Source organism: Oleiphilus sp. HI0066, assembly GCF_001635725.1.
In genome coordinates this window covers 1-57,671 of the sequence record NZ_LWFH01000446.1, presented here as the reverse complement: position 1 = coordinate 57,671, position 57,671 = coordinate 1, and the positions used below count along the sequence as shown (strand labels likewise).

At 44.2% G+C, this 57,671-nt stretch carries 54 protein-coding genes and 1 pseudogene (1 of these 55 running past the window's edge); 36 read left to right on the top strand and 19 right to left on the bottom strand.

The genetic code is table 11. From position 1 onward, the window contains the following. A protein-coding gene (gene queG / locus A3738_RS06140; protein ID WP_068481623.1) for a tRNA epoxyqueuosine(34) reductase QueG crosses the window boundary here: on the bottom strand, positions 1 to 552 show its 5' portion. Its footprint begins 525 nt before the window's first position; only the first 552 of its 1,077 coding nucleotides appear in the window; the start codon lies at positions 550 to 552; its stop codon lies beyond the left edge, outside the window. A gap of 160 nt (positions 553 to 712) precedes the next feature. Here queG and tsaE point away from each other — a divergent pair, with 160 nt between their 5' ends. From tsaE to A3738_RS06085, 11 genes are all read left to right on the top strand, one after another. Further along, positions 713 to 1,210, top strand: a complete 498-nt coding sequence (gene tsaE, locus A3738_RS06135; RefSeq protein WP_068481626.1) for a tRNA (adenosine(37)-N6)-threonylcarbamoyltransferase complex ATPase subunit type 1 TsaE — start codon at positions 713 to 715, stop codon at positions 1,208 to 1,210. Next, positions 1,210 to 2,544, top strand: coding sequence for an N-acetylmuramoyl-L-alanine amidase (locus A3738_RS06130; RefSeq protein WP_156502730.1), 1,335 nt, complete (start codon positions 1,210 to 1,212; stop codon positions 2,542 to 2,544). The genes tsaE and A3738_RS06130 overlap by 1 nt, the downstream gene beginning before the upstream one ends. A 67-nt stretch (positions 2,545 to 2,611) precedes the next feature. After that, positions 2,612 to 4,489: a DNA mismatch repair endonuclease MutL gene (mutL, locus tag A3738_RS06125; RefSeq protein WP_068481629.1), complete on the top strand. Its 1,878-nt coding sequence runs from the start codon at positions 2,612 to 2,614 to the stop codon at positions 4,487 to 4,489. A gap of 19 nt (positions 4,490 to 4,508) precedes the next feature. Then, a complete protein-coding gene (gene miaA / locus A3738_RS06120) occupies positions 4,509 to 5,510 on the top strand; it encodes a tRNA (adenosine(37)-N6)-dimethylallyltransferase MiaA (protein WP_068481632.1) in 1,002 nt (333 codons plus the stop codon). 54 nt (positions 5,511 to 5,564) lie between these two features. Further along, entirely contained in the window at positions 5,565 to 5,804 is a 240-nt protein-coding gene (gene hfq / locus A3738_RS06115) for an RNA chaperone Hfq (RefSeq protein ID WP_068481635.1), read from the top strand. Between the two features lie 51 nt (positions 5,805 to 5,855). After that, positions 5,856 to 7,148, top strand: a complete 1,293-nt coding sequence (hflX, locus tag A3738_RS06110) for a ribosome rescue GTPase HflX (protein WP_068481638.1) — start codon at positions 5,856 to 5,858, stop codon at positions 7,146 to 7,148. 130 nt (positions 7,149 to 7,278) lie between these two features. After that, positions 7,279 to 8,451: an FtsH protease activity modulator HflK gene (hflK, locus tag A3738_RS06105; RefSeq protein WP_068481641.1), complete on the top strand. Its 1,173-nt coding sequence runs from the start codon at positions 7,279 to 7,281 to the stop codon at positions 8,449 to 8,451. Next, positions 8,451 to 9,314, top strand: coding sequence for a protease modulator HflC (gene hflC / locus A3738_RS06100; protein ID WP_068481644.1), 864 nt, complete (start codon positions 8,451 to 8,453; stop codon positions 9,312 to 9,314). Before hflK ends, hflC begins: the two co-directional genes overlap by 1 nt. Before the next feature lie 152 nt (positions 9,315 to 9,466). Further along, a complete protein-coding gene (locus A3738_RS06095) occupies positions 9,467 to 9,658 on the top strand; it encodes a DUF2065 domain-containing protein (RefSeq protein ID WP_068476842.1) in 192 nt (63 codons plus the stop codon). Positions 9,659 to 9,688: 30 nt separating this feature from the next. Further along, the gene (locus A3738_RS06090; protein ID WP_068481647.1) at positions 9,689 to 10,873 is read left to right on the top strand and encodes an ATP phosphoribosyltransferase regulatory subunit; all 1,185 of its coding nucleotides are present in this window, start codon (positions 9,689 to 9,691) and stop codon (positions 10,871 to 10,873) included. 50 nt (positions 10,874 to 10,923) lie between these two features. Further along, positions 10,924 to 12,219 carry an adenylosuccinate synthase gene (locus A3738_RS06085; protein ID WP_068479875.1) on the top strand — a complete coding sequence of 432 codons (1,296 nt, stop codon included), beginning with the start codon at positions 10,924 to 10,926 and terminating at the stop codon, positions 12,217 to 12,219. 71 nt (positions 12,220 to 12,290) lie between these two features. Here A3738_RS06085 and cmoB read toward each other — a convergent pair whose 3' ends face one another. Genes cmoB through dinB form a run of 5 tightly spaced genes read right to left on the bottom strand, consistent with a single transcriptional unit; the run spans position 12,291 to position 16,468 of the window. Beyond that, positions 12,291 to 13,277, bottom strand: a complete 987-nt coding sequence (gene cmoB / locus A3738_RS06080; RefSeq protein WP_068481650.1) for a tRNA 5-methoxyuridine(34)/uridine 5-oxyacetic acid(34) synthase CmoB — start codon at positions 13,275 to 13,277, stop codon at positions 12,291 to 12,293. Position 13,278: 1 nt separating this feature from the next. After that, complete coding sequence (gene cmoA / locus A3738_RS06075; RefSeq protein WP_068481653.1) at positions 13,279 to 14,022, bottom strand: carboxy-S-adenosyl-L-methionine synthase CmoA; 744 nt, start codon at positions 14,020 to 14,022, stop codon at positions 13,279 to 13,281. Between the two features lie 15 nt (positions 14,023 to 14,037). Further along, positions 14,038 to 14,367 (bottom strand): hypothetical protein, encoded by a 330-nt coding sequence (locus A3738_RS06070; protein ID WP_068502662.1) that lies wholly within the window; start codon positions 14,365 to 14,367, stop codon positions 14,038 to 14,040. Between the two features lie 40 nt (positions 14,368 to 14,407). Beyond that, positions 14,408 to 15,385: a serine/threonine protein kinase gene (locus tag A3738_RS06065; protein ID WP_068481657.1), complete on the bottom strand. Its 978-nt coding sequence runs from the start codon at positions 15,383 to 15,385 to the stop codon at positions 14,408 to 14,410. Between the two features lie 18 nt (positions 15,386 to 15,403). Continuing rightward, a complete protein-coding gene (dinB, locus tag A3738_RS06060) occupies positions 15,404 to 16,468 on the bottom strand; it encodes a DNA polymerase IV (protein ID WP_068502659.1) in 1,065 nt (354 codons plus the stop codon). 74 nt (positions 16,469 to 16,542) lie between these two features. Here dinB and A3738_RS06055 point away from each other — a divergent pair, with 74 nt between their 5' ends. Then, a complete protein-coding gene (locus A3738_RS06055) occupies positions 16,543 to 17,676 on the top strand; it encodes an NAD(P)/FAD-dependent oxidoreductase (RefSeq protein WP_068481663.1) in 1,134 nt (377 codons plus the stop codon). 35 nt (positions 17,677 to 17,711) lie between these two features. On the opposite strand, the gene A3738_RS30665 is transcribed toward A3738_RS06055, so the two are convergent. Both A3738_RS30665 and A3738_RS32555 read right to left on the bottom strand, forming a co-directional pair. Then, positions 17,712 to 18,119 (bottom strand): ComF family protein, encoded by a 408-nt coding sequence (locus A3738_RS30665; RefSeq protein ID WP_068481666.1) that lies wholly within the window; start codon positions 18,117 to 18,119, stop codon positions 17,712 to 17,714. Positions 18,120 to 18,242: 123 nt separating this feature from the next. Beyond that, positions 18,243 to 18,473, bottom strand: a pseudogene (locus tag A3738_RS32555) (double zinc ribbon domain-containing protein); the annotation flags it as partial. Positions 18,474 to 18,563: 90 nt separating this feature from the next. Here A3738_RS32555 and bioB point away from each other — a divergent pair. The 8 genes from bioB to A3738_RS06010 all read left to right on the top strand — a co-directional run bounded on the left by bioB (position 18,564) and on the right by A3738_RS06010 (position 27,373). Next, positions 18,564 to 19,652: a biotin synthase BioB gene (gene bioB / locus A3738_RS06045; RefSeq protein WP_068481669.1), complete on the top strand. Its 1,089-nt coding sequence runs from the start codon at positions 18,564 to 18,566 to the stop codon at positions 19,650 to 19,652. Positions 19,653 to 19,660: 8 nt separating this feature from the next. After that, the gene (gene bioF / locus A3738_RS06040) at positions 19,661 to 20,851 is read left to right on the top strand and encodes an 8-amino-7-oxononanoate synthase (protein ID WP_068481671.1); all 1,191 of its coding nucleotides are present in this window, start codon (positions 19,661 to 19,663) and stop codon (positions 20,849 to 20,851) included. Then, a complete protein-coding gene (locus tag A3738_RS06035; protein ID WP_068481673.1) occupies positions 20,848 to 21,588 on the top strand; it encodes a hypothetical protein in 741 nt (246 codons plus the stop codon). Before bioF ends, A3738_RS06035 begins: the two co-directional genes overlap by 4 nt. Position 21,589: 1 nt before the next feature. Then, the gene (gene bioC / locus A3738_RS06030; RefSeq protein ID WP_068502656.1) at positions 21,590 to 22,429 is read left to right on the top strand and encodes a malonyl-ACP O-methyltransferase BioC; all 840 of its coding nucleotides are present in this window, start codon (positions 21,590 to 21,592) and stop codon (positions 22,427 to 22,429) included. A 7-nt stretch (positions 22,430 to 22,436) separates the two neighbouring features. Beyond that, positions 22,437 to 23,120: a dethiobiotin synthase gene (gene bioD / locus A3738_RS06025; protein ID WP_068474759.1), complete on the top strand. Its 684-nt coding sequence runs from the start codon at positions 22,437 to 22,439 to the stop codon at positions 23,118 to 23,120. Between the two features lie 79 nt (positions 23,121 to 23,199). After that, entirely contained in the window at positions 23,200 to 23,439 is a 240-nt protein-coding gene (locus tag A3738_RS06020) for a flagellar biosynthesis protein FlgE (RefSeq protein WP_068481689.1), read from the top strand. A gap of 222 nt (positions 23,440 to 23,661) precedes the next feature. Beyond that, positions 23,662 to 25,455 (top strand): acyl-CoA dehydrogenase C-terminal domain-containing protein, encoded by a 1,794-nt coding sequence (locus A3738_RS06015; RefSeq protein ID WP_068481677.1) that lies wholly within the window; start codon positions 23,662 to 23,664, stop codon positions 25,453 to 25,455. Between the two features lie 133 nt (positions 25,456 to 25,588). Further along, positions 25,589 to 27,373 (top strand): acyl-CoA dehydrogenase C-terminal domain-containing protein, encoded by a 1,785-nt coding sequence (locus A3738_RS06010; RefSeq protein ID WP_068481304.1) that lies wholly within the window; start codon positions 25,589 to 25,591, stop codon positions 27,371 to 27,373. A gap of 256 nt (positions 27,374 to 27,629) precedes the next feature. On the opposite strand, the gene A3738_RS06005 is transcribed toward A3738_RS06010, so the two are convergent. After that, entirely contained in the window at positions 27,630 to 29,819 is a 2,190-nt protein-coding gene (locus tag A3738_RS06005) for an AsmA family protein (protein ID WP_068502653.1), read from the bottom strand. A 212-nt stretch (positions 29,820 to 30,031) separates the two neighbouring features. Between A3738_RS06005 and A3738_RS06000 the strand changes: the two genes are divergently transcribed. The 8 genes from A3738_RS06000 (at position 30,032) to A3738_RS05965 (ending at position 37,655) form a co-directional block, all read left to right on the top strand. Continuing rightward, positions 30,032 to 31,528 (top strand): CoA-acylating methylmalonate-semialdehyde dehydrogenase, encoded by a 1,497-nt coding sequence (locus tag A3738_RS06000; protein ID WP_068479606.1) that lies wholly within the window; start codon positions 30,032 to 30,034, stop codon positions 31,526 to 31,528. 44 nt (positions 31,529 to 31,572) lie between these two features. Then, positions 31,573 to 32,469: a 3-hydroxyisobutyrate dehydrogenase gene (gene mmsB / locus A3738_RS05995; RefSeq protein ID WP_068475015.1), complete on the top strand. Its 897-nt coding sequence runs from the start codon at positions 31,573 to 31,575 to the stop codon at positions 32,467 to 32,469. Positions 32,470 to 32,594: 125 nt separating this feature from the next. Further along, a complete protein-coding gene (locus A3738_RS05990) occupies positions 32,595 to 33,263 on the top strand; it encodes a DUF3047 domain-containing protein (protein WP_231876549.1) in 669 nt (222 codons plus the stop codon). A 184-nt stretch (positions 33,264 to 33,447) separates the two neighbouring features. Next, a complete protein-coding gene (locus tag A3738_RS05985) occupies positions 33,448 to 34,338 on the top strand; it encodes an MBL fold metallo-hydrolase (protein ID WP_068479608.1) in 891 nt (296 codons plus the stop codon). A gap of 23 nt (positions 34,339 to 34,361) precedes the next feature. Further along, positions 34,362 to 34,691, top strand: a complete 330-nt coding sequence (locus A3738_RS05980; RefSeq protein ID WP_068479610.1) for a beta-lactamase hydrolase domain-containing protein — start codon at positions 34,362 to 34,364, stop codon at positions 34,689 to 34,691. A 27-nt stretch (positions 34,692 to 34,718) separates the two neighbouring features. Further along, positions 34,719 to 36,338 (top strand): SulP family inorganic anion transporter, encoded by a 1,620-nt coding sequence (locus tag A3738_RS05975; RefSeq protein ID WP_231876548.1) that lies wholly within the window; start codon positions 34,719 to 34,721, stop codon positions 36,336 to 36,338. Positions 36,339 to 36,380: 42 nt separating this feature from the next. Beyond that, on the top strand, positions 36,381 to 37,112 hold the full coding sequence (locus A3738_RS05970) for a serine protease (protein ID WP_068479614.1): 732 nt from the start codon (positions 36,381 to 36,383) through the stop codon (positions 37,110 to 37,112). A gap of 117 nt (positions 37,113 to 37,229) precedes the next feature. Further along, positions 37,230 to 37,655: an MAPEG family protein gene (locus A3738_RS05965; RefSeq protein WP_068500090.1), complete on the top strand. Its 426-nt coding sequence runs from the start codon at positions 37,230 to 37,232 to the stop codon at positions 37,653 to 37,655. Positions 37,656 to 37,713: 58 nt separating this feature from the next. On the opposite strand, the gene A3738_RS05960 is transcribed toward A3738_RS05965, so the two are convergent. Beyond that, on the bottom strand, positions 37,714 to 38,139 hold the full coding sequence (locus A3738_RS05960) for a thioesterase family protein (RefSeq protein WP_197469375.1): 426 nt from the start codon (positions 38,137 to 38,139) through the stop codon (positions 37,714 to 37,716). 108 nt (positions 38,140 to 38,247) lie between these two features. On the opposite strand from A3738_RS05960, the gene A3738_RS05955 reads away from it, so the two are divergent. Continuing rightward, entirely contained in the window at positions 38,248 to 39,807 is a 1,560-nt protein-coding gene (locus tag A3738_RS05955; RefSeq protein WP_068763444.1) for an HDOD domain-containing protein, read from the top strand. 4 nt (positions 39,808 to 39,811) lie between these two features. On the opposite strand, the gene A3738_RS05950 is transcribed toward A3738_RS05955, so the two are convergent. Together A3738_RS05950 and gloB are read right to left on the bottom strand one after the other, a co-directional pair. After that, complete coding sequence (locus tag A3738_RS05950) at positions 39,812 to 41,548, bottom strand: LysM peptidoglycan-binding domain-containing protein (protein WP_068502582.1); 1,737 nt, start codon at positions 41,546 to 41,548, stop codon at positions 39,812 to 39,814. Between the two features lie 38 nt (positions 41,549 to 41,586). Continuing rightward, complete coding sequence (gene gloB / locus A3738_RS05945) at positions 41,587 to 42,366, bottom strand: hydroxyacylglutathione hydrolase (protein ID WP_068479622.1); 780 nt, start codon at positions 42,364 to 42,366, stop codon at positions 41,587 to 41,589. A 100-nt stretch (positions 42,367 to 42,466) separates the two neighbouring features. On the opposite strand from gloB, the gene A3738_RS05940 reads away from it, so the two are divergent. From A3738_RS05940 to A3738_RS05925, 4 genes are all read left to right on the top strand, one after another. After that, positions 42,467 to 43,258, top strand: a complete 792-nt coding sequence (locus A3738_RS05940; RefSeq protein WP_082869227.1) for a class I SAM-dependent methyltransferase — start codon at positions 42,467 to 42,469, stop codon at positions 43,256 to 43,258. A 27-nt stretch (positions 43,259 to 43,285) separates the two neighbouring features. Continuing rightward, a complete protein-coding gene (rnhA, locus tag A3738_RS05935) occupies positions 43,286 to 43,735 on the top strand; it encodes a ribonuclease HI (RefSeq protein WP_068479624.1) in 450 nt (149 codons plus the stop codon). Positions 43,736 to 43,743: 8 nt separating this feature from the next. Next, positions 43,744 to 44,439, top strand: a complete 696-nt coding sequence (dnaQ, locus tag A3738_RS05930) for a DNA polymerase III subunit epsilon (RefSeq protein WP_068502579.1) — start codon at positions 43,744 to 43,746, stop codon at positions 44,437 to 44,439. Positions 44,440 to 44,594: 155 nt separating this feature from the next. Beyond that, positions 44,595 to 46,286: a hypothetical protein gene (locus A3738_RS05925; RefSeq protein ID WP_068479626.1), complete on the top strand. Its 1,692-nt coding sequence runs from the start codon at positions 44,595 to 44,597 to the stop codon at positions 46,284 to 46,286. A 67-nt stretch (positions 46,287 to 46,353) separates the two neighbouring features. On the opposite strand, the gene A3738_RS05920 is transcribed toward A3738_RS05925, so the two are convergent. After that, entirely contained in the window at positions 46,354 to 46,665 is a 312-nt protein-coding gene (locus A3738_RS05920) for an SCP2 sterol-binding domain-containing protein (RefSeq protein WP_068479737.1), read from the bottom strand. Positions 46,666 to 46,943: 278 nt separating this feature from the next. Between A3738_RS05920 and sohB the strand changes: the two genes are divergently transcribed. Then, entirely contained in the window at positions 46,944 to 47,990 is a 1,047-nt protein-coding gene (sohB, locus tag A3738_RS05915; RefSeq protein ID WP_068479739.1) for a protease SohB, read from the top strand. A 25-nt stretch (positions 47,991 to 48,015) separates the two neighbouring features. Here the strand turns inward: sohB and A3738_RS05910 are convergent, their stop codons facing one another. Together A3738_RS05910 and A3738_RS05905 are read right to left on the bottom strand one after the other, a co-directional pair. Beyond that, positions 48,016 to 48,408 carry a YchJ family protein gene (locus tag A3738_RS05910; RefSeq protein ID WP_197472465.1) on the bottom strand — a complete coding sequence of 131 codons (393 nt, stop codon included), beginning with the start codon at positions 48,406 to 48,408 and terminating at the stop codon, positions 48,016 to 48,018. Between the two features lie 3 nt (positions 48,409 to 48,411). Further along, entirely contained in the window at positions 48,412 to 49,590 is a 1,179-nt protein-coding gene (locus A3738_RS05905) for a cation:proton antiporter (RefSeq protein WP_068479628.1), read from the bottom strand. Positions 49,591 to 49,712: 122 nt separating this feature from the next. Here A3738_RS05905 and A3738_RS05900 point away from each other — a divergent pair, with 122 nt between their 5' ends. Then, positions 49,713 to 51,809, top strand: a complete 2,097-nt coding sequence (locus tag A3738_RS05900; RefSeq protein ID WP_068479630.1) for an AarF/UbiB family protein — start codon at positions 49,713 to 49,715, stop codon at positions 51,807 to 51,809. Next, positions 51,793 to 52,398 (top strand): pseudouridine synthase, encoded by a 606-nt coding sequence (locus tag A3738_RS05895; RefSeq protein ID WP_068479632.1) that lies wholly within the window; start codon positions 51,793 to 51,795, stop codon positions 52,396 to 52,398. The genes A3738_RS05900 and A3738_RS05895 overlap by 17 nt, the downstream gene beginning before the upstream one ends. 4 nt (positions 52,399 to 52,402) lie before the next feature. Here the strand turns inward: A3738_RS05895 and ggt are convergent, their stop codons facing one another. The 4 genes from ggt to A3738_RS05875 form a co-directional block, all read right to left on the bottom strand. After that, positions 52,403 to 54,154, bottom strand: coding sequence for a gamma-glutamyltransferase (ggt, locus tag A3738_RS05890; RefSeq protein ID WP_068502576.1), 1,752 nt, complete (start codon positions 54,152 to 54,154; stop codon positions 52,403 to 52,405). Between the two features lie 10 nt (positions 54,155 to 54,164). Beyond that, complete coding sequence (locus A3738_RS05885) at positions 54,165 to 56,159, bottom strand: acetoacetate--CoA ligase (protein WP_068479636.1); 1,995 nt, start codon at positions 56,157 to 56,159, stop codon at positions 54,165 to 54,167. 38 nt (positions 56,160 to 56,197) lie between these two features. Then, entirely contained in the window at positions 56,198 to 57,094 is an 897-nt protein-coding gene (locus A3738_RS05880) for a hydroxymethylglutaryl-CoA lyase (RefSeq protein ID WP_068479638.1), read from the bottom strand. Positions 57,095 to 57,097: 3 nt separating this feature from the next. After that, positions 57,098 to 57,671 (bottom strand): enoyl-CoA hydratase-related protein (locus A3738_RS05875; RefSeq protein WP_068763442.1); only part of this gene is annotated, 574 nt, incomplete at its 5' end.

Here is a 57,671-nt window from a genome sequence, read left to right as displayed (position 1 = left end):
GTATATCTCGCCGAGAAAAAACCATGAGCCTGCCTCTCTATGAATAATCATTGTGTTTTTGCCGAACCAACCCAAGCCGGAGCGCTGGGCTATCGCGCGTTCTAATACTGGAGCGCTGTCGACAAATGCTCTGAAATTTAGATCTAACTCGCTCTTCGTTCTAACAAAGTGGATAAGATGTTTCAGTCGATTTCGAATGAGTTTATGGTAGTCGCGTCCTAATGTATATCGACTGATGTAAGCGCGGCTTTTATCTTCTAGTTGTTCTAACGCGTGGCCAGCTGACTCTGGTAGATAATTCATTCTGACCGATATTACGCGAAGCGTTCCGTCTATCAATTCATCGGGTTTCCAGCGTTTACTTCCGTGACTATGCATGTAATCAAGGGCGCCGTGATGCCCTTTATCTATCCAGTCTTGATAATGCTGGATATGTTCGCCTAAGTCTGTTGACGTGACTCCTAAGGCTTGAAAGCCAAGGCGTTCTGATTCGCTGCGTATTTCGATTAGCAGCTTGTTGAGCGCATCTGAGGTGTCAACGGGATTGGTCATGAGTATCGTGACATGATGTTAAGTGAACAAACGGAAGTGCTTTGCTAAGCTTAACAGATATATAGTGTTTGAACTTAATGCGATTTCTATTTCGAAGTTGCAGTTATTAATTTTGTTAGTTTAGCACTCAGTTTTTGCTAGTTTGGGAATGACTTTTTTCATGCAAATTCCTCTCGCTGATGAACATGCTACGGATCGATTTGGAAAGGGCCTCGCAGAAGTTCTGCTTGATTCTGATTCTGCATTAGCGGTTGTTTATTTGATTGGTGATCTTGGCGCCGGGAAAACAACACTTGTTCGTAGCATATTGCGCGGTCTTGGTCATGAAGGAAGTGTGAAGTCTCCAACGTACACGCTCGTTGAAGAGTATGAGCCTAAAGGATTGAAGGTTTATCATTTTGACCTGTATCGCTTGGCAGACCCAGAAGAACTCGAGTTTATGGGGATGCGCGATTTTCTTAATCCAGATCTATGTGAACAAGATCGAATCCTTTGCTTTGTGGAGTGGCCGGCACGGGGTGAAGGGCTTTTGCCTAAAGCAGACGTAACCCTTTCGATGAATATTGAAGCTGAAAGTCGCTGCTGTGAGTTGTTAGTTGCTGAACATTCTGCTTTTTCGGGTGTTGATTTCGATGTTCTTATAGCGGGGAGCCGCTGATGCGATTCGTTTTTTCTAGAATGGCCCATTACCTATGCTTATGTTTTGTGCTCGGCTTTTGGTCGCACAGTGCATTTGCGGCCAATATAGCAATCAATGATGCGAGGTTATGGAATGCGCCTGACCATTCTCGTTTAGTGTTTGATCTTGGCGGTTCAACATCACACCAGTTGATGACATTGAATAATCCTCCACGTGTTGTTTTAGATATTAAGAATGTAAAGAAGAATACTCGTTTTGACGCTGTTTCTTTGGAAGGATCTCCTATTAAAAAAATAAGGAGCGCTGTGAGAAATAACACTGATCTCAGAATTGTGTTGGATCTGAAAGCTTCGGTAAAACCGAAAAGCTTTTTGCTTAAGCCGAATGAGAGCTATGGAGATCGTTTGGTTGTTGATCTTTATCTTTCGAAGGTAAAAGAATATAAGCCTGTTAAGCAATTAAATAGCTCAGGTGGCAAACGTGATGTGATCATTGTGATTGATCCTGGTCACGGCGGAGAGGACCCTGGTGCGATCGGGCCAGGTAAGGTTCGTGAGAAAAACGTGGTGCTTTCAATTTCTAAGGAATTGGCCAGGCAGATTAATGCCGTTAAAGGTTATCGAGCCTATTTAACGCGTGAGAGTGATTATTTTATAGGGCTACGAAACCGTACGGAGATCGCTCGAAAGCGTAACGCCGATTTATTTGTCTCTGTGCATGCCGATGCTTTCACAAGACCTCAAGCTAATGGTGCGTCTGTTTTCGCGTTGTCGAAGAAAGGGGCTTCAAGTGAGGCGGCTCGCTGGCTCGCCAAGCGTGAGAATGCATCTGACTTGATTGGCGGTAGCGGCGTGAATCTCGGTGATCACGATGACATGCTAGCGTCTGTTTTGTTGGATCTCAGCTCTACCGCAAGCCTAAAGGCAAGTTTATCAGTGGGTGATCGTGTGCTTCAGTCTTTGGGGGGAGTCGCTCGTCTTCACAAGCGGCAGGTCGAACAGGCCGGTTTTATGGTCTTAAAGTCCCCCGACATCCCATCAATTTTAGTTGAGACGGGTTTTATCTCGAATCCTACAGAATCTCGTCGTTTGAATACTCGTAGTTACCAAAGAAAGATTGCTGGCTCGATCTCTAAGGGCGTTAAATCTTATTTTTCAGATCAACCTCCAATTGGTACTTGGCTAGCTTCAAATCAATCTAAGTCAGGTAGTTCATATACGGTTAAAAAGGGCGATACTCTATCGCAGATTGCGCACAATAATGCGGTGAGTATTAAGAGTCTTCGGAAACTTAATAAACTTAATTCAGACGTTTTATGGGTTGGTCAGCGACTTAAACTTCCTAATTCTTAATAACTATCGGTTATTAAGCGAATGACAGCGTGTTAAACTCTCCGCTTTACCTCTCCGTTAGTTTCATATGTCAAAAATACAAAAGTTATCTCCTCGACTCGCTAACCAGATTGCTGCGGGAGAAGTTGTTGAAAGACCTGCATCCGTAGTGAAAGAGCTGCTCGAAAACTCTTTAGATGCAGGTTGTCATCGAATTCAGGTGACCGTTGAGGGCGGTGGAGTTAAGCGAATATGTATTCGAGATGATGGTTATGGCATTGAAAAAGAAGACCTTTCTTTAGCGCTTAGCCGCCATGCAACTAGTAAAATACTATCTTTGGATGATCTTGAGGCCGTTGCAACACTTGGGTTTCGTGGTGAGGCTTTAGCCAGTGTTAGCTCTGTGTCGCGATTGCAGCTCAGTTCAAAAACTGAGGGCGCGGACGAAGCTTGGACGGTGGAGACGGAAGGGCGCGATATGGTCGCGAATATTAGTCCTGCGGCACACAATCGCGGTACTACGGTTGATGTTCGAGATTTATTCTTCAACACGCCTGCACGCCGTAAGTTTTTGCGCACTGAAAAGACGGAATTCAATCATTTGGAGGAAGTCGTCAAACGGCAAGCTTTGGGGCGATTTGATGTTGGGTTTGATCTGTCTCACAACGGTAAGCCGGTGCATAGTTTGCGCCCTGCGATCACATTAAGAGATAAAGAGCAGCGTGTGGCGAGTTTGTGCGGTAAGCCGTTTATGGAAAACGCTGTAGAGATTGATGTCGAGGCGTCAGGGTTAAAACTATGGGGCTGGGTCGCGCTGCCAACGTTCTCTCGAAGTCAGGCGGATTTGCAGTACTTTTTCGTGAATGGGCGCGTGATTCGTGATCGCTTGGTTAGTCATGCTGTTAAGCAAGCATATAGGGATGTGCTTTATCACGGCCGACATCCAGCCTTTGTACTGTATTTAGAATTGGATCCAGCTCTTGTTGATGTGAATGTGCACCCTACGAAGCATGAAGTTCGTTTTCGTGACGGGCGCTTAGTGCACGATTTCATATTCAGAAGCTTGCATCGCGCGCTAGCGGATGTTCGTCCTGACGAGTATATGCGCGAAGAGCAAAGCGCAAGTCGAGTTGCTGAGAGTGAGGCGATTCACCAGGAGACAGGCTTAGCCGCGCAACCCGGTTATAATAGTCAAACCCGCATGCCATTGTCCGTGCCGAGTTCGAATACGGGGGCTGCGTTTCAACCGCAGTCTATTCCAAATAATCCCGCTCAAAGTGAAGTGCGCACGGCCTTAGATGGGATGAGTTCTCTGTATGGTGGTTTGAAGCCAGATTTGCCAGAGCTGTCTAATACTGTTGACGTATCTAATAATGCCGAAGATCATCCTTTAGGCTTCGCGATTGCTCAGCTTCATGGCGTTTATATTCTCGCTCAAAACAGTTCGGGCTTAATAATTGTTGATATGCACGCTGCGCATGAACGCATTACTTACGAAAAGATGAAGTCCGATTTTTACGGCGCGGGTATTCAATCTCAGCCACTGCTTGTTCCGATGTCGATTGCTGTCAGTACTAGGGAAGCAGATGCTGCTGAAGATTGTGCTGTGGAGCTCCAACGATTCGGATTGAGAGTTGAGCGGGCTGCACCCGAATCTCTAGTGATTCGTGAAGTCCCTGTGATTCTGCAAAAAACAGACATCGTTCAGCTTGTACGAGACGTCTTGAGCGACATGATTGGCTACGGGCAGTCTGATCAGCTAGAAGCAAAGGCAAACGAGTTGATGGGGACAATGGCTTGTCATGGTTCTGTTCGGGCAAACCGAGTTTTGACGATAAGTGAGATGAATGCGCTGCTGCGTGAGATGGAAGAGACCGAACGTAGTGGTCAGTGTAATCACGGTCGACCAACTTGGACGACTTTGTCGATGCCTGAATTAGATAAGCTATTCTTACGTGGTCGATAGTTTCACTGCTAGGGTTTCTATGTCTTCGCTTCGTACTATGCCGCCGGCTATTTTTCTAATGGGGCCGACAGCTTCAGGTAAAACCGATTTGGCTATAACGCTGCGCAAGATATTGCCGGTGGAGCTTGTCAGTGTTGATTCAGCGCTCGTATTTAAAGATATGAATATCGGCACCGCGAAGCCGAGTGAGAGTGAGTTGCTGAAAGCGCCTCATCGTTTGATTGATATTATCGACCCTGCCGAGTCTTATTCTGTCGCACGTTTTTATGATGATGCGCTCAGAGAGATGAATGATATCGTTGCAGCGGGAAAAGTACCGCTTCTTGTCGGCGGGACGATGATGTATTTCAAGGTGTTAAAAGAAGGTATTGCTTCTATGCCTTCGGCTGATCAATCTGTGCGTGACTCAATTAATGCCTTGGCTGCGGAGAAAGGCTGGCCTTTTGTACATCAAGAGCTGGCTAAGGTTGATCCTGACTCGGCTAAACGTATTAAGCCAAATGATTCCCAGCGTCTTCAGCGAGCAATGGAAGTATACAGGGTTAGTGGTCGAACTTTGACTGAGCATTGGAGTGACCAAAAACAAGTCGGATCGGGAGTAGTTAATGGAGCTGGCAGACCTGATGGCGCGAGTTTACCTCCTATTCCGTTCGAGATTTTGCCGTTTGCGATTGCGCCGAGTGATCGAAAGTTGCTTCATAAAAGAATTGAACTAAGGTTTCGCGGTATGCTCGAGGCAAATTTTCAGCAAGAGGTCGAAACTTTACGAGCGCGAGGTGATCTAAGTTTGGACTTGCCCTCTATGCGTTGTGTGGGTTACAGACAAATGTGGGAATATTTGGATGGTACCTATGACTACGATACGATGATAGAAAAAGGGGTCGTGGCAACACGCCAATTAGCTAAGCGACAGTTAACGTGGTTGAGGTCTTGGCGGGATATTGTCTGGCTAGAAACTGGCGCGAAAAATAATATTGAGATAGTGTTGAAAAGTTTTAACGCGGCCTCATTTAACAACTAAACGTAAGATTGACTATAATTGCGTTAAATATTTAAAAAACGGGAGATTACAATAATGTCTAAGGGACACTCACTTCAAGATCCATACTTAAATGCACTCCGCAAAGAGCGCATTCCAGTATCTATCTTCTTGGTAAATGGCATCAAGTTACAAGGTCAAATCGAGTCTTTCGATCAGTTCGTCATCTTACTCAAAAATACTGTTAGCCAAATGGTATATAAGCATGCCATTTCTACTGTTGTACCTGCGCGTAATGTGCGTATGCCGTCAATGGATGAAGAAGCGGGTTCATAGGTAATACTCCATTGGAAATTGGTATTTTCTCGTTAGTATTTAAGCTCTGCCGTGTTTGATAGACCAGATGCGGGAGAGCGAGCTGTTCTCGTCCACTTAGACTTTCCAAATGAAAATGACCGTGAAGATGCGCAGGAGTTTCGTGAACTTGTGCGTTCGGCAGGTGTTGAGCCTGTTGGGATCGTTACCGGTAGTCGATCGCAACCCAGTGCGCGTTTTTTTGTAGGTTCCGGAAAGTTAGAAGAAATAATTACGGAAAAAGCAGTAACCGACGCTGATGTGGTGTTGTTCAATCACGCTCTCTCGCCTAGTCAGCAGCGTAACCTTGAGGGCTCCCTTGAGTGCAGAGTGATCGATCGGACTGGTGTGATCCTTGATATCTTTGCGCAGCGTGCTCGTACTCACGAAGGCAAGTTGCAGGTAGAGCTTGCGCAGTTAGAGTATATATCAACGCGTTTGATTCGTGGCTGGACTCACTTAGAGCGTCAAAAGGGTGGGATCGGTTTACGTGGTCCGGGTGAAACGCAGCTTGAAACTGATCGGCGTCTCCTACGTGGACGTATTAAAGCATTAACGGGGCGTCTTGAAAAAGTACGCAAACAGCGAGACCAGGGTCGCAGATCTCGTACTCGAGCTGAAATTCCCACGATTTCTTTGGTGGGCTACACCAATGCCGGTAAATCGACATTATTTAACCGGCTGACAGACTCGGGTGTTTATGCCGCTGATCAGTTGTTCGCAACACTAGATCCAACACTTAGGCGTATTGATTTTCCCGATATTGGTCGTGCCATTTTGGTAGATACGGTCGGGTTCATACGGCATTTACCTCACAAGTTAGTTGATGCGTTCAGAGCAACGCTAGAAGAAACAATATCGGCTACGCTTTTGCTGCATGTTATAGACGGTGCTGATTCAAGAAGGTTGGACAATATAGAGGCAGTCGAACAAGTTTTAGATGAAATAGGCGCGGGCGATGTTAAGGTCCTCCGAGTCTATAATAAGATCGATTTGTTGGACGATGGCGTAAGTAGAATTGATCGCGATGAAGATGGTGCTCCTGTAAGAGTGTGGTTGTCAGCAAACTCGGGAGAGGGAACTGATTTATTGTCTGATGCAGTCGCTGAGTTGTTAAGCGATGAGGTTATGCACTGCATACTTCGACTTCGCCCAGAGCAAGGTCGGCTCAGAGCGATGTTATTTGAGTCAAATCATGTCATTCAGGAAGAGTATGATGATAAAGGGATGGCACGTGTTGAAGTTCGTTTGCAGACCAGCGATTTTGAAAGAATGCTTAAACGCTGCAATGTTCCGCGCGCGGATTTGCTGATTGATAGGCTGTAAGAGAGCTCAGAACTTTCTGACTAAGATTTCATAATAAGGAGCATTCTGTTTGCTTGCTCCTTTTGGCGCAGCGATTTACGATTGCTGTGAATGTTTTAAATTAAAACTGATGACAACAACGGGGTAATCTATGGCTTGGAATGAGCCGGGTAATTCTAATGGGAAAGACCCATGGGGTAATAATAATCGTGGTGGCAATCAAGGCCCGCCGGATTTAGATCAAGCGCTTAAACAATTGATGGACAAGCTAAACGGGCTGTTTGGCGGGTCAGGAAATGGCAATGGCGGTTCTGATAATAACGGTGGTAAGCAGGGCTTTGGCGGTATTGCTCTGGTTGGCTTAGTAGTGTTTGTTCTGTTTCTTGGCTGGAAATCGATTTATACGATCGATGAGCAACAACGGGGAGTTGTTTTATTCCTTGGTGAATACAGTCGAACACTTGATCCTGGTTTAAGAATTGTCATCCCTCTCGTCGAGCAGGTTATACCAGTTAACGTAACAAACGTTCGAAACGCTGAGCTGAAAGAAGAAATGCTCACGCAAGACGAGAACGTTGTTGCGATTGAGTTGAACGTTCAATACACGGTCCGAGATCCGGTATCGTTCGCTTTGCGTGTTGAGGATCCAGAGCGATCTCTGCAACATGCCGTTGAGTCGGCTCTTCGTCACGAAGTGGGTAGCACCAACCTAGATCCAATCTTAACTGAAGGGCGTGGTATTTTGGCAGACAGCACGAGAGAGCGTTTGCAAGATTATATGGATAACTATCAAACCGGCATTAACGTCAGTGTCGTTAACATCAAAGAAGCTAGAGCACCACAAGCTGTTCAAGCGGCGTTTGATGATGTTCAGAAAGCGAAGCTTGATAAAGAGCGTTTCGTAAACGAAGCAGAAGCTTACAAAAATACAGTTATTCCTGAAGCGCGGGGTAAGGCGCAACGTATGTTGCAAGAAGCAAGTGCATATCGTGATCAGGTTGTAGCAAAAGCTCAGGGTGAAGCCGATCGTTTTGAGGCCTTGCTTGTTGAATACAACAAGGCGCCTGAAGTAACCCGAGAACGTCTCTATATCGATGCGATCTCAGACGTATACGGCAATAGCAGTAAGGTTTTGATTGATGTTGAGGGCGGTAATAATATGATGTATCTGCCTCTGGATAAGATTATTTCTGAGCGATCAAACTCTGCACCATCTAGCGTGAGGTCTGACGCTAGCTCTTCTGATATTTCAGCAATCGCAGATCAAGTAATTGAAGAGATTAGATCTCGCAACTCGCGTTCATCAGCTAGGGAGGTGCGCTAATGTCTAAGTCAGTATTATCGTTAGTGGCGGTTCTTATCGCGATCGTCGTATTGTCGTCATCTCTGTATATCGTTGATGAGAGACAGGTTGCGATTAAACTTCAATTTGGTGAAATTGTTGAGTCAGATATTGGACCAGGTATTCACTTTAAGATGCCGTTTGTTCAGAATATTCGCAAATTCGACGCGCGTATTCTAACTCTCGATTCACGTCCTGAACGCTTCTTGACTGTTGGTAAAAAGTTCTTGATCGTTGATTCGTTTGTTAAGTGGCAGATCGAAGATGTCAGTGCTTATTACAAGGCGACAGCCGGCAACAGATGGCAAGCGACGACGCTTTTGTCTAACTCTACCAACAAAGGGCTTCGTGATGAGTTTGCTTCTCGTAGCTTGACTGAAGTTGTATCGGGTGAGCGTGATGAGCTCATGTCTGACATTACTACTAAGTTGAATGAGCAGACTTTGGCTGAATTTGGTATCCGAGTTTTAGATGTTCGCGTTAAGGGTATTGATCTACCGGAAGACTTATCTAAAGACGTATATCGCCGTATGTCGACAGAGCGTGAGCGTGAAGCACGTGAAACGCGGTCTCAGGGTCGCGAGTTGGCAGAAGGTATTCGCGCTGATGCGGATCGTGAGAAGGTTGTTATTGAGTCTGACGCTTACCGAGAGTCAGAAATCACACGTGGTGAGGGGGATGCAATTGCGGCATCCACTTACGCTGAAGCGTTCAATAAGAACCCAGAGTTCTATGCGTTTACGCGTAGCTTGCAAGCATATAAGGATACCTTTGCTAATAAAGAAGATGTCCTTTTATTAAAGCCTGATAGTGAGTTCTTCAAATACCTAAATCAGGCTAAATAGGCAAGTTCCTTACTCGTAAATCAATGAAAGAAGCACCTTAGGGTGCTTTTTTCATTTTTTGGCCTTTTTAATACCAACAACACCTTTTGTTGTTTTCAATTAAGCGTTAAAATCGCGCCCCTTTGCCTTTAACGAAATTAGACTTAGCTTAGATGGACTGGAATGATCTGTTCACAGCACTTTGTTTAGTGCTTGTAATTGAGGGCATTATGCCATTCTTGAATCCAAAAGCTTGGAAGCAAACCTTAGCATCGATTCTCAAAGCGAACGATAGAACCATGAGGAGCATTGCGTTAGTTTGCATGCTCGCAGGTCTACTGGGCGTGGTTTTGTTAAGGCAGTAATTTAATGTGTGTATCGACACGAGAAATACTATGAGTTTGACCGAACGTTGGATGTTGCCTGAGGGCGTTGACGAGCTGTTACCACCGGATGCATGGGCTCTTGAGAAAATGCGCCGTGAAATGCTAGATACATACTCAAGCTATGGATATGAATTAGTGTCTCCACCGCTTGTAGAGTTTCTTGAAAGTTTACTTACCGGTACTGGCAGTAAATTGGATTTGCAAACATTCAAAGTTACCGATCAACTGTCAGGGAGAACGCTCGGCATTCGCTCAGACATTACTACGCAAGCCGCTCGTATCGATGCGCACGTATTGAAAAACCATGACATTTCTCGTTTATGTTATGTCGATAGCGTGTTGCATACGCGTCCAGAACATACGATGACCAATCGAAGCCCAATGCAAATTGGATGCGAGCTTTTTGGGTCTGACAATGAAGCAGCAGACTTAGAAGTGATGTCTTTGATGCTAGAGACATTGACTATTGCAGAAGTCTCAAAGGTTCATGTGGACTTGGCGCACGTTGGTATATATCGTGGCTTGATGACTTCAGCTGAGCTCCCGAGAGAACTAGAAGATCGAATTTTCAGCGCATTGAATCGCAAGTCAATTCCCGAGCTTGATACGCTAGCCGCTGAACATAAGTTGCCGGTTATCGATATTATTCGCGAAATCGCTCTGCTTAGCGGCAGTATTGATGCCTTGTCGGAAGTGCGAAAAAGCATATCCCAGTACTCTGAATTAGCTAGTAACGAAACTTTAGATGCCGTTGATGCTTTGATGCGTTTTGCTGAGTTGGTTGGCGAGCGTTTCCCAGAAATTGAACTAGGCTATGATTTCTGCGAGTTACGAGGCTATGACTATCATACTGGCGTGATGTTCAGCGCATATACACCAAGCTTTGGATATGCATTGGCTAAAGGTGGACGATATGACTCCATCGGCGCTGAATTTGGTGAATCTCGCCCAGCAACCGGTTTTAGTGCAGACTTAAAAACGCTCGTGCGTTTGCAGTCTCGTATTAGCACAATGAATTCAGGGGCGATTTTAGCTCCATACGGCACAGATAAAGCGTTGCTAGAGCGGATCGCTGATTTGCGACAGACGCAGCGTGTCGTGCAAAGCCTTTCAGAATCAGATGAGCAGACCTACGGTTGCTCTAAAAAACTTGCTCAAAGCCAAGACGGCCAGTGGGTAGTTGTTGAAATTTAATCGGTTACTTTAATGGTAACTTTCAGCTTTATTGCTAGAGAAATTGAAATATGGGTAAGAATGTTGTCATTTTAGGCACCCAATGGGGTGATGAGGGCAAAGGAAAAATCGTTGATCTTTTGACTGATCAGGTTACTGCGGTGGCGCGTTTTCAGGGTGGCCACAATGCGGGGCATACCTTGGTTATCGACGGCCAGAAGACGGTGCTTCACCTTATTCCATCTGGTATTTTGCGAGATGGTGTGACCTGCTTAATTGGCAACGGTGTTGTGCTAGCTCCCGATGCATTATTGAAAGAAATGCGCGGTCTTGAGGAAAACGGTGTTCCTGTTCGTGAACGTCTTAAATTGAGCTTAGCTTGTCCTTTGATTCTTCCTTATCACGTGGCACTTGATCAGGCGCGCGAAATTGCAAAAGGCGCCAATAAGATCGGCACGACAGGTCGCGGTATTGGCCCGGCCTATGAAGACAAAGTATCTCGTCGTGGTCTTCGCTTAGGTGATTTAGCAAACCCAGAAGCATTTGCTGAAAAACTAAAAGAGATCATGACTTATCACAACTTTGTATTAGAGAATTTCTATAAAGTTGAGCCTATCTCTTATGAGAAAACACTCGAAGAAACCCTTAAGATGGGCGAAGAGTTGCTGCCGCTAGCTGTTGATGTTACTGACGAGCTACATGCATATCGTGAACGTGGTGAGAATATTATGTTTGAAGGCGCGCAAGGTTCGCTTTTAGATATTGATCACGGAACATATCCTTTTGTTACGTCGTCTAATACAACCGCCGGTGGTACAGCAACTGGTAGCGGTTTTGGTCCAATGTATTTGGATTACGTTTTAGGGATTACTAAGGCGTACACGACTCGCGTAGGTTCGGGTCCATTCCCAACAGAGTTATTTGACGATAATGGTCGTCATCTAGCAGAGAAAGGTCATGAGTTCGGTGCAACCACGGGTCGTCCTCGTCGTTGCGGTTGGTTTGATGCAGTAGGCTTACGTCACGCGATTCAAATTAACTCAGTTTCGGGTATTTGTCTGACCAAGTTGGACGTGCTCGACGGTCTTGAGACTATTAAAGTTTGCGTCGCATACAAAACAAAAGCTGGTGAAAATATATCTCGTCCGCCACTTGATGGAGAAGGCTACGATGATCTAGAACCGGTGTATGAAGAGCTTCCGGGGTGGTCTGAAAGCACGCTTGGGGCGAAGACCTTAGAAGAGCTCCCAGCTAACGCTCAGTCATATATCAAGTACCTAGAAGGTAAGATTCAGGCGCCGATTGACATTGTGTCAACAGGCCCAGATCGCGTAGAAACGATTGTTCTTCGCCATCCTTTTGACTAAGCCCTCGGCTGTCTTGTATAAAAAACCGCTCAATGAGCGGTTTTTTATTGTCTGCAAATTTTCAGAATGAATTATTTTGGCTTGCTTGCGACCAGTGTTGCACGCAAAGGTGCAGGGTAGCCTTCTACGGTTAGATTTGGATTGGCTGGGTCAAGGAAGTCGGCTAGAGACTGAAAGTCCATCCACTCGGTTGCGCGCTGTTCGTCTAGGCTGGTTTGATCTAGATCTACACACTTAATGTCGGTAAAGCCGGCGCGTCGAAGCCATAGTTCTAAGGTTGGAACGCTTGGAAGATACCAAACATTTCGCATCATAGCGTATCGGTCCTCTGGCATTAATGAATAGCCAAGTTCGCCTTCGACTACTAATGTCTCTAATACGAGCTCGCCACCAGGTTTCAACGCCCCTTTAAGTTCATAAAGGTGGTCGATAGGTGACTTACGATGGTAAAGCACCCCCATCGAAAATACGGTATCAAAGTGTTCTAGTTGAGGGTGGACGTCCTCCATCTTTATCGGTAGTAAATGTATCGGTGCATCTCGGCCACAATACTTCTTAATTGCGTTGAATTGCATTAGGAATAGATAGCTGGGGTCAATGCCAATAACGCGGTTTGCTCCCTCACCAAGCATTCTCCAACAGTGATATCCTGAGCCACATCCCACGTCCAATACATTTTTATTCGCGAGCGGACTAATATGAGGACTAACTCGGTCCCATTTCCAATCAGAGCGCCATTCGGTATCAATGTGAGTATTGAATAATTCAAATGGGCCTTTTCGCCATGGCCGAAGCTTTACTAATGCATCATAGAGTTGCTCTTGGGTGGTTGCATCGATTGATGCATTGGCACCCACGCGTGACGAGTTGATGTGAGTGGTTTCGGGATTAATAGCCGGAAGGTTGTCGAGCGAGTCTATCCAGCGCTGCATGTCGCCATGAGGCTTCTCGTATAGCTTTTGCTTCAGCAATAGTTCTAGAGAGGGAACCCAGTTCTTGAGGCGTTTATGGCCTTGCATGTACGTGATGAGATCACCAAATACCTGGTCATAATTCATTTTATTTAGCCTTTATAGCGAGCATCGAGAAGAAATTAAAGCACTGATACCAAGTGAAGGTGTTTTCGAAGCCCGCGTTTCGTAGTCGAGAGTAATGTGTACTTTCCGAGTCTGTGAGAAGAACTTTTTCGATAGCATTACGTTTTTGACTGATTTCGAGGTCGCTATAGCCATTTGCCTTTTTAAATAGCCAGTGCAACTCTTGCTGTTCTAGTTGTTCCTGCTCCTCATTGAAATGTAGTTTTTCGGACAAGATCAATACACCACCTGGAACTAGCGCCGCATAAATTTTATCCAGGAGGGCTTGGCGGTCCTCTGGGACAAGAAATTGAAGAGTGAAGTTCATTGTTACTACCGAGCATGGTTTGAAAGAGATATTTTGAATGTCATCTCCAACAAGGCTGACCGGCGTCGGATGGTTGTCTAGTTCGATATAATGCCCGCAGCGCTCAATCATTGAAGGTGAGTTGTCGATGCCAACAATCTCGGATAGAACGCCTCCACCGTGGCGCATTGCTAATGTTGCCGCACCAAGGGAGCAGCCCAGGTCGTAACCAAGTGTATCAGGTTGTGCGTAGCGCTCAGTAATTAAACTAATCATCGGGATGATAGTTTTATAACCCGGTACTGAACGCTGGATCATATCGGGAAAAACGCGAGCCACTGCTTCATCAAACTTAAAATCGTTCACACGATTAAGTGGTGATGAGTATATGTCATCAGGTCTTGTTTTTTGATTGCTCATGCTTGTTTGACCGTATTAATCGGCGCATTTAATCCCACGATTTTTGTAATCTACAAGCAGGCCTTGCATTTGATCGTCATGGTCGTTTTCTATGAATAAATATCCATTATGACAAGCAGAGCTTTGATGCGAAGGCTTCTGGGAAAGTCGGTAGTTAACATCTTCTTCCGCGATGTAGATGACTTTATAGTCGGCTAATGAATACTGCTCTGGCTCATTGCTTACGTGGACGATCTTTCCTTGCCAGTCTAGTACGCCTACTGTGCCTGCAATGCTGATAAAAATAGCAAACACTAAAGTGCGCATGCTGACCGTATCGTTGTTCGAAGTTTGTGTGTCGCTCATTGTTACTCAATTGAAAAACTATTTCGGAGGATTGTAGAACTTAGGGAGCAAGTTGCAATGGGTTTTCGTGTAATAGTGATAGTTGTTCACGAAGCTCTAGGATGTGCTCGGACCAATACCGTTCAGCGTTAAACCAAGGAAAGTGCATTGGGAATGCGGGATCTTGCCAACGACGAGCTAACCAAGCTGCGTAGTTCATTAGACGCAAGGTTCTTAGTACTTCAATGAGTCTAAGTTCTTTGAGTTCGAAGTTAGCGAATTGTTCGTAACCCTCAAGAAACTCTGATAGGAGTGAAGTTTGCTGAGTGCGATCTCCCGATAATAAGAGCCAGATATCTTGAATGGCTGGCCCCATAAGGCAGTCGTCAAAATCGACGAAGTGCGCAAGGTCATCTCGCCAAAGAATGTTACCCATATGGCAATCGCCGTGTATGCGCAAGAAACTAGGGTCGGCTTCATCCCAAATTGATTCCATTAGGCTAATTAAGTCATTGCTGAGCGAAGAGTATGCTGACTCCAAACTCATCGGAATGAACTCATTGGTAAGGAGAAAGTCGCGACTTTGTTTGGCCATCCTATCGATACTAATTGATGTGCGATGTTTGAATTGCTTGGTCGCACCGCATGCATGTAATCGTCCAATATTTAGACCGATTCTGTACATTGTATCTGGGAGTTCAAGCTCAGGAGCATAGCCGCCTTGCATTGGAAATAGTGCGAACTGAAATCCGTTAAATTCGTGAATTGAACTGTTATTAACGAGTGACGGAGCAACAAGATTAATTTCTTGTTGCTGCAGCTCAAAGCAAAAGTCATGTTCTTCTCGGATCGCTTCCGTTGACCAGCGGTTGGGTCGATAAAATTTAGCGATGCAAGGTGAGCCATCTTCAATACCAACGCGATATACACGGTTTTCGTAGCTATTTAGCGGGAATATGCGCTGATCGCTAATTAATCCGAGCGACTCTACAGCATCTATGACGGTATCTGGTACAAGGTTTTCGTATGGGTGTTGCATAGTGGCTATCAAAAATGGCTAATCGAACAAGTCTAACTGATGTTTGTCGTTTTTATTGTTACCAATCCGTACACCCAACCCTAGTAAGCGAATAGGCAGGGCTTTACGCTCCCATGCTTTTTCAACCATATTTATAAATGAGTCTGCAGATTTCCAATCTTCGATGCCTGCATGGATTGCTTCATCCATCGTGGTTTGTGTGAAATCATTAAACTTAAGCTTAATATAGCGCCCTAGTATGAAGTTTGGGTTTGCCTTGCTAACCCGTTCGGAAAGTTGTTCAAATTGCTTATAGAAAGCCGGAGAAAGCTCCTTCAATGAGCTAATGTCCGAACTGAAAGTGGTTTCGACAGACAAAGATTTTCGTTGGCGTTCTGTTACGACGGGGCGGTCATCAAACCCATTTGCGAGCTCGAGTAAGCGTTTTCCGTATTTTCCAAACCTCTCGATTATTTTATTTGAGTCGTAATTCCGAATATCTGTGCAGGTTTCGATATTCATCTCTTTTAATTTTTGAGCAGTGACCTTTCCTACGCCATTAATTTTAGTAACGGGTAGCGCGGCGACAAAGCTGTCAACTTGGTCAGGGGTAATGACAAATAACCCCGCCGGTTTGTTCCAGTCACTTGCAATTTTGGCGAGAAATTTATTAGGCGCTACGCCTGCAGAAACACTTAGATCAACCGTAGACTTGATGTCGTTTTGAATCGCTTGGGCGATTAGGGTTGCGCTTGAGTGAAATTCTGTACATTGAGAAACGTCTAGGTAGGCCTCGTCGAGGGATAAGGGTTCAATTAAGTCCGTGTATTGACGAAATACTTTATGCATTGCTAGAGATGCTTCACGATAGGCTTCGAAACGTGGCCTAATAAATACGAGCTGAGGGCAGAGTCTCAGCGCGACACTCGAAGGCATTGCTGAATGCACGCCATACTGTCTCGCTATATAATTACAGGTTGCGACCACTCCTCGCCCGTTGGGGTTTCCTCCAACAGCAATAGCTTGAGTTTTTAATGCCGGGTTGTCTCGTTCTTCGACGGAAGCGTAAAAAGCATCTGCATCAATGTGTATGATTTTTCTCATTTGCGATAGTGTAATCTATAAGGCGAAATCATTATCGCCTATGGACTGTTTTTAATTTAGGGAATTGTGGTCTTATGGATCGTTACAAGGTTGATACGGTCGTTATTGGCGCAGGTGTTGTGGGCTTGGCCGTCGCGTGGGCGCTTGCAAAACTTGGGCGTGAAGTTTGGATTTTAGAAAAAGAGTCTAGCTTCGGGCAGGGCACATCATCGAGAAACAGTGAGGTTATACATGCTGGAATCTATTATACAAAAGATAGTTTAAAGGCTCGATTGTGCGTCCAAGGTAAGCATTCGCTTTATCGTTATTTAGATGATAGAGATCTGCCTTATAAGCGCTGCGGCAAATTAATTGTTGCTACTAATGATGCTCAGGTTGATGAAATAAATAACATTATCCAGCGAGCAAATGGAAATGGCGTTGAAGACCTTGAGATGCTTTCAGTATCTGCACTTCAAAAGCTTGAGCCGGCGTTGTCGGCAAAGGCAGCGATTTTATCCCCATCAACTGGCATAGTAGATAGCCATTCATTTATGCACAGTATGTTGGGAGATGCAGAGCGCGACGGGGCGCAGTTAGTTACTAATTGCCAGGTTGAGATTTGTGAAGCTTCTGACAATAAATATCTGCTGAATCTAGTAGGTCACGATTGCTTGCTAGAGGCCGTCAACATCGTTAATGCCGCTGGTTTGTATGCTCCTCATTTAGCTGAAGACATTTTTCACGCCTATGCTCAATGTGGGTATGATTTTCAAGGCGAGTATGCCAAAGGCAGTTATTTTACATACGATGGCCGAACTCCTTTCAATCGTCTCATTTATCCCGTGCCTGAAGATGGTGGGCTTGGTGTTCATCTAACGCTGGATTTAGCTGGCAGTGCGCGATTTGGACCGGATGTCGAATGGAAAGGTGGACTAGGTGAGCGAGAGTTAATTGATTTTGACTACGCGGTTGATCCGTCGAGACGTAGTTTCTTTGCCTCGAGCATTCGGTCGTATTGGCCTGAGGTTGACGAAAGTCGTCTGCAGGCGGGCTATGCCGGTTTGAGGCCGAAACTAAAAATTAATGGCAGACTGTGTAACGATTTTCTGATTCACTCTGAGCGAGATCACGGATTAAAAGGTTTCGTAAATTTACTCGGAATAGAGTCGCCAGGACTGACATCTTCGATGGCTATTGCGGATTTAGTCTCCGAGTACTTTGCATGACAGTGCCGATTCCAATCAATTGACGTAAGGGGTAATTATTGTTTTGGAGTGCGCGCAAATGCCCAAATCTCAATTCTCTTCGCTCCAGCCTGTTTTAGCATTCTAGACGCTTCGTCTACCGTTGCTCCCGTGGTCACGACATCGTCAACAATAGCGATACTGTTTCCTTTGACGAATTCTATATTTCGAACGGAAAAACTGTTTTTAATGTTTTTCAGTCGAGCAGCTTTATTAGAGCGTTTTTGCTGCTTTGTTTCCTTAGTTTTAACAAGCAAATTGTTGCGATATCGAATGCCAGTTTTATGACTTAGCCGTGTAGCAAGTTCGTTAGCTTGGTCGAACTGATGTTCCTCATGTTTTTTGGGGTGCATAGGGATAGCGCACAAGAGGTCAGGGTAATCTGCGTTACTTAGTTTTCTGTTTTCAATAATAGCAATCGACATCGATTCGGCTATGTATTTTTTTGCGAGAAATTTAAAGTCGTGGCATAGCTTTGAGATTGGGAATTCGTATGAGCATGGAGCGAAAATTTGATCAAAGTAAGGCTGAGTATTTTTGCAGTCGTTACATATGGATTCATGAGCTCTGACTGTGATTGAACATGTAGCGCACTTAGGTTGGCTTGCCTGAATGTCCTCCAAGCAGTTTTTGCACAAAGCGTTGTGCGAGTCAGAATGCTTGTTACATAAATGACAGCGATTTAAGAGTAGGTGCTTGTATGGCGTATTGAAAAGGTATTTTGACTTGTTAACCAGTCTTCTGATTTTGGTTGACAAGTCTTGATCTGACTTTATCATTCACACTATCCTTGTGTTGATGCCAAGCAATGTAACATATCAACATTAATTTCCTCATTAAATAGATAGCAAGAGAGGCGTTTGGCCAAGATGAATATGAATGAACTAGGTGTGGTAAGGCATGACTGGGATAAAAAGGAAGTAGAGGAACTTTTTAATCTCCCATTTAATGATTTACTGTTCAAAGCTCAAGTGGTTCACCGCCAACATTTTGATCCAAATGAAGTGCAAGTGAGCACTTTGCTATCTATCAAAACTGGTGCATGCCCTGAAGATTGCAAGTACTGTCCGCAAAGTGGACATTACAATACTGGCCTTGAAAAAGAGAAGCTGATGCAAGTGGAAGCGGTATTAACAAAAGCTAAGCAAGCTAAGGAAAAAGGAAGTAGTCGTTTCTGTATGGGAGCCGCTTGGAAGCATCCGAGTGATAAAGACCTCCCTTACGTATTAGAAATGGTCAAGGGTGTTAAAGAATTGGGCTTAGAAACGTGTATGACTCTCGGTATGTTGAGAGATGATCAGGCTCAAGAGTTGGCAGATGCAGGTTTGGATTACTACAACCACAACCTAGATACGTCGCCTGACTTTTACGACAAGATCATTACCACACGAAGCTACCAAGATCGTCTTGATACCTTGCAGCATGTGCGTGATGCAGGTATGAAAATATGTAGTGGTGGCATTATTGGTATGGGTGAACGCGCATCAGATCGTATTGGCTTGCTAGTGCAGCTTGCTAATTTGCCGCAGCAACCTGAGAGTGTTCCTATTAATATGCTCGTTAAGGTAAAAGGAACACCCTTAGAAGATGTGGAGGATGTTGATCCGTTCGATTTCATTCGATGCATTGCTGTAGCGCGCATTATGATGCCGAAAAGTCATGTCCGCTTGTCTGCTGGACGTGAATCGATGAGCGATGAAATGCAAGCGCTTACCTTTATGGCGGGTGCTAACTCGATCTTTTATGGAGAGTGCTTGCTAACTACTCCTAACCCCGAAGCGCACAAAGATATGCAGCTATTTAAGCGCTTAGGCTTGCGTCCAGAGCAGCGTATTGAAGAGTCTGATGAAACACAAGAAGCTGTGCTGAACCAAGCAATTGTGAAGGATCAAGAAGCGAAAAATCCAATGTTCTATGAAGCAAGTGCAACTAGTGCTGGCGATTCAGTCCAACACTAGGTTTGTCTGTGGCGTACGACGCACCTTATTGGCGTGATCAACTATCTCTGATTGAGCAGAAAGCGCTTCTCAGAAAGCGCTTTGATGTTCACTCTCGAAGTGGAGTTGAGCTCGTCACTAATGGCGAGAAATTAACTAATTTTGCAAGTAATGATTATCTTGGCCTCGCGAGCCATCCTGAGATTGTTGAGGCCTTGTGCACGTCGGCACGCACCTATGGTGTCGGTAGTGGCGCTTCCGATGTTGTGTCTGGCCACTTTCAGGCGCATTCAGATCTGGAGCAAAAGCTAGCTCGCTTCACTAAGCGTGATAAAGCTTTGTTGTTTTCGACGGGGTATATGGCAAACCTAGCTGTTGCATCTGCGTTTGCGAATTCTCGTGCTCTATTACTACAAGATAAGCTGAATCACGCGTCATTGATTGACGGCGCCAAGTTGTCTGGTGCGAGAGCGCAAAGGTATCTGCATAATAACCCTGCTAGCCTCGGTAATTATCTAGCTAAACTGTATGACGCAGATAAATACGACCACTGCTTAGTTTTGAGTGATGGTGTGTTTAGTATGGATGGTAATGTCGCTGATATTTCTCAATTAAGCGAAGTATGCTCGTCTTATCCATCTTTGCTCGCCATTGATGACGCGCATGGACTTGGGGTTTTAGGTGAGGGCGGTTGTGGTAGCGTGCTTTCACAAGGTGTTTCTCAAGAACAGTGCCCGCTGTTAATTGGTACATTCGGTAAAGCGTTTGGTACTTTTGGAGCCTTCGTCGCAGGACCTGAGGATCTTATTTCATATTTAGAGCAAGTCGCACGCCCCCATATTTATACCACCGCGTTGCCGCCAAGTTTAGTCGATGCAACAAGTAAAAGCCTTTCGTTAATTGAAGCGGGTGATGATCTGAGGACTTTGCTCAATCAGCGAATTACTCAATTCAAAGAGGAATTGAGTGACAGTGGTTTTACTCTGTTAGATTCTCAGACTGCGATACAAGGCGTTGTATTAGGTGATAATCAGTTAGCTCTTGATGCAGGAGCATTTTTACGTGCTCGAGGTTTTTTAGTGGGCGTCATACGACCGCCCACTGTTCCCCAAGGTAGTGCCCGCTTGCGTATTACTATGAGTGCCGCGCATAACGCTTCAGATTTATCAAATTTGACTCAAGCTCTCAAAGAATTCCGCCGTGAGAGGATGGAGGCATGAGCAAGTACGTAGACCTTTTGTTTATTCAAGGTTGGTCGGTTTCTGAAGAATTCTACGCCGATTGGCTTCATGGTTTGTCAAAAGAACTTATGAGCAATCGATCAATCAAGATAGTAGCGTGCCCTGAGCGTGGCGATATTCGTTGGCTGGAGCATTTAGCCAAGGAATATGTATCGCCTAATACGGTGATTATTGGTTGGTCGCTAGGTGGAATGTTGGCCATTAAGCTCGCAGCTTACCTTGAAGGGGCTAATAAACCGTACGACCGTTTAGTGACACTAATGAGCTCGCCCAAGTTCGTAGAGTCGACGGATTATCAATGTGGTATGAAGCGACAGGACTTTGCTGATTTTGTGAGCTCTATTAGCGATGATCGAGCGATCGTTAAAACGTTTCCGTTTTTGTGTATCAAAGGTGCTCCTAAGCAATCCTCTTTATTGAAGCGAGTTCGCGAACAGTACGACCTTTGTTTATTAGAGGAATCAAATCGGTGCCAAAGCCTTAAGTTGCTAGGCGAATTGGATGTGCAGCAAGAGCTTGCCAACTTAACTCAGTCAGCACTCATGATATTCGGCGATCAAGATGTTTTGGTTAAGCAAAGCTGCGCTTTAGAGATTAAGAGCCAGTTTACTCATCATAAGAGCGTAATCATTGATGGTGTAGCGCACTTCCCGTTCGTTGATTCGGTGGGGCAGGTGCTTGTATCAGAGCTAAGTGACTTAAAGGCTGCGGTTTAAGATGTCCAATCAAAATGTAGCGAGTAAATCAGAGTTAGCAAATTCGTTCGGTAAAGCCGCTCAAAATTACGACGCTTCAGCATATCTACAGAAAATGGTTGGTAATCAGTTAATTGAGCATACTCTTGCGTGCGATGTTTCCTTCCCTCAAGGACTTGGGGGAGATCTTGGTTGCGGCACTGGGTATTTTTCCTCAGATGTAAAAACGAAATTCCAGCTCGCCGAAATGCTGTTGCTCGACATTTCTGAATCGATGGCGCGATACGCCTTTAGCCGGTGGTCTGAGGAAGCGTTGGTTGACGAAACGACTTCAACACGTGCGTTTTATCCTCTAGTGCTAGATGCCGAAAATATAGCTTTGCAATCCGAGGTTCTCGATTTTTGCTTCTCCAGTTTGGCGCTTCAATGGGTGAATGACTTGAAAACAGCCTTAAAGCAAGCTCACGCTGCGCTAAAACCTGGTGGTGTCATAAGCTATTCAACCTTAGTCGATGGCACTTTGGATGAGTTGAAAACGTCATGGTCTAGGGTCGATGACGCAACGCATGTAAACGAGTTTATGACTTATAGGGCTTGCCTCAACGCTGCGTTGGAGCTTGGTTATGAAGTGTTAGTTGATAAGCAGTCTCCAATAGTTGTTGAGTATCAGCGTCCTATGGATTTAATGAAGGATTTAAAAGCGATCGGTGCGCATAATATCTCGAGAGGTCGCTCAAAGGGGCTTGCAGGTAAGGGTAAGCTAAAACGAGTACTTCAAGCATATGAAGACTTTCGGCATCCAAAGGGGCATTACCCAGCAACCTATCAAGTTGCGTATTTTGTGCTTAAGAAAAAACGATGAGTGATTAATGAAAAAATATTTTGTAACCGGTACAGATACTGAAGTAGGTAAAACTTTTTCTAGTTGTCGCTTGCTAGAAGAAGCGTATCGGCAAGGAATGAGCACCCTAGGGCTAAAGCCGGTGGCAGCGGGTTGTGAAATGCTCGATAGCCAGATGAAAAACGAAGACGCATTAGCTTTGATTGAGGCATCATCAGTCAAATTGCCTTATGCCCAGGTAAATCCAGTCGCACTGGAGACTGCGTGTTCGCCGCATATCGCGGCAAGTATATCTAAGAAGGCAGTTAGCGCTTCGCGATTGACCGGATACGTGCGCGGCGCGTTAATGAGCAAGGTAGACTTCGCGCTTGTTGAGGGTGCTGGAGGTTGGAGAGTACCAATTAGTCCTCGCGAAACCATGGCAGACCTCGCCAAAGAATTAGGTTATCCAGTTATTGTTGTGGTTGGAATGAAGCTTGGTTGTTTGAATCATGCATTACTGACCGCAGAAGCGATCCGTAATGACGGGCTTGTATTAGCAGGTTGGATTGCGAATCAACAATCTTCAGACCAAATGAGCTATTTTGATGAAAATGTTCATACTTTGCGCCAAGCTATAAATGCACCTTGCTTAGGTGTTTTGCCGCATCAATCAGGTAGCGTTTCTGCAGAATTTGGTAAATATATACATTTAGATTGTTTAACTGTGTAAAAGATAGGCTCAATGCTTGCACAGCCAACCAAGCTTTGCTTCAATTAAATTGATCAGAAATTAATCAATGGTTTGGCAAATGAATATCAATGCAGTATCAGAAATCGGATTGAGCGGTGTACGCACAGGGTTAGAAGGTGCCGAAAAGGCAGCTGCTGACATCGTACGTGCTGGAACCGTAGATGGTGCTGATGGTACAAATGATGTTGTCGAACCAATCATTGAACTTCGCTTATATCAACGTTCTATTGAAGCGTCATCACAAGTAGTTCGCACCGCGGATGAAGTACTTGGTACTCTTCTCGATACCCTAGCATAACCCTCGTTTAATTCTCCCTTGTTTAAAGGTTCGCGTTTTTGTGCGAGACGCACTCCTGTTTGTTCTCTTTTAGTTTCTCGTAATGCTTGACAAAGCATACAAGCGAACGTATGTTTCAAACACTCGTTTGATTTAGAGTCGAAACCGGCACGTGTACTGTTAACACGGGCTTTGAAATTTAATTAGTTTTCAAACGAAACCGAATAAAATTGAGGTAACGTTATGCCAGAATATAAAGCTCCCCTAAGAGACATTAAGTTCTTAATGGACGAAGTGCTTGATAGCGAACAGCACTACCAAAACATCGGTGCGACTGATGCAACTCCTGACATGATCGATGCGATCGTTGCTGAAGGCGCTAAGTTCTGTGAAGAAGTTCTTGCACCTATTAATCAATCAGGTGACCAAGAAGGTTGTACTTGGAGCGAAGACGGTGTTAAAACGCCGACTGGTTTTAAAGAAGCATATCAGCAGTACGTAGAAGGCGGATGGCCTTCAATGAACGCTCCTGTTGAGCACGGTGGTCAAGGTCTTCCAGAATCGATCAACATCATTCTCAGTGAAATGGTTGGTACTGCTAATTGGGCATGGGGTATGTACCCTGGTTTATCTCACGGTGCACGTGCAACACTTGAAGAGCACGGAACACCTGAGCAGCAAGAGACTTACCTGACTAAACTTATCTCTGGTGAGTGGACAGGTACTATGTGTTTGACTGAGCCGCAATGTGGTTCTGACCTAGGTATCCTTACTACTAAAGCTGAGCCAAACGCTGACGGTTCTTATGCTATCACTGGTACTAAGATCTTTATCTCTGCTGGTGAGCACGACATGGTCGATAACATCGTTCATATCGTACTGGCACGTCTTCCAGGTGCTCCGGAAGGTACAAAAGGTATTTCTTTGTTCGTCGTTCCTAAGTGTCTTCCTGATGCAAACGGTGAAGCAGGTGAGCGTAATGCTGTTTCTTGTGGTTCTATTGAGCACAAGATGGGTATTCACGGTAACTCAACTTGTGTGATGAACTTCGATGGCGCGAAAGGTTGGTTGATTGGTCCAGAAAACAAGGGCCTAAACTGCATGTTTACGTTCATGAACGTTGCGCGTATCGGTACTTCTATTCAAGGTCTTGCGGCTGCGGAAGGTTCTTTCCAAGGTGCACTTACATACGCTAAAGATCGTTTGGCGATGCGTTCATTGACTGGTCCTAAGAACCCAGAAGGTAAAGCTGACCAAATCATCGTGCACCCTGACGTTCGTCGTATGCTTCTTACTCAGAAAGCTATCGCGGAAGGCTCTCGTGCGATGATCTACTATGCAGCTCAACAGGCTGACCTAGTTGCTCACGGTGAAGGTGAAGATCAGAAAGCTGCTGATGAGATGCTTGGCTTCTTGACGCCAATCTTGAAAGCATTCTGTACTGAAGCTGGTTTTGAAGCTGCTAACCACGGTTTACAAGTATTCGGTGGCCACGGTTTCATTGCTGAATGGGGCATGGAGCAAATTGTTCGTGATACGCGTATCGCACTTCTTTATGAAGGAACTACTGGTATTCAGGCGCTTGACTTACTTGGTCGTAAGATCCTTATGAGCCAGGGTGCATCACTTCGCAACTTCACTAAGCAGGTACATAAGTTCTGCCAGGCTAACGAAGGTAACGAAGCCTTGAAACCATTCATCGAGAAACTAACTACTCTTAACAAAGAGTGGGGCGACATCACAATGAAAGTTGGCATGAATGCTATGAAGAACCGTGATGAAGTTGGTGCGGCTTCTGTAGACTTCCTAATGTACTCTGGTTACGTATGCTTGGCATATTTCTGGGCGCAAATGGTTAAAGTTGCTCAAGAAAAGCTAGACGCTGGTACTACTGAAACTGGTTTCTATACAGCTAAAGTACAAACTGCACAGTTCTACTTCGATCGTATCCTTCCACGCACAGCTGCACACGCGCAGATGATTGCTGCAGGTAGCGACTCGATGATGGCAATCGACGAAGAAAACTTCGCATTCTAATTGTCATTATTCATGAAAAAGCCCGCTTTGCGGGCTTTTTTGCGTTATAATGCGCGCGATTTTTTTGGCTGACGGCGTTCTTTGAGCGCTTTAGCTCATAGATAAACACAAAGAATTAATTGAGGATTAGGAAATGGCAGAGTACAAAGCGCCCCTTCAAGATATTCGCTTCGTAATGAATGAAGTGTTTGAAGCAGAAAAACTTTGGGGTTCATTGGCAGGCACACAAGATGTCATTGACATGGAAACTGCTGATGCAATTTTAGAAGAGGCTGGAAAAATTACAGCTTCGTTGATTGCACCATTGAGTCGTGAAGCTGATGAAGAAGGTTGTCACTTTGATAACGGTAAAGTCACTGTACCTGCAGGCTTTGTAAATGCATATAAAACGTTTGCTGAAGGTGGTTGGTCAGGTTTGACTGGTAACCCAGTTTACGAAGGTATGGGCATGCCTAAAATGTTGGGCGCTCAGTATGAAGAGATGCTTTACTCTGCTGACATCTCATTCGGTCTATATGTGTGTTTGACTTCTGGTGCGGCATTGGCAATTGATGCGCACGCTTCAGAAGAGCTTAAGCAAAAATACCTGCCAAAAATGTATTCAGGTGAATGGACAGGTGCTATGGATTTGACTGAGCCTCACTCAGGTACAGATCTTGGTATGATTCGCACCAAGGCTGAGCCAAATGCCGACGGTTCATACAGCATTACTGGTACGAAGATCTTTATCACAGGTGGTGAAAATGACCTGACTGATAACATCATTCATCTAGTGCTTGCGAAACTTCCGGATGCGCCAGCTGGATCAAAAGGTATTTCTCTTTTCCTAGTGCCGCGTAACAGTGTTGATAACAACGGCGTTGTAGGTGAAAACAATAATGTTACTTGTGGTTCAATCGAACACAAGATGGGTATTAAAGCTTCCGGTACCTGTGTTATGAACTTTGATGGTGCGCAAGGTTGGTTGGTCGGCGAAGTAAACAAAGGTCTTTTGGCTATGTTTACAATGATGAACTACGAACGCTTGAGTGTTGGTATTCAAGGTTTCGCCGCAGCAGAGCGCTCTTACCAAAACGCACGTGAATACGCACTTGATCGTATTCAAGGTCGTGCAGCAACAGGTCCTGTTAATACTGAAAAGCAAGCTGACCCGATTATCGTTCACGCTGACGTTCGTCGTATGCTTCTTACTATGAAGGCTTACACAGAAGGCTCGCGTGCTTTCTCTACCTACGTTGCAAGTTACCTCGACATTGCTAAGTTCTCTGATGATGCCGATCAGATTAAGCATGCAAATGCAATGATTGCACTTCTCACGCCAATCGCTAAAGCATACATGACAGACCGCGCATTAGATTCTTGTGTTGCTGGTCAGCAAGTATTTGGTGGTCATGGCTTTATTCGTGAGTGGGGTCAAGAGCAACTAGTTCGTGACACGCGTATCACGCAAATATATGAAGGTACTAATGGCGTTCAAGCAATGGACTTGATGGGGCGTAAAGTTGTTGCTAATGGTGGCAAACTATATGAGCTATTTGCTAGCGAAGTAAAAGAGTTCATTGCTGCTGAATCAGGCAATCCTGCGTTGGCTGGCAAGCTTGATCAACTTTCTGCAGCTTTAGATCGCTTAACTGAAGCGACTGAATATGTAATTGGTGCAACACAGGGCGACGCAGATGCGATCGGCGCAGCAGCGGTTGAGTACTTGGATTTATTTGGTCTAACTGCATACGGCTACATGTGGGCACGCATGGTTGCAAAAGCAGCACCTAAAGTTGAAGAAGATGTGTTCTATGCGAATAAGCTTAAGACTGCTAACTTCTTCTTTAGTCGTCTTCTTCCAAGGACTCTTTCTCTTCTTGAGACGATTAAGTCTGGTAGTGAAGATACGATGGCGCTTGAAGCTGAAAACTTCTAAGTCTTATTTAGCGTCAATAAAAAACCGGTACTTGTTACCGGTTTTTTTATGTCTGACATTCGGCCAAAAAAAAGCGGCGTGGTCGCCGAACAAGACCATCGCCGCTGAGGTTAAACAAACTAATAACTAAGGAGGGAAATGAAAACCCTGAAACATCTCTGTTTCGTTAAGATAGATATTAGTTTTGGATGGGGCGTATTTTGATCGGCCGAAAGGCTTATTTGCTGAAAGTTAATAAAAACGAAAGGCGAGTTACTTAATTAAATAGCTTAAGAAGGCTGTCTTTAATCTTGTCTACGGCTTCGTTATCTTTCCCAATGATGCCGTCCAAGCGTTCACGATGCTTATTGATGACGCGATCAAGCTCTTTTTCTGTTTTGCGCTTTGCTTCATCAATAGCTGCATTTTGAACTTGCTGCTTCAGTGCGCTGTAGTTGATGTCGCAACGATGTTGATTGGCAATTAGCTTGCCTTGGCATGTTAAAGGAATGCTAATGTTCTGAAGTTTTGGATTGATGCGACAGGCATGTGTTGCGCCGTTCGCTTCAGGTTTTATGTAAAAGTTAGCTTCATATGATTGATTTAGAATATCAGCAGTACCATTTACGATTGTGTTCGTGCTATTCGAATTAAGCTTTGTATGTTGGGTTTGTATGACGGAGTTGTTTAACTCGATTGTACTTGTTAGCTTTTTGATGCTCGTTGAAGAGCCCGCTTTCTCAATGTCATATTTGTCATTATTAATATATGAAATGCCTTTACAGAGCCAAGCATCAATATTTATTCCGTCCACACGACCCTGTTGAAGTTCAGCTTGAACACTTCCTGAGTTAGTAGCTTTAAGATCTGGGATGGTGTTACCCGTCAGGGATATGGCGCCATTTAGATCAAGTGTACCTGCAAAGGAAATATCGTTTGTTTGCAGAGTAGGCGGCATAAGTTCTCCAACAATAAGACTATTCGCATCAATGCTAAGATCCCAAACTGGATTGGGCAGTTGTACATTCACGACTGCGGCGGCTGTGATACTTCCGTTCGCGACTGAGGCTTCATTAGTGCTTCTTATACGGCCGTTGTTTATCAAAATCGATGTTTTTATCCCTGAAGCCTCAATGTGCTGATATCTCAGTTTGTCTTGCACGAGATTAAAGGAGATGTCCGCCTTTTGGATGAAGTCCAATGGCAAGATCTGTTTGACTGCTTCGTTATTTGATTCAATTGCAGCGATATGTGGCGCGGTAACCTGCTTTTGCGAAGGAATTATGGCAGCGAGGTAGTTGTCTATAACCGCCTGATCGCCAGCCAATGAGATGTCATAAAAGTTGGCAGCTGGGCGCGCTTTAATTGAACCCAAGAACTTTGATTCGTCGAACGCTAAGTCGAAATTAGTGCTCTGTAAAGTTCCTGAACGAAATGTAAATGGAGCATCAACTCCTATGTTTTTAAAGGCTTTGTCGTTAATCGGTAAATTTAAACCTAAGTATTGGTTTACATTTGCAAGAGCAAAGGGTGCAACGTGAATCATGCCCGTTATATCAGGACTGGTGCGAAGCTTCTTGGCGACAAATTGAGTATCTAAAGCAATGCTGGCGCCACTGACCTGCATGCTCGAAGCGTTTAGTGTGTCACCTTTCAGGTCATACTCAAAGTTTCCAGTTAGCGAGAGCTGTATGGTTTTCTTATTAGGCAGTATCCCAGAAAGGTCGAGATTATTTTCAAGTCCAATGAGTGATAGCATTTGACGTTCAGCGCTGATATTTGCTTTTGTTCTGAGGCTGTTGAAGTAGCGTGTCCCTTGTAGCTTGTCTTCATAAGTGAAGCTGAATTGAATAGGAAAATCCTCATCTAGTCTTGCATTATTCACTTCTAAGTCAAAGCTGTGAAGTGAGATATTCAGAGAGCTTTGCGCGTTTATGTAGTCCACTCGATAGTTTTGAATATGAATATGCTTTGCCAAAAATGGTATCGTCGCCAACTCTGTGCTTGTAGGTTTCAGATTTGTATTGTCGGTGGTGACAACTGAACTATCTGTTTTTTGTGACTCTTCATCGACCGGTTTACCGCCTTCAGTCAAAAGATCCCAATTACGATTTCCAGATTCGTCGACATACAGATGAATATGAGCGCCGTTTGAATAAATTCCGTTAATTTCAGGGGCGAGCTTGAGCAAGCTGAGCGTGTCTATCGATAGGTCGATCTGTGATACCTGAGTAAATACTTGCCCCTCTTGATCTAGAATACTGAGAGAGTCAAGGGTTACACCGAGAGGCCACCAAGAAAGCTTCAATTCCCCATCAATTTTTATAGTTAAACCGAAACGGTCCTTCGTACTGTTTTCGATGTCTCTTTTATAGTCATTAACATCAATACTGCTTAGAACAGTAATGATTGTAAGTACCAAGATAACGAAAATCGTAACTAATATTTTTAGTGCAAGCTTAAGCATGGCCAATGACTGTTGATAATTCGAGTCTAAATCTTAGTGAGTCGAATATATCCATTGGACTAACAGGAGTTTACGGTTTAGACATTTGCGCTTTATCTTCAAAGTGTTTGTCCACATTGATCAGTTAAAAAGCAAGTTTTGATCAGTCCTATGTATTTAAACTAGAGTAGAGTTACTAAGTTGAATAAAAATAAAACCTGTTAGGAATATCTATGCCAGTTCAAGTCCCTTTGTTGATAAACGGCGAGTTCGTTGAAAGCACAAGCCAAAACAAATTACCTGTATTAAATCCAGCAACCCAAGAAGTCCTTGCTGAAGTGCCATGCGCGTCTGAAGCTGAAATGGAGCTAGCTATTGAAGGCGCTAAACAAGCCTATAAAGCTTGGAAAAATACTGCAGTGACGGATCGTTCTCGTTTAATGTTTCGCTATCAACACCTATTAAAAGAGAAGCAGCGCGAGATAGCAGAAATCTTAGCGGTCGACACAGGTAAGAACATCGAAGATGCTATGGGCGATGTTTGGCGTGGAATAGAGGTCGTCGAGCAGGCGTGCAATATTCCTAGCTTAGTTATGGGGGAAACGGTTGAGAATGTTGCGCGAGAGGTTGATACGTACAGTATCACGCAGTCACTCGGCGTTACGCTTGGCATTACGCCATTTAACTTCCCCGCCATGATTCCTTTGTGGATGTTTCCGATGGCGACGGCATGCGGCAACGCTATGATTCTCAAACCGTCTGAACAGGTCCCGTTGGCAACCATGCGTTTAATAGAGTTGTTTGTAGAAGCGGGCGCACCTGCAGGTTTGGTTCAAGTGATCCATGGCGACAAGGATCAGGTTAATTATCTCTTAAATCATGAAGACGTTGTCGCGACATCTTTTGTTGGCTCTGTGCCGGTCGCTGCGCACGTGTATCGCACGGCAACCAATCAGTTAAAGCGCGCTCAATGCTTCGCGGGTGCCAAGAATCATATGGTTGTTATGCCTGATGCCGATAAGGCAACTGTAATGAATGCACTAGTGGGCGCTACGGTAGGCGCTGCAGGACAGCGTTGTATGGCGATTAGTGTCATTGTATTTGTCGGCGAAACAATTAAGTGGGCTGACGACTTAGCAGAGCGCTTGAGAAATGTGAATCCAGGTGCGTGGGATGACCCTAATGCTGCGTTTGGTCCGGTGATTACACCGGCAAGCAAACAAAGAATTGAGTCATTGATCGAGTCTGGAATTACGCAAGGAGCGACATGTTTAGTTGATGGGCGAGGCGTCGTTGTTGACGGATATCCAGATGGAAACTGGGTCGGGCCGACGCTCTTTAAAGATGTTTCTACTGATATGGATATATATCAACAAGAAATATTCGGCCCAGTAGTATGTTGTATTAATGTTGATTCTCTGGATGCAGCCTTGGATTTGGTTAACAGCAGTCCTTATGGCAACGGTACGTCTATATTTACTCAGTCTGGGATCAGTGCTCGCCGTTATCAGCACGAGGTTGAAGTTGGTCAAGTGGGTATTAATTTGCCTATACCTGTTCCTTTGCCGTTTTTCTCGTTCACTGGCTGGAAAGGTTCTTTTATGGGTGACTTGCATGCTTATGGAAAACAAGCCGTCAGGTTTTATACCGAAACTAAAACCGTGACCTCAAACTGGAAAGCTACGGAAAATCAGTCATCCGGCCCGAACATGAGTATCTCGTTAAAGTAAGAAGCATTTCATTTTTAATTTGCTGATAAAAACAAGGATAAATTATGGCAACGATTACGTTTGTTGGTCTCGGTAATATGGGCGGCCCAATGGCTTTGAATTTGATCAAGGCCGGTCATTCGGTTTATGCGATTGATTTGATGCCTGAGCTCGTTGAAAGCTTAGTTAGAGAAGGCGCGCATAAAGCGCAGTCTTTGGAGGATGCGGTAAAAGCATCAGACGTCATTATTACAATGCTCCCTGCTGGAAAGCATGTGGCTTCTCTATTTTTAGGCGAGCCAAATGCCAAACAGGGTTTGCTCGAACAGCTCAGCAACAAGCCTCTGATTATTGATTCCTCAACGATTGATGCCGCAACAGCCAGAAGCGTGCACGACGCTTGTCGTGAAAACGGTATCGATATGGTTGATGCGCCAGTCTCCGGAGGCGTTGCCGCAGCAGCTGCGGGTAGTTTAACGTTTATGTGTGGTGGGGATGCTGTTGCCTTTGAAAAGGCGCAACCTATCTTAGGCGCAATGGGGGCTAATATATTCCATGCAGGTCCTGAAGGTGCGGGGCAGGTTGCCAAAATGTGTAACAACATGCTGCTAGCAATACACATGATCGGAACATCTGAGGCATTAAATCTAGGCGCAAACAATGGGCTAGATCCATCTGTATTGTCTGAAATCATGCTGGCTAGTTCTGGAAAAAATTGGAGCCTAGAAAAATATAATCCTTATCCCAATGTTATGCCGACAAGCCCTGCCTCGAATGATTATCGACCGGGTTTTATGGTAGATCTAATGGCCAAAGACTTAGGCTTGGCGATGGAGAATGCTGTCGAAACTTCAAGTAAAACGCCTCTAGGTCGTGCTGCACATGACATGTATGTCGATAAGCAAGATTCAGGAGAAGGAAAGAAGGATTTTTCTAGTATTCTTGAAGATATCGCTAAATAAAAACGCCGTCATTTCTATTACAAGGAGCCGAAGAGCTCCTTTTTTATTGTCTACAGTTTTTGTGCGAGGAACTTTGCAGTCATAATTTGTCTATAGTGTCCTCTAAACAATTGTAGGGTATGAAAATGCGTGGAGTAAAAGCAGCTCGTTTAGTCATGAGCTTTTTATTAGCGGTATTGCTTGGTGCAAGTAAGGCGGTTTATGCAGAGACCTTATCAGTTTTGTCTCCCTCAGAAGACGACCTAAAACAATGGGAGTCAAAGTCATTTGAGGGAGAGACGCAGTATATGCTCGAGCGTGATAGTGACGGAGCGTCATTCTTGAGGGCAATCAGCAATGCAAGTGCGTCAGGCCTGTTTTTGAAACAAGATATCGATATTAACGAATTTCCTTACTTGAATTGGGAGTGGAGGTCCGATAAGAGCTTAGCTGCATTAGATGAGCAAAGTAAGTCAGGTGATGATTATGTTGCACGAATGTATGTTGTTGTTGATGGTGGTTTGTTTTTCTGGAATACGATCGCACTAAACTATGTTTGGTCTTCTAGCGCTACGAGCAAAGATGCTTGGCCAAATGCCTTTGCCGGCGACAACGCCCAAATGGTTCCCGTAAAAAATGCAAGTTCGGCGTCAGGGACTTGGTATACCGAGAAACGCAATTTGAAAGAAGACTTTAAGGCGTTTTTCGGTAAGGGCATATCCCGTATTGATGCAATTGCGATCATGACTGACACAGACAATTCAAAACAAGATGCCCAAGCGAGTTATCGCAATATCTACTTCTCTAAGAATTAGTTAGCTTTGCTGAATCATTATTATGAGATCCTCATTAATCAACTAGAGGGTATTTTCGAATAAAAATCCATATATAGTGAAACGATATAAGCATATATCTTTTTGATTTAATAGCGTTGATATATACTCACTACGATATTTTTTTACGAAGCAAACTGCACTAATTAACTAAGGAATAATTACCGTGGCGAAAAAGAGAGATGAGTCTGGGGTTCTCCCAGAAATAGTTCATTTCTTCGATAAAGATTCAAACACCTCTTCTTATATTGTTATTGACCCCACCATTAAACACTGTGCAATTATCGATTCAGTATTAGATTTTAATTACGCGTCTGGTCGAATCTCGCATGATAGTGCAGATAGACTTATCCGTTATGTGCAAAATAAATCTTTGTCTCTCGAATGGATCATTGAGACGCGCGTGCATGCGGATCATTTATCAGCAGCACCATATATAAAAGAGAGGTTAGGGGGAAGATTAGCGATCGTAGAACAGATCTTGACGGTTCAAGACTGCTTCGGAAAAATCTTCAATGAAGGTAGCAAATTTGCTCGCGATGGATCGCAGTTCGACTATCTGTTTGCCATGGACGAGCAATATAAGATTGGCAATATTGAGTGCATTGCGCTGTTTACTCTTGGGCATACCCCCGCTTGTGTGACGCATGTTATTGGTGATGCAGCTTTCGTTGGCGATACCTTATTTATGCCTGATTCGGGCACGGCACGGTGTGATTTTCCTGGCAGTAGCGTGAGCGTTTTGTATGACTCTATTCAGAAGATATTTTCCCTTCCCGATGAAACACGCCTTTATATGTGCCACGACTACCAACCTGATGGTCGTGAACTGGAGTTCGTCTCTACCGTTGGAGAGCAGAAAAACAAAAACGTTCATATCTCGACAGAAATAAAGAAAGTAGACTTTGTTTCATTAAGAGAACAGCGAGACGCGACACTAGATATGCCGCGTTTAATTATCCCATCCTTACAAGTAAACATGCGGGCTGGATTTTTGCCCGACGCTGAAGATAACGGCGTTCGTTACTTTAAGGTTCCAATTAATGCCTTTGGTTAAAACAAACAAGCACTGAGAATATTATGGAAATTAAAAAGATTGCAGAAAAATATACGGTTTCAGATCAGATTACTGTTGCCGACGTTTCTAGCTTAGCTGACATGGGTGTAGAACTTCTTATTTGTAACCGTCCGAATGGAGAGGCTGCCGATCAAACTCCATATGAAGAGATTGCGCAAGCGGCAGAGAAATTTGGAATTAAGTTCGTTGCCATTCCTTTTGCTGGAGGTCAACTTCAAGCAAGCCAAGTCCAAGAATTTAAAAGCGAACTTGATGCGGGTCTCGTAACGCATGCTTATTGCCGAACGGGCAATCGTTGCACGATCATATGGGAGGAAAGCAGCAAAATTTAATCGATTTTCTGTTGGGTTGAAGACTCTGTGAATCAGTATTATTCGAAGCAGTTATTTGTTAACGATATTATCGCTGCGTTTATCGTAACTGCTTTGCTGATTCCTCAATCCATTGCTTACGCAATGCTGGCCGGCCTTCCTCCTCAGGTCGGTTTATTTTCTAGTATTTTACCCATCGTTGTTTATAGCCTTTTTGGTAGTAGTACGACGCTATCTGTGGGGCCTGTCGCAATCATCTCCTTAATGACCGCATCGGCCATAGGTTCAGTTAGTGAAAATGTGGATGTCGGATACGCAGAAGCAAGTATTGTACTGGCTTTGCTGTCGGGGCTTTTCCTCGTCTTGTTTGGCTTATTTCGGCTCGGGCTGATCATTAACTTTATATCAAAGCCAGTCGTGTCAGGATTTATTACGGCTTCTAGTTTGATTATTGTTGCGAAGCAAATAGATCATTTTTCGGCGTTTGATATCTCGTCGTTTAATTCAACATTAGCGCTTGGCGTAACCTGCTTGACAATCCTTTTATTAAATAAACAATTTGGTACTCAGATTTTCTCGCGCTTAATGCCAGCGGGTATCGCGAATTTAATCAGCAAAGCAGTGCCATTTTTTCTAGTCGTTTTAGCTTCGTGTATGTCGTTCTTTTTTGACCTAGAAGCAATAGGGGTTGCAGTTGTTGGTTATATACCTCAGGGCTTGCCTAGTATCTCTTTTGCCGAAGTTGATGTTTCGATTGTCGAGAAGCTGGCATTACCGGCTTTAATGATTAGTTTGATTGGGTATGTCGAGTCTGTATCGGTTGCTCAAACTCTTGGTGCTAAAAAGCGAGAAACTATTATCCCGAATCGTGAGCTTATTGGACTCGGAGCGTCAAATATTGCATCTGGCCTATCCGGAGGAATGCCAGTTACCGGAGGGTTTTCACGATCTGCCGTGAATTTTGAGGCCGGCGCAGCGACTAAGTTATCTAACCTATATGTAGCACTTGGTGTTGCGTTGGCGGCACTGTTTTTAACGCCCTATATCTATTACCTCCCAAAAGTTGTTTTGGCCTCGTTGATCATTGTTGCTGTTATTGGGTTGATGGAGTTTGTGGTGTTTAAACGTACGTGGCTCTATTCAAAAAGTGATTTTCTTGCTGTAGCAGCGACCGTGGTTATCACGCTTACTTCGGGCGTTGAGGCTGGTGTTATTTCGGGTGTAATTATTTCCTTATGTCTTCACTTATACAGGACGTCTAAACCGCACATTGCAGAGGTTGGGTTATTAGAGGGAACAGAGCACTTTAGGAACGTAAAGCGATTTGATGTGACGACTTGTCTCAGAGTGCTGAGTGTGAGGCAGGATGAAAGTTTGTTTTTTGCAAACGCTGAGATGTTGCAAGCATACGTTCTTAATGAGCTATACAAGCGCGATCAAATTGCCCATGTAATTATTCAATGCAGCGCGGTAAACGAAGTTGACTATAGTGCGTTAACCATGCTCGAGAACCTTAATAAGAAATTATTCGAACAAGGTGTTTTACTGCACTTGTCTGAAGTGAAAGGTCCTGTTGATGACAAGCTTGCAACTGCTGGGTTTTATGACCGTTTGACGGGTAACAAGTACTTATCCCAATATGATGCCTTTGAGGCGCTGAAGCGCTAAATCTTTGACTATACTCCTGCCGAAAATTACGTAGGAGATACTGTGAAGACTTCCATCTTTTTGTTTTTTATTCTGGTTTGGCCATGTCTTGCCTCGAGTGCTGTTGTTGATGCGACTCAACCTCCATGGAATGTAATAGGTAAGTTGCGTGTTGAAGCGAAGCAATCCTGTACGGCAACGCTTGTTTCGCCCGATACCGTATTGACCGCCGCGCACCGCATATACGACTACAAAACCCGTTCTTATTTTTCACCGAATAAAATTCATTTCCTAGCGGGCTTGAATGCCGGAGCTTTGGTCGCGCAGTCTGAAGCGATGAGTTACACCGTTGCTGCGAAGCATTTGCCTGAAGGAACTTTCGACGATCAGGCCCTACTTAAAGACTGGGCTCTAGTGCGTTTACGATATCCGGTTGGCTGTATGTTAGGTCATATGAAACCCGGCGATCACACAAACTCCTTTCAACGCTTTATGATTGCAGGCTATCCAAAGTCTGATCCTTCTCGTATGCATGCAGAGCAGAGCTGTAAGTTAGCGTTACCACCCAAAAAGAACCAAATGATTAGAATAAAAGACTGTGCGGTTGAACATGGTGATTCCGGTGCCGCACTGGTTGGACTGAATGGCAATAAAGCAACGGTGCTTGGCGTACTATCTGCAGCCACTAATGATAGTAAAGGAAGATTTAGAGCATTTGTCGTACCTTCAGACGCGTTTTTGAAAAGTATTAAAAAACTACCTCAGAGCTGTGAAAAATTGATGCCTGAATATTGACCTGAAAGGTCATGTTGCGACTGGCCGCTTATCACAACACTCATCTGCATTAAGCGCCGTAAGGCTTAAGAGTTTTAGTTAGGCTGTAACTTCTCACGACAATAAGAAGGTTTAGAGATGACTATAACTAATGAAATTTTAGTTCCTGTAGTAGTGCTTGTTGCATGGTCGCTTGTGCAATGGTTGTGGATGTTAGCAACCCGACTTCCCGCAATTAAGGCGTCAGGAATGACATTAGACGCAACGATTCCTACCGGCGAACAAATGGCAAGTTTGCCATCGAAAGCGAGGTGGAAGGCTGATAATTACAATCATCTAATGGAGCAGCCAACTGTATTTTATGCGCTTGCGATAAGTATGGCTTTACTCGGTCTTGGAGAGGGTTTGAACGAAACACTTGCATGGGCTTATGTGGGCTTGAGAATCGTTCATAGCTTGTTTCAATCACTCGTTAATAAAATTGAATTGCGTTTCATGTTATTTGCGTTATCAAACGTGCCGTTATTCTGGTTAACGATTAACACTTTGACCTCATTATCGTAGCGATTTGCGAAATTAGAGATGAGCCAATGGCTGTCACGCTCATCTCTAATTACCAGATTTAGAAATCTAACTCTTTTATTGTTTTGACTATTTCAATTGGGATGTGGTGTTTCTGATTAGTGTTGTAATCAAAGAACACAATTGTTCCTTCTCCCTCAGCTGCGATTCGGCCTGATTTGTCGCTTTTAACAAAATACTTCATCGTAAATCTATCTGCGCTTAACTCGGTTATTTTCGTCGCAACTGTTATGTTGTCTGGGTATGTCAGCGGCGCTTTAAAGCGGCATTGCGTTGAACCCAAGATTGGCCCGATACCATGAATTTGCATGTATTCGTTGATTCCAGTCTCTTCAAAGTAGGCAATTCGAGCACTCTCAAAGTATTTGAAATAAACCACGTTATTCACATGTTGGAATGCATCCATTTCTCCCCATGCGACCGGGAGATGTATTTTGATATTGCAGTTATCGAAGGTCTCAGACACGAACGTTTTCCTTTATTGTTTTGTGCTTAGAACTTAACAAATACTTCTACTCGATAACAGTTTTTAGTTTGATTGCTAAACTATATAGCTCGTACGTGAGGATGATGTATGCGCGAGCAAAAACAAAAAGGGCTGCACGGGTGGATTAGATTACTGGAGGGTAGCCAAGCCGCTACGCTTGCTGGATTACTTAAAGAATTAGATCGCTTGACTGCAAGTGACGATTCATCTGCGATTCAGTTAGGCGAGGTATTGAGAAAGGACGCGAGTCTTACAAGTCATATTATAAGGATTGGAAACTCCATCCAGTTTAACCCGAGTTCAACACCTGTTACGACCGTTAGCCGAGCAATTATAAATATTGGATTTAAACATATACGTAGTGTGTGCTTGGCCGTAAAAGTACTTGAGTTGTTTTCGATGAACAATGCGAGTGACCAGGTGGCAGACCGTTTGGTAACGGGACTTCATTCTTCTTTTCAAGCGCGTGCTTTGTGTTCCCGACTCAATGAAACCGAGCGTGAAGAGGTGTTCATAGCTTGTCTGCTGAGTCAGTTAGTCGAATTACTTATCGTATCGTCTTGTGATCCGGAAGGGAATTTATATGCGAGCAAGGTTGAGGCTAGCACTACAACAGAAGAGCGAAACATTATCGCCAATAATGTTCTAGGAACTCGCTTAGATACCTTGTCGAAAACACTAATGAAACGCTGGCAGATAGATGGATTAATTAATGATCTCTATAACCCCAGAGCGGTTGATCAGCGTCTGAAAGCTATAGTGCTTGGTCAAGATGCATGTGAAGCGGTTGAATCGGGGGAAGACAGTCGAGTCTTCAAAAGTGTGTTGAAGAAAATGGTCGCATATACCGGTAAAACCGGAGTACATGTGAAAAGCGATGTCCGCGCTGCACGTTATGAAGCATTGCTGGCAATCAAGGAATTTGATGATCAAAAGATTATTACTTGTGCGCAGCGCCGCTTGTCAGATAACAGCGATTCAAGCGAAGTAGATGCTGTACAACAAAGCTCTGAGGGAAGTGGGCTGTCTGCTGAAGATGATGTAAACGCTGACTCTGATCCACAGATTATTCTTCAGAATGATACGAACGAGTCTGATAGTGGTTTGGTAAAGCAAGTAAAAACGCATCATGACTTTGACGCGCAAAAACAGCTGCATGTAAGTCAAAAGCTTACCGAAATGTTGTTGGCAAACGAATTTGAAATGAATGGTTTTTTCCGTTTGCTGCTGCGAGGTGTTTATTATGGCGCGGGCTTTGAACGCTGTGCATTGCTCCTTAAAAATACAACTACTCATCGGTATGTGTGTAAGTTAAGTGATGGCATCTCAAAGATATCGAGCAATGTGTCGGTGACGCAAGAGATAGAGCAGAGCGCCTCATTCGAACAAGCAATGGTTAGCGAAAAAGCGTTTATCTTTAAAGTCGGCGATGCTGACAGTGATAAAAAACTCGATGCGCTTGCTTTCAAAACGGGTGTTGAGACTTGTTTGGTTGCAGTGTTGAAGTCGCAGTTTAAACCGATTGGTTTTTTATATGCAGATCTTTATGAGAGTAAGCGAGAAATCGACACGGCATACGTAGAGCGGTTTAACCAACTCTACGTTCAGTCAAAACTAGCGTTGAACATAATTGGCAAGAAAAGTTGAATACTTAGCCTTGCGTGATATCAACATAGACCGTGATGCGTTGGCCTGGCTGAAGATATTTTTTTCCGCCAAGCTTGTTCCATTTTTTTAGCTCGTTGATCGAGACTTTGTATCTATTGGCTATGCGCCATAAAGAGTCACCGTTGCGTACGCGATAGCTGAGTTTTTTGAGCTTATCTCTCGGGGCATACGAGCTTGCTATCGAAGGCTGATAACGTGTTGAAGCAGGTTTTGCTGAGGCTTTTTGTGCAGCTGTATTCGACCAAATTAGCAGTGTTTTACCTGGACGAAGAACATCTCCAGGTGCCATTGCATTCCATTTTGCTAGCTGGCGAACGCCTACTTTGTGCGCGCGAGCTATATCCCAGAAGGTATCTCCAGATTTCACCTTATAGAAAACCTTACTGGCTCCGTTCTTACCCCTGACTTTCGTCTGCGCGGAGCTGATACGGTTTTGCTCACTCATGTTGTAGAAATGCTTGTTCTTCGACGCCACGGGGATTAGTAAATTTTGGCCTTGGTAAATAGTATTGCCGCGAATATTGTTTACTTGTCGAATCAATGAAGGGGTCGTGTGGAATTTTTTAGCAATAGTACCCAGAGCGTCGCCACGTTTCACGACATAGCTATCCCAAGTTAAGCGCTGTTTTTTGGGGAGTTGCGATAGCTTCTCTTCGAATGATTTTGAAATACTGCTAGGCAGTAAAAGGCGGTGTGGGCCGGCAGGAGGTGTCGCCCACTGGTTTAATCCCGGATTGAGTTGATAGATTTCCTCTATATCAATTTCAGCTAATGAAGCCGCTTGAGCAAGGTCAATCTGCGAATCTAGTGCGATCACATTAAAGTATTTTTGATTCGCGATGGGTTTGAGCTCAAGTCCATACTTTGATGGATCGGCAACAATTTTAGCCATCGCAATTAGTTTAGGAACGTAAGCGCGCGTTTCTTTTGGTAGCTTTAATGACCAAAAGTCAGTGGGCTTTCCCGCTTTTTTGTTTCGTTTGATTGATTTGCTAACACGCCCAGGTCCAGTGTTATAGGAAGCGAGTGCGTGCATCCAATTACCATCAAAACGTTTGTTGAGCCAACGCAAGTATTTAATAGCACCTTCTGTCGAAAGAATTACATCCCTGCGTCCGTCGTACCACCAATTTTGATGCATGCCATACATTTTCCCGGTGCCTGGGATAAATTGCCAAAGCCCAGACGCTCGCCCATGACTGTAGGCAAATGGGTTAAATGCGCTTTCTACAATAGGAAGTAAGGCTAATTCCAAAGGAAGGTTTTCTTCTTCTAATCGTTCAACGATGTAGTACATGTAACGTGCAGATCGCGTAAACACGCGGTCCAAGTAAGCTGGGTGCTTCACATACCAATTTAACTGTGCACGTATGCGATGATTATCTTCGCTCAAATCAAATTCTAGGCCGTCTCGAATACGTTGTAGCAAATCAGTAGGTCTGCCGATCGCTTCGACCACTTCAACCGGCAATGGCTGATGTTCCGTCTCTACGAGCCAACCGTTCGGCGCGTGGGGGAACATCAAAGGTTTGAGAGCGACTTCATCTAAATAATCTTCGAACCAAGTGATATGAATAGTTTCTAGAGGAGGAACAAAAACTTGCTCGGTTTCATCAATAGTAGCGATCTCACTATCTTTATTGATATTGGCTTTAGACGCAGTATTCAGAGTACTACAGCCATTTAAAAAAATGAGAGCGACAAAAAGCAAACGGAACATGTGTGAACTAACTACCTTGGTTACATCAAGAAAAAAACTTAAGCGTTATCTTTTGCATGGCGTATTGCCGCGAAGCGATCTTCTGCTTCTGACAACGCTTTATAGTTGAGTGTTTGGAGATTATCGATGATCTCCGGATCAGATTCCCTTAAAAAAGGATTAATTTTTAATTCCTGGGACAACGTTGTCGGGATTGTTGACTCATTATTCTCACGTTTGAGGGTGCATTGATTGTGATAGTCCTGAAGATCTTTATTATTCGGCATAAGCGACAACGCGAAATCTAAATTAGATAGTGTGTACTCATGGGCGCAATAAATTTGCGTTTCGGCAGGAAGGTTTTGCAGCTTTCTAAGTGAGTCGTGCATTTGTTTGGCGGTGCCTTCGAATAAGCGGCCACACCCAGCTGAAAACAAAGTGTCACCACAAAATAGATGCGTACTTTCTTCATTGGACAGAACGAACGCTATGTGATCAAGAGTATGCCCCGGAACGTCAATAACCGAGAAAGAGTTTCCGCCGGCAATTACCGAATCTCCTTCTCTGACTTGTTCCTTGATACCACCGAAGCGTGATTCTGGACTGCCTATAACGCGGAGATTTGGGAAGTTTGTCCCAAGCGTTTGTATTCCTCCTACATGGTCGGGGTGATGATGCGTTACAAGTGCGGCTTCAAGATCCAAATTATTATCTTCTAAAAATCTTAGTACTGGCGTTGCATCACCAGGATCAACAATAACCGCTGTCGAATCGTCATGGATACACCAAATGTAGTTATCTCGAAATGCCGAAATCGTTGAAATGGTACAATGAGCCATGTTAAACCGCCGTAGTTCTGTGATTACTTTAAGCTACGATAGTATACTGAGTTGTGCTGCAAGCAATACTTAAGCTTCATACATGAATTGAGGACGCGTTTTGACCATAGATGTTAGAACAGATGATGACGATTCTTTGAAAAAAATTGCCCATTATCAGTATGTTCAAAAACAATTAGAAGGCTGGTTCCAAACTAGCGCCGGACGTGAATTGCTGGCCGACCAGCGGCGTTGTATAAACGGCCTGATTGAAAGGAATGTTGGTGTTCATCAGGCTGAATTGTGTGTATCTCACCGCATACCTGTTGGAAATGCGAGCGGCTTAGGTCATCGGTTTTATGTCGTTCCGAACTATGAAGTAGAAATGCCTAACAACACCTTGGTTTGTCAGACAACAGACATTGCATTGCCGCATGACAGTGCTGACTTAGTGATCATGCATCACGCTTTGGATTTCAGTCCTTCTCCTCATCAAACTTTGCGCGAAACCTCTCGTATCTTAAAGTCCAACGGGACTTTGGTTTTAATTGGGTTCAATCCACTGAGTTTGTGGGGTTTGGCTAAATTAGCCAATAGATCTCGATCTGGCATCTGGATGAATCGCTTTTTATCGGGCAATAGAGTCGCTGATTGGTTAACGCTGTTGGACTTCAAAATTGAAAGTCATAAATATCACTTTTATGCCCCAACCATTAATCGCCCTGGTTTAGCTAAGCGCTTTGCTTGGATAGAGAGTGTCGTCAACGCCAAGGTGCCATTGGGCGCTTACTACGTTATTATGGCGCGCAAACAGCAGTTGGGTTTGATTAATACCTCCCGACGATGGGCGCGAAAGCCCAACGTCATCGGATTGCCCGTAGCGAATCGACAATCGAGAGATTCGGAAAAATAGTTTTTATTACCGCCTAGATCAATATTCATGAGTACAGAAATAGATATTTATACCGACGGTGCGTGCAAGGGTAACCCAGGCCCCGGAGGCTGGGGAGCTCTGCTTATAAGCGGTACACACAGAAAAGAATTGTTTGGTGGTGAGCTAGATACTACGAACAATAAAATGGAGTTAACTGGTGCCATTGAAGGGCTTCGTGCATTAAAAAGGCCTAGTAAAGTGCGTCTTTTTACTGACTCTCAGTATGTAAAGAATGGTATTGAAACTTGGATTCACGGTTGGAAAAAGAACAATTGGAAGACCTCTGCTAAGAAAGCCGTAAAAAATGCTGATTTGTGGAAAGCGCTAGATGCGATGTGCCAAAGCCATGAAGTTGAGTGGCATTGGGTAAAAGGTCACAGCAATCATACCGAGAATGATATCGCAGACGCACTGGCGAACAAAGGTGTTGAGTACGCACTCAATAACAAAGGGTAGATGTAAGAATGAGACAGGTAGTTCTAGATACCGAAACCACGGGTATTGACCCAAAACAAGGTCATCGCATTATTGAAATCGGTTGCGTTGAGTTGATCGATCGTAAGCTGACTGGCAATCATTACCATGTTTACATTAACCCTGATCGCGTTGTCGAAGAAGAGGCGATTTCCGTTCACGGCATTACCAATGAGTTCTTAGAAGACAAACCTCGTTTTGCTCAGATAGCCGATGATTTTTTCGCATTCGTTGATGGTTCGGAACTTGTCATTCATAACGCAGCGTTCGACGTTGGCTTTATTAACCATGAATTCTCGTTGCTCAATCCTAAACGTCAAGTTATTGAAAGTAACTGTGGTGTTCTTGATACCTTGGCAATGGCGCGAGAAAAACATCCTGGCCAAAAGAACAATCTGGATGCTCTCTGTAAGCGCTATGGGATAGATAATGGACATCGTACACTTCACGGCGCGTTACTAGATGCCGAGATTCTTGCAGACTTATATCTATTACTGAGTGGCGGGCAATCTGCTTTTGAACTCGATGCAAATAGTGCATCTGGTGGACAGGTCGGAGACATTCGACGACTGGATCGTTCATCTGGTCAATCATTATTGGTATGTAGTGCTCAAAGTGATGAAATTGAAGCGCATAACCTATACATGGAAAAGCTACAAAAATCGTCCGGAAAAACTCTTTGGTAATAATGGCTTAGTTATTTTTATTAATTTCTTTTCTCCACAAGTCCTTGCTTGTTAAGCGCCGAAAATGATCTATAAATTAAAGGTATAGATTAAAAGTAGGTTCCGGCTTAGTGCCATACTAAGTTTACAAACACAAAGATTGGAGTGGTGTCATTATGTCGCATGAAATAAATAGCGCGACTTTAGACGTTGTACATAAGGAAGTAGAGAACACCTTACAAGCGGTAGAACAGAGTCTTTCTCGGTTTCTTGATGATAGGGATAGCGGTGAAGACCTTCAAAATTGCATCGATCAATTAAATCAGTTGCGCGGTATTTTTGTTGTTGTTGAGCTCCAAGGTGCCGAGACACTTGCTGCCGAAGCGGTCCAGCTAGCTACTGAAGTACCGGTTGGGGCTGCTGATGATAAAAACGAATTATTATCGAAGCTCAGTGATTCCGTGTTTGTGCTGAAACGTTACACAGAGTTCTTGCAAACTGAGAAAATTGATTTTCCAGAGTTACTCCTCGACACAATTAATCAATTAAGGTTGCAGCGAAAAAAATCTGTATTTTTAGAATCACATTTCCATGAGTTTGATTCAACTAAGCAGATTGATTTAGCTTCGGTAATCGCTTTAGATAAATTTTCCCCTCTCGGTGACTTTTCCCACCATGCTCATCGCTATCGTCACATGTTCCAGACTGGTTTGCTTTCGATCTTGCGTTCCAATGATACAACTGTAGCTCTCAAGCTTATTGATCGTTCTCTGGAGGGGGCTGCTCGTCTCAGCGTAGGTTATGCGATGGCGCCAGTATATGCCTATGCGCGAGAACTCGTTTCTAGCCTCGAACATAATCAAACTGAATTTACGGATGAGCGTAAGCGGCTATTTATGCAGATTGAGAAGCTCGTTCGTTTGATGGTAAGTAATGGTGAAGATTCTCGAGATGAGTCGCCAGACCAAGAGCTGATGCGTGAAATTGCTTTTCTACATGCAGTGGTTGATCAAAATAATCTGTCTGCTAAACAAGTTCTTGATCAGATTGATCTTGCTGTACGTTATACAGAACAGGAGCGTGTAGATGCCAAATCGCGTTTGATGGGGCCGGGCTCTCAAGTTATAGATTCTTTATCTCAGGCTGTCAGTGAAGACTTAATGACAATTAAGGAAAAGCTCGATCTCTTTGAACGTGGATCTAGTATTGATGAAGAAGATATCAACTTGGTCTCTGAGGTCTTAACTCGCCTGTCGAGTGTTTTAATTGTTTTGAACCTGCCTAGACTTAGTGCTGACTGTACGGACAAAGCAGCCATTGTTCAGTCGTGGATAGGAGCAGAAGAGTCAATTGTTGAGAATGATCTGCTGTTAGTGGCAGACTCAATCATTGGCGTTGAAGCTGCTTTGGCAAAATATAAAGAGTCTGGAAGTGATATTGACCATGTTCTAGTTGAGAAGGATCCTGATAATCACTTCTTGAAAGAAGCCAATATGATGGTTGTTGAGGAGTCACAAAGCAGTTTGGTGTTGACGAAACGCTCTATTACAGCTTATGTCGAATCCGCTGGTGATAAGTTGCATTTAGCAAATATCGGGCAGGCACTCGATTCAGCGCGTGGCGGAATGCTTTTACTCGGTAGAGAGCGCGTCGCGAGTGTGATTGCTGCTAGTGAAAAGTGCATTCAGCAAGAGTTATTAGATTCACAATCACTGCCTGATGAAAAGCTTTTGGAAACCTTGGCAGACGCTTTATCGTCTGTCGAATACTACATTGACTCTCTAGGTAAAAGTAGCTCATTGAATGATGACCTGCTTAAACTGAGTGAAGATAGTCTTAAATCTATCGGGTACGACGTAGTCGCATGATGTGCGGCAATTGAGCAATAAAAAAGGCGACATGAAGTCGCCTTTTTTATTGCACTAAACAGCGGAATTACATGCTGAATAGTTCGCCAAGCTTAGTAGCTAGCATCATGTCGCCTTCTGCACGAAGTTGACCAGCCATGAATGCTTGCATGCCGTCAGTTTCGCCACTTACGATACCGTTAAGTGTTTCAGTGCTCATGATCAAAGTTACTGAAGGATCTTCGTGATCGCCTTCTGCTAGTGCGCAAGTGCCATCAGCAATTGTAAGGTTGTAGTTAGCATCGTCTTCAATGTTGAATTGGAAAACTAAGTCCAAGCCAGCTGCTGCATCAGCGTTAAAGTTGTTTTTTAGCGTTTCAAAAGTTGAAGCTACAGACATGAGAATACCCTTCATTTTATCTGTTAATTATAAGCCAGAGAAATCTAGCTCACTAAATCTTATAGGTGCCTGATTATTAGATTTCAGGAAACGAGCACCCATCAGTTTTCCAGTACAAACCGAAAAACGAGACAGCAGAGTAGGTTGTATGAACAATCATGTCAACACTTAGCAATCAAACGCTCGTTCGATTTAATTACAAGCACGCCAAACCTTGTAATAGTTGGCAAAAACCCTAATATCGATAGCATGAAATTTTAATGATAAAAGAGGTGGTAGTGGAATTCTTAAGCGAGTACGGAATCTTCTTGGCTAAAGCAATTACGGTCTTGGTAGTTTTGCTTGTTGTAATCATTGCAGTCGCAGCTGCTTCGTCAAAAGGAAAGAGAGATAAAAAGGCCGAACTTAGAGTAACTAAGCTGAATGATGAGCTGGCGGAAAATAAGGCTCTTCTGGAAGAGGAGCTTCTATCGAAGGAAGTCTTAAAGCAACGTGAGAAGGATGAAAAGAAACTCGTTAAGGAAGAAAAGAAGTCGCGCAACAAGTCGCCTGAAAAGCCGAAACCTCGCGTCTTTGTACTAGATTTTGATGGCGACATCAAAGCCAGTGATGTCACAACTTTACGTGAGTCAATAACTACGCTTCTTCAAGTGGCAGATCCTCAGCTAGACGAAGTAGTTATTAAGTTAGAAAGCGGTGGCGGTATGGTTCATTCTTATGGTCTAGCTGCTGCTCAATTAGACCGTGTTAAAAAGGCTGGGCTTCGATTGACTGTTGCAGTCGATAAAGTTGCCGCTAGCGGTGGTTATATGATGGCCTGTGTCGCCGATAAGATTATCGCTTCTCCCTTTGCTATTGTCGGCTCGATTGGTGTCGTCGCGCAGCTACCGAACTTCCATAAGCTTCTCAAGAAGAATGATATTGATTATGAGATTTTGACGGCAGGTGAATACAAGCGAACGCTCACGATGTTTGGTGAAAATACAGACAAGGGTCGTGCTAAGTTCCAAGATGATTTGGAAGATACGCATGGTTTGTTCAAGAGTTATGTGAATGATCGTCGTCCACAAGTAGATATTGATGTTGTGGCGAATGGGGATATTTGGTTCGGCTCACAAGCGCTAGAAAATAAGTTGATCGATGAAGTAATGACATCGGACGAGTATGTTGTGCAGTGCTGTCAAAACGCAGATGTTTATAGTATTGCGTTTAAAGAGAAAAAGACCTTGGCGGACAAGCTCGGTTTTGCTGTGGCGAGCGGTGTCGAGCGCGCTTTTCTTAAGTTTGTGTCTGAACAAGAGAGTACTAAAGGTATGCGCGCATAACACGCGTAAGCATTTATATTAGAGCCTAATCATTCGATTGGGCTTCTACGTAAACCCACCTGCCATCTATGCGCGAGAAGTGACTGTTTTCTACAATTTTTTCGGCCTTTCCGTTTACTTTATAACGCGCTACAAAGTGAACCCAGCCCTCTTCATCATCTTTCTGTCCTAGGCGAGTTTCTATGATCTTTAAACCGATCCAATTCGTTTCTTCAAGCTTTAAATCATTGGGGCGATGACTTGGGTGCCAGCTATGCACTAAGTAATCGAGGTCATTTTTTACAAACGCAGAGTAACGTGAACGCATAAGTTGTTCTGCTGTTTGTGCTTCTCGTCGGCCTGAATGTATCGCGCCACAACATTGCTCGTAGGAGCAATCGCTTCCGCATGGGCACGATGGATTAATTGATTTTGCCACTTGTCAGTCTCTCCGTAACTTATCGCTGACCGCAATCGGGCTAGGATAGCGAAAGATGACCATGTAGCTATTGATAATAAACGTCAAAATAGCGGTAGCCTGAATTAAGTGCGAAGCTTCGTTGCTAATGAGCTGCTGACTAAACGCCAAAAACGCAATCATCAGTGAGAACTCGCTTATCTGTCCAAGGCGCACACCAACTTCAGTAGCTCCCTCTTTTAGTTCTCCGGTTTTTTGAAGTAAGAAGCTGAAACACCAGGGTTTGAACGCAATCATCACAATGCCCAAGATAAGTGTTGGAATCCAGATACTTTCGAGGAGTGCGTGGTTGAAGTTTGCGCCAAGTGAGAAGAAGAAAAGTACTAAGAAAAAATCACGTAATGGTTTTAAGTTGACGGCTATGTATTGTGATATTGGACTGGTCGCGAGACTGATGCCGGCGATGAACGCGCCGATTTCGAGAGAAAGGCCAAGTTTTTCCGAAGCTTCTGCGACCCCTAAGCACCAACCAATCGATAGCAGGAACATGTACTCATGAAAACGATCGAATTTAGTGAATAGAGGAAGAATGATAAAGCGAACGATCAAGTAGCACGCTAGTGCAACGAAAGGCAGCATCAATAGTGTCGTACCTAGTTCTAGGATTTCAAAGTCGGCATCTTCACTAGATGTAAAACTTCCGATTAATAGCAGCACTAGAATTGCAATTAAGTCTTGAATAAGCAACAGAGCGACAACGAGCTCGCCAGTATGTCGGTGATGAAGAACTGTGGTAGGTAGTAATTTAATCCCTATGATGGTGCTTGAGAACACCATGCACGCACCGATGATGAGCGCTTCTAGTTGAGTGAAACCGAATTGGATTGAAACAATATATCCGAGCCCCGCGAATGCGACCGATGAAACAATTGCAACGAAACTTGCCTTGCCAAACATTGCGCCTAAGCTTTTAGGCTGCATGTCTAAGCCAAGTAAAAACAACAAAAAGATAATACCAATCTCGGCTATTTCGCTAAGCATTCGAGCGTCTGACACATAGTCCAAGCCGAATGGCCCAACGATTGCACCAATAATGATATAGGCGAGTATGAGTGGCTGTCGCGCATACAGAGCGAACGATGCAACGATAGCTGCGCCAGTAAAAATTAAGAAGAATGAATGAACTATCGACGTTTCAGGCATGAAGCATGCTGTCCTTGTGTTATGATTCTTGGCCCGTTTCTGTGATCTATTTTCGAGAAAGCCTTATGGCTTGTAAAGACTCTCGCTCGACTAAATGAGAATGACGATATATTGGTAGTGTTATGAAGGATTATGACAACGATACGAACGAGCTCTCTGCGTTGACCGATTCGCTTAAGAGCATAAGTAACTCAACTTGGTCGTTTCTCAAGCGTTCGGGAAGCATCGCCACGAGCAGTTTGGCTTTGCCTACCTTGTTTTCTCCGGTTTTAAAACTAGTTATATCAGATGAAGATGTAAGTCGTTCTCAGTTAGCTGAGACATTAGATGGTCTGTTTGATGGACTCTATGCACATCCAGTTTCCAATTACTCAAAGGATGTAACCGCATATCTTCGTAAAAGTAGTTTCATCCCAAATGAAGAAAGTACAGAGAGACTCATCAAATACTTGGTTTCGCAGTCTATCTCTCGCAGCCCTGTAGAGATTCCCGAAGTAGTTATAGAAGAGTTTTGGTTGTTCTTTCAAGAACTGATTGAGAGTCCAGAGCTGCAAGGGATTTTTGAGCTAAATCTAGAGATCACCCGCGCAATTATCCGCGTCTACGAGCCGCTTTTGGTAGAGGCGATCAATACCATCAAGCACTTGAGAAAAATCAATCGTGACGGTTTTAATGAAATTGTACGTAAGCTACAAGTATTGCGCGGCGATATTCAGATCTTAAAGCGTCAAATTCAAGCAATCCGTTACATAAAACCTTTCTTGGAAACCGACCCTAAAGACTTCCATGCCCAAGCGCAAATCGTTTCGAAGATGGTAAGTGAATTCGGTCCCTTGTTTATCAAAATGGCACAAGTTGCTGCGGCCAGTGCTGATTTTCTGCCCGAAGAAATTTCACGCGAACTTGCGGTGTTCCAGCAAGATGTTGAGCCGATGTCAGTCGAACAAGTGAGAAAAGTGTTTTTTGAAGATTTTGGTCAGCCGCCAGAGAGCATGTACTACGAATTTGATGCATCAAAGCCTCTAAAAAGTGGGTCAATTGGTTCCGTGTTTTTGGCCAAGAAAGCCGTTGAAAATACGAATTCAGAGTTAGAAACATCAACAGTACTGGTACCTATTGTCGTGAAAGTTGCGCGTCATAATCTTGAACGCGAATTTGCGATGGGTTCGTTGGCAATCGAATTAATGTTGATTAGTAGTCAGTATTGGGCTCCTCACTCAAAACTTAAGCCTTTTTTGAAATCAATGGCAGAACAAATTAAAGAGTTCACGCGTGGTTTTGAGCAAGAGTTAGATTTCTCTTTAGAAGCTGAAACACAAAGACGTTTTTACGAACGAGCACTTGGTTCTGATTATTGGTCGGTGCCAAAGGTCTATGGCGCGAGCGGACGCGTGATAGAAATGGAGTATGTGTCTGAGGTGAGTCCGATTTCTCAGGTCTTGGAATCATGGGGGCAATCGCATGAAGGAGATGTGTCGCAGTTCAGACGGCGCGTCGCACACAATTTTATTTATACCGTTGTAGAACAGTTTGCCTTATATCAAGAGATACATGGTGATCTACACCCTGGAAATGTGCTCGTAGATGAGCGTGCACATCTATATTTAATCGATTGGGGTAATAGTGTTCAAATGCGCGGAAAGTGGGGGTACGTTTATTCCTACTTAACGTCCGCTTTGTGTGGCGATGTTGATGCATTAACCGATACGCTGATCGCAATGAGTACTAATCCTGCAAAACATGAATCTCAGCGTGCAGATATTCATAAAGCCTTGCTCGAAACGATGTCTAAGAAAGGCATACAGCCAATTGAGATTTGGAATGTTAGGCAGTTTATGCACGAAGGAGCTGATGGTTTGAATATGCGTGTTAGCGCAGCGCTGCAGCTCTTGTCTAATACGTATCAGTTAGGCATGACCATTCAGAGTGACTACTTGCATTTAACAAGATCAATTTCGGCTTTGGTAGCAAGTTACGCCAATCTCTATGCGCAAGAAAAGAAAGTAATGGTAGCCAAGGACTTGCTAACTGGTTTCGCAACTGTGCCACTCAAGTATGGAATATTAAATATCGTCGAAGATGTGTCTTCCTATGCATGGAATCGATTCAAAGAAATACCAGTTCGTATTCCTAAGGTTTCGATGGAATTAGTGCCGCTTAATTCAACTCCTACCGAATCTCAAGAAGCAGTGCGTGGTCCGAATGAAAGTGATCACTGAAAGCGCGGATTTTATTGCGCTTTCAAAACCTGCGAACGTATGTTTCCACACTGAGTTAGATGATAACGGCGAGACTCAAATTGGCTTTGTTGAATCAGTGCGATCTCACTTTAATGACGATCAACTTTACCCAGTCCATCGCTTAGATCGTGTTACAAGCGGCTTAATGTTGTTTGCTAAGGGGCCACAAGTAAATAGAGATATTTCTGTTTTGTTTCAGAACAAAACGATCAAGAAAGAATACCTCGCCCTAAGCCCAAAAAAACCAAAGAAAAAGCAAGGTCTCGTGTCAGGTGATATGACAAAGGCACGTGGCGGTAGCTACAAATTGGTGAGGACCTTCGAAAACCCCGCAGTAACGAGATTTAAGGCACATAAGCATCACGATAATTGGCTGTTTTACTTGTGGCCAGAGACTGGGAAAACGCACCAACTTCGAGTGATGTGTAAGTCGCTGGGCAGTCCAATACTTGGCGATAAGCGCTATGGTGGTGAAGACGCAGACCGTTGCTACTTACATTCTCGCTCACTAAGTTTCGAACTGCATGGTGTTAAGCACGAGATTATTGATGAGCCGGATTTCTTATAATCCGTTATCGTGCGTTCGCGCTACCTTCGCGACGCTTATCTGCTGCGCCTTTGAGCAAGTCTTTTCTAATTTGTACAGCGTGTAGACCCGAATTCAGATCTCTTTGATTTACTTTGTACCCCAAGTTTTTAAGGGCGGAAATGTCCTCATCGGACCAAGCATCTTTTTCAATATCCATGTCGCCATAACGGTTGCTGATATGAGGTGCGTTGATCGCTTCGATTAAAGGCTGTCCCCACGCTAAGAGCCGTATAAGTGAGTTTGCTACGTAGTTTATGATTCTTGATCCACCTGGAGAGCCGATGGCTAGAACTGGTGTATCACCTTTGAATACGATAGTTGGTGCCATCGATGAACGCGGTCTCTTACCAGCTTCTACATGATTGGCGATGAGGCCTTTATCGTTCTCAAATTTGAAAGAAAAGTCGGTGAGTTCGTTATTTAAAAGAAATCCTTTGACCATCACTCGAGAGCCAAAAGCATTTTCAATGGTGCTTGTGCTGCTTATGATGTTGCCTGACTTGTCGACCACCACGAAATGCGTGGTAGATGGTTGATCTACATTTATTCCCGTACTTAGCGCGATCTTGTCACTGAAAGGAGAGCCTGCTGTCAGCGTTGGACTTTTCTTCGATGTATTGACCTGTGACGCTCGTTCCGAAATATATTCTTCATTTAATAATGAGCTGGGTACATCGAAGTAAGCTGGGTCTGCGATGTACAAAGCGCGATCGGCGAATGCTAGGCGCGTTGACTCTGCGATGACATGCCATGCTTGAGGCGACTCTGGCGGGTAATCGATTAAACCAGCGGCTTCGCTTGTCATTAGAATCTGGCCTACTGTGATCGCACCGCTGCTAGGTGCTCCCATGCCGCAAACACGATGTTCTATAAATGTGTGACAAACAGGTACACGTTCAATGACTTTGTATTGTTTAAAATCTTCGATACTAAGTAAGCCTGGGTTATTCGCGCTTTGAACCGCGTTAACGATGTCGACTGCGAAGTCTTTATGATAGAAATACTCTCCGCCGCGTTGTGCGAGTGTGGTTAGCGTCTCTGCGTACTCAGGGTTTACTAATTTGGTTCCTGCTGAAAGCGGCTCTCCTTCGGGTAAAAAATAAGCCGCTGTGCTTGGGTGAGTTGATAAGCGATCTTGGTCTCGCTGCACCGACTGCGCCATTCTGTTGCTGACGATAAAACCTTCCTTTGCGATACTAATTGCAGGCTCTAAGAGTCTAGCCCACGGTAGGCTTCCATCTTTTTGATGCATGTGCCATAGCGTTGCAACTGTTCCGGGAGTGCCAACAGATCTGCCTCCCACAACTGCATCGAAAAAACCCATTTGGGTTTGATCTTTATTGAGGAATAAATCTTTTTCTGCGTCTAATGGTGCGGTTTCACGTCCGTCATAAGCAACCAAGGTTTGATTGTCTGACTTATAGAAAAGCGTAAAAACTCCGCCGCCTAACCCTGAAGATTGCGGCTCAACCAAGCCTAAAACAGCTTGTATTGTAACCATCGCATCAATGGCATTTCCACCTTGATTTAGTATCTCCGCGCCCGCCTTAGAAGCCAGCGGATGAGCCGTGACCACCATCTGAGTATCGTTCTGTGCAACCTTTTGCAAATCACTGTATGGGTTGTTTGATTGAGATAAATCAGTGCTCGATTCGGGTTCCACAAACTCACTTTGCTGTGCAGCATGGACAAAACTAGCTGTTAGGCTGATAAGTAGTAACAAGGTTGCTTTCATATGATGCCTATCACTCTTGGAGTTCAGGAATATCTTTAAACAAATCTAAGGCTGCCGGATTTGCGATTGCTTCAGTGTTTTTAACTTCTTCACCATGTACGACTGAACGCACGGCAAGTTCAACAATTTTGCCACTGCGTGTACGGGGAATTTCACTGACTGCAATGATTTTTGATGGTACGTGTCTCGGTGAGGTATTGTTACGTATCTGTTGCTTAATGCGAAGACTGAGATCTTCGCTAAATCGTACTTCGGGCATGAGGACTACGAACAAGATAATGCGTTCGTCTTCGTCCCATTTTTGCCCGATAGCAAGTGATTCAAATACCTCATCAATTTGTTCGACTTGGCGATATATCTCTGCTGTCCCAATTCTTACGCCGTTTGGGTTTAGAACGGCATCTGAGCGGCCGTGAATCATTATCCCTTTTTGCACCGAGCCATCAGACAACACATGTAAGGATTGTTCACCAAAATCTCCGTGCGCCCAGGTGTTTTCGAAGCTGTCGAAATAGGCGCGTTTGTAGCGTTGACCTGATTCGTCTGCCCAAAAATAAATAGGCATGGACGGAAAGCTTGTGCGACAAATTAATTCACCTTTGCCTGACTCAAGTTCTACACCTGATTCGTCAACAAACGCGATATCCATTCCAAGTCCAGGAGCTTGTAGTTCTCCTCGATAGACTGGAAGCGTTGGAACACCGAGAGCGAAGCAAGAAACGATATCTGTACCACCTGATATGCTTGATACACGTGCATGAGGAGCAACATGCGCATATAGGTAATCAAAGCTCTCTGGGACCAAAGGCGAGCCGGTCGATAGTATGGCCTTTAGGCTTGTAAACGGGTGATCTTTGTTTGGTTTTAGGCCAAATTTTTCAGCCGCGGCAAAGTATTTTGCGCTTGCTCCGAATACTTCGATGTCTTCTGCTTTTGCTAGCGAAAACAAGCTGTCTTTTTCAGGGTGAAAAGGCGACCCATCATAGACCACCAAACTTGCTCCTAGGGCCAAACCGCTGATATACCAATTCCACATCATCCAGCCGCAGGTAGTGAAATAAAATAGTTTTGTCCCTTCAACAACGTCACTGTGTAAGGACAGCTCCTTGATGTGTTGAAGTAAGGTTCCGCCCACTCCATGAACAATGCATTTAGGCTTTCCAGTTGTGCCTGATGAATAAAGGATATAAAGCGGGTCGTTAAAATCGACTTCTTCAAAATGAAGTTTGATCTTGTCGTTACTCTTAATCGCATTAATCCAATCTAAGTGCTTAGCAGTATTGAGTGTCAGGATATGGGATGTGTCGCGATCAATAGGGTTAAAACTAATGACTGCTTGAAGTGAGGGTAGGCTGTCAACGACAGAACTAATCTTGTCGGCAAGAGAAAGTACTTTTCCAGCATATATATACCCAGTGCATGTAATCAACAGTTTGGGTTCAATCTGACTAAAGCGGTCTAGTATTCCGCTTTCACCGAAATCAGGCGAGCAGGATGACCAAACTGCGCCTAGAGAGGCACATGCTAGCATCCCAATAATTGCGTGCTCACTATTGGTTGTAATCGCAGCAATGCGATCACCTTTCTGTATGCCATTGTCTTTGAATGTGGAGGCGAGGGCAGCAACTGCATCTTGAAGTTCTTTGTATGTATAAGAGCATTGTTTACCAAGCTCATTAAAGACTGTTATTGCTGTAAGGTGAGAGCTCGTTTTGGCATAACGCATCATATTTTCAGCGAAATTAAGCCTAGTTTGGGGGAACCACCTTGCGCCGGGCATCTGCGTGATCTCGCTTACAATCTGAGCGCTACGACTCCCTATTACATCGTAGTATTCCCAAATAGCTGACCAGAACAAGTCTGGATGAGCGATCGACCAATTATAAATCGCTTCGTAGTTATCAAGATAAATCCCGTGTTGCGCGCCGAGCCATGTGCCAAATTTGGTAATGTTAGCCTGATCAATTTGATCCTGTGTCGGGGCCCATAAAGGCGCATGTGACATGTGAAATCCTTGTTTTTGTTATCTGATGGAATAGGGCCTTAACAACTTTTGAATAGCGCTTTTCCAACACTAGATTGATTCTCGCGACCGAGAACGTCTGATATTTTGTTACCGGCGCTCGCTAATTTCTCTAAATTAATACCAGTTTCAAACCCGCCGCTGTGAAGAAGGTACACCAAATCTTCTGTCGCTAAATTGCCTGTTGCACCCTTTGCATAAGGGCAGCCGCCTAGACCCGCAACAGAAGCATCAAAGCAACGTATTCCAGCCTCTAGTCCAGCATAAACGCTAGCTAGGGCTTGACCATATGTATCGTGAAGGTGGAGGGCCAATTTGCTTGTATCAAATTCAGACGACATCAATGAGAGCAGTTGTTTGGTGTCATAAGCCGTACCAACCCCGATGGTGTCACCGAGTGATACCTCATAACACCCTAAATCAAATAGCTTACGCGTCGTTTCAATTACCTTACGAGGGTCTACTTTACCGCCATACGGACAAGCAAAGACACAGCTCACGTATCCTCTTATAGGAACGCCATCTGAATTAGCCTGCTTAGCGAGCTCTTCAAATCGTTGGATACTTTCATCGATAGAGCAATTGATATTGCGCTGACTGAAGGCTTCCGAAGCAGCTGCGAAAACAGCAACCTCTTCCGCGCCACAGATTTTAGCTGCTTCGTAACCACGAAGATTTGGTGTAAGTGCGGCGTAGCGTGTGTTGGCGTTGCGATCAATCATTTCAAACAATGCGTCGCTATTCGACATTTGTGGCACCCATTTTGGCGAAACAAAGCTCCCAGCTTCGATATAACTGACACCAGCTGCGGAAAGCTCATTTACAAGTGAAACTTTAGCCTCAAGTGGGACAATTGCTTTTTCATTTTGAAGCCCGTCTCTAGGCCCAACTTCTACGACGCGTACAAAACCACTCATACCTTACTCTCCAAAATCCTTATCAACCCAGCTCGGAGCGCGTTTTTCGAAGAATGCACTTAAGCCTTCTTGTCCTTCTTCCGATACACGCAGTGAGGCAATGATTTCTGCCGTCGCATGCTGTTTATCTTGGTTTAAGTCTGATTCGGAAACTTGCCTTATTAATTTCTTAGTTGCGATGCTTGCCTTAGGGCCGTTGCTGATAATCTGTCGGAGCACCTTGTCGACCGCGTCATCAAGTTGACCTTGCTTTACGACTTCATGCACCAAGCCCCATTTTTCAGCTTGCTGAGCATCAAATAACTCGGCGGTAAGAAATAGGCGACGGCATCGTCTTGCTCCCATCGCTTTGAGGACATACGGGCTAATTGTTGCAGGGCTTAAACCTAGTTTTACTTCGCTCAAGCAAAACTTAGCATTATCAGACGCGATGGCAATGTCACAGCAACTAATCAGGCCAAGAGCACCACCGAACGCGGCGCCTTGAATTTTAACGATGGTTGGGACGGACAAGGTGTTAAGCGTCTCCATCAACAATGCGAGTTGCTTGGCGTCTTCAAGATTTTGCTGGTAATCC

What these genes read in the sequence shown, in the direction of transcription:
- tsaE (WP_068481626.1), top strand. Translation starts at nt 713, where the DNA reads ATGCAAATTCCTCTCGCTGATGAACATGCTACGGATCGATTTGGAAAG.
- A3738_RS06130 (WP_156502730.1), top strand. Translation starts at nt 1,210, where the DNA reads ATGCGATTCGTTTTTTCTAGAATGGCCCATTACCTATGCTTATGTTTT.
- mutL (WP_068481629.1), top strand. Translation starts at nt 2,612, where the DNA reads ATGTCAAAAATACAAAAGTTATCTCCTCGACTCGCTAACCAGATTGCT.
- miaA (WP_068481632.1), top strand. Translation starts at nt 4,509, where the DNA reads ATGTCTTCGCTTCGTACTATGCCGCCGGCTATTTTTCTAATGGGGCCG.
- hfq (WP_068481635.1), top strand. Translation starts at nt 5,565, where the DNA reads ATGTCTAAGGGACACTCACTTCAAGATCCATACTTAAATGCACTCCGC.
- hflK (WP_068481641.1), top strand. Translation starts at nt 7,279, where the DNA reads ATGGCTTGGAATGAGCCGGGTAATTCTAATGGGAAAGACCCATGGGGT.
- hflC (WP_068481644.1), top strand. Translation starts at nt 8,451, where the DNA reads ATGTCTAAGTCAGTATTATCGTTAGTGGCGGTTCTTATCGCGATCGTC.
- A3738_RS06095 (WP_068476842.1), top strand. Translation starts at nt 9,467, where the DNA reads ATGGACTGGAATGATCTGTTCACAGCACTTTGTTTAGTGCTTGTAATT.
- A3738_RS06090 (WP_068481647.1), top strand. Translation starts at nt 9,689, where the DNA reads ATGAGTTTGACCGAACGTTGGATGTTGCCTGAGGGCGTTGACGAGCTG.
- A3738_RS06085 (WP_068479875.1), top strand. Translation starts at nt 10,924, where the DNA reads ATGGGTAAGAATGTTGTCATTTTAGGCACCCAATGGGGTGATGAGGGC.
- cmoB (WP_068481650.1), bottom strand. Translation starts at nt 13,277, where the DNA reads ATGAATTATGACCAGGTATTTGGTGATCTCATCACGTACATGCAAGGC.
- cmoA (WP_068481653.1), bottom strand. Translation starts at nt 14,022, where the DNA reads ATGAGCAATCAAAAAACAAGACCTGATGACATATACTCATCACCACTT.
- A3738_RS06070 (WP_068502662.1), bottom strand. Translation starts at nt 14,367, where the DNA reads ATGAGCGACACACAAACTTCGAACAACGATACGGTCAGCATGCGCACT.
- A3738_RS06065 (WP_068481657.1), bottom strand. Translation starts at nt 15,385, where the DNA reads ATGCAACACCCATACGAAAACCTTGTACCAGATACCGTCATAGATGCT.
- dinB (WP_068502659.1), bottom strand. Translation starts at nt 16,468, where the DNA reads ATGAGAAAAATCATACACATTGATGCAGATGCTTTTTACGCTTCCGTC.
- A3738_RS06055 (WP_068481663.1), top strand. Translation starts at nt 16,543, where the DNA reads ATGGATCGTTACAAGGTTGATACGGTCGTTATTGGCGCAGGTGTTGTG.
- A3738_RS30665 (WP_068481666.1), bottom strand. Translation starts at nt 18,119, where the DNA reads ATGTCGATTGCTATTATTGAAAACAGAAAACTAAGTAACGCAGATTAC.
- bioB (WP_068481669.1), top strand. Translation starts at nt 18,564, where the DNA reads ATGAATATGAATGAACTAGGTGTGGTAAGGCATGACTGGGATAAAAAG.
- A3738_RS06035 (WP_068481673.1), top strand. Translation starts at nt 20,848, where the DNA reads ATGAGCAAGTACGTAGACCTTTTGTTTATTCAAGGTTGGTCGGTTTCT.
- bioC (WP_068502656.1), top strand. Translation starts at nt 21,590, where the DNA reads ATGTCCAATCAAAATGTAGCGAGTAAATCAGAGTTAGCAAATTCGTTC.
- bioD (WP_068474759.1), top strand. Translation starts at nt 22,437, where the DNA reads ATGAAAAAATATTTTGTAACCGGTACAGATACTGAAGTAGGTAAAACT.
- A3738_RS06020 (WP_068481689.1), top strand. Translation starts at nt 23,200, where the DNA reads ATGAATATCAATGCAGTATCAGAAATCGGATTGAGCGGTGTACGCACA.
- A3738_RS06015 (WP_068481677.1), top strand. Translation starts at nt 23,662, where the DNA reads ATGCCAGAATATAAAGCTCCCCTAAGAGACATTAAGTTCTTAATGGAC.
- A3738_RS06010 (WP_068481304.1), top strand. Translation starts at nt 25,589, where the DNA reads ATGGCAGAGTACAAAGCGCCCCTTCAAGATATTCGCTTCGTAATGAAT.
- A3738_RS06005 (WP_068502653.1), bottom strand. Translation starts at nt 29,819, where the DNA reads ATGCTTAAGCTTGCACTAAAAATATTAGTTACGATTTTCGTTATCTTG.
- A3738_RS06000 (WP_068479606.1), top strand. Translation starts at nt 30,032, where the DNA reads ATGCCAGTTCAAGTCCCTTTGTTGATAAACGGCGAGTTCGTTGAAAGC.
- mmsB (WP_068475015.1), top strand. Translation starts at nt 31,573, where the DNA reads ATGGCAACGATTACGTTTGTTGGTCTCGGTAATATGGGCGGCCCAATG.
- A3738_RS05990 (WP_231876549.1), top strand. Translation starts at nt 32,595, where the DNA reads ATGCGTGGAGTAAAAGCAGCTCGTTTAGTCATGAGCTTTTTATTAGCG.
- A3738_RS05980 (WP_068479610.1), top strand. Translation starts at nt 34,362, where the DNA reads ATGGAAATTAAAAAGATTGCAGAAAAATATACGGTTTCAGATCAGATT.
- A3738_RS05965 (WP_068500090.1), top strand. Translation starts at nt 37,230, where the DNA reads ATGACTATAACTAATGAAATTTTAGTTCCTGTAGTAGTGCTTGTTGCA.
- A3738_RS05955 (WP_068763444.1), top strand. Translation starts at nt 38,248, where the DNA reads ATGCGCGAGCAAAAACAAAAAGGGCTGCACGGGTGGATTAGATTACTG.
- A3738_RS05950 (WP_068502582.1), bottom strand. Translation starts at nt 41,548, where the DNA reads ATGTTCCGTTTGCTTTTTGTCGCTCTCATTTTTTTAAATGGCTGTAGT.
- gloB (WP_068479622.1), bottom strand. Translation starts at nt 42,366, where the DNA reads ATGGCTCATTGTACCATTTCAACGATTTCGGCATTTCGAGATAACTAC.
- rnhA (WP_068479624.1), top strand. Translation starts at nt 43,286, where the DNA reads ATGAGTACAGAAATAGATATTTATACCGACGGTGCGTGCAAGGGTAAC.
- dnaQ (WP_068502579.1), top strand. Translation starts at nt 43,744, where the DNA reads ATGAGACAGGTAGTTCTAGATACCGAAACCACGGGTATTGACCCAAAA.
- A3738_RS05925 (WP_068479626.1), top strand. Translation starts at nt 44,595, where the DNA reads ATGTCGCATGAAATAAATAGCGCGACTTTAGACGTTGTACATAAGGAA.
- A3738_RS05920 (WP_068479737.1), bottom strand. Translation starts at nt 46,665, where the DNA reads ATGTCTGTAGCTTCAACTTTTGAAACGCTAAAAAACAACTTTAACGCT.
- A3738_RS05905 (WP_068479628.1), bottom strand. Translation starts at nt 49,590, where the DNA reads ATGCCTGAAACGTCGATAGTTCATTCATTCTTCTTAATTTTTACTGGC.
- A3738_RS05900 (WP_068479630.1), top strand. Translation starts at nt 49,713, where the DNA reads ATGAAGGATTATGACAACGATACGAACGAGCTCTCTGCGTTGACCGAT.
- A3738_RS05895 (WP_068479632.1), top strand. Translation starts at nt 51,793, where the DNA reads ATGAAAGTGATCACTGAAAGCGCGGATTTTATTGCGCTTTCAAAACCT.
- ggt (WP_068502576.1), bottom strand. Translation starts at nt 54,154, where the DNA reads ATGAAAGCAACCTTGTTACTACTTATCAGCCTAACAGCTAGTTTTGTC.
- A3738_RS05885 (WP_068479636.1), bottom strand. Translation starts at nt 56,159, where the DNA reads ATGTCACATGCGCCTTTATGGGCCCCGACACAGGATCAAATTGATCAG.
- A3738_RS05880 (WP_068479638.1), bottom strand. Translation starts at nt 57,094, where the DNA reads ATGAGTGGTTTTGTACGCGTCGTAGAAGTTGGGCCTAGAGACGGGCTT.